62 protein-coding genes and 2 pseudogenes are annotated in these 51,676 nt (G+C 62.7%); 24 read left to right on the forward strand and 40 right to left on the reverse strand.

Annotated features, from left to right (window positions below; all coding sequences use genetic code 11):
• Window positions 1–165: 165 nt before the first annotated feature.
• The gene (locus AC1DYO_RS28880; RefSeq protein WP_477267792.1) at window positions 166–1,077 is read right to left on the reverse strand and encodes a crotonase/enoyl-CoA hydratase family protein; all 912 of its coding nucleotides are present in this window, start codon (window positions 1,075–1,077) and stop codon (window positions 166–168) included.
• Window positions 1,078–1,160: 83 nt separating this feature from the next.
• Between AC1DYO_RS28880 and AC1DYO_RS28885 the strand changes: the two genes are divergently transcribed.
• On the forward strand, window positions 1,161–1,751 hold the full coding sequence (locus AC1DYO_RS28885; protein ID WP_477267793.1) for a TetR/AcrR family transcriptional regulator: 591 nt from the start codon (window positions 1,161–1,163) through the stop codon (window positions 1,749–1,751).
• On the opposite strand, the gene AC1DYO_RS28890 is transcribed toward AC1DYO_RS28885, so the two are convergent.
• Window positions 1,748–2,974 (reverse strand): anion transporter, encoded by a 1,227-nt coding sequence (locus tag AC1DYO_RS28890; RefSeq protein ID WP_477267794.1) that lies wholly within the window; start codon window positions 2,972–2,974, stop codon window positions 1,748–1,750. The genes AC1DYO_RS28885 and AC1DYO_RS28890 overlap by 4 nt on opposite strands.
• A gap of 697 nt (window positions 2,975–3,671) precedes the next feature.
• On the opposite strand from AC1DYO_RS28890, the gene AC1DYO_RS28895 reads away from it, so the two are divergent.
• On the forward strand, window positions 3,672–3,863 hold the full coding sequence (locus tag AC1DYO_RS28895; RefSeq protein WP_477267795.1) for a hypothetical protein: 192 nt from the start codon (window positions 3,672–3,674) through the stop codon (window positions 3,861–3,863).
• A gap of 156 nt (window positions 3,864–4,019) precedes the next feature.
• Here the strand turns inward: AC1DYO_RS28895 and AC1DYO_RS28900 are convergent, their stop codons facing one another.
• Window positions 4,020–5,372, reverse strand: a complete 1,353-nt coding sequence (locus tag AC1DYO_RS28900; RefSeq protein ID WP_477267848.1) for a PAS domain S-box protein — start codon at window positions 5,370–5,372, stop codon at window positions 4,020–4,022.
• A gap of 411 nt (window positions 5,373–5,783) precedes the next feature.
• Between AC1DYO_RS28900 and AC1DYO_RS28905 the strand changes: the two genes are divergently transcribed.
• The 3 genes from AC1DYO_RS28905 (at window position 5,784) to AC1DYO_RS28915 (ending at window position 7,910) form a co-directional block, all read left to right on the forward strand.
• Window positions 5,784–5,951, forward strand: a complete 168-nt coding sequence (locus AC1DYO_RS28905; RefSeq protein WP_023694668.1) for a Thivi_2564 family membrane protein — start codon at window positions 5,784–5,786, stop codon at window positions 5,949–5,951.
• A gap of 447 nt (window positions 5,952–6,398) precedes the next feature.
• Window positions 6,399–6,878: a GFA family protein gene (locus AC1DYO_RS28910; RefSeq protein ID WP_477267796.1), complete on the forward strand. Its 480-nt coding sequence runs from the start codon at window positions 6,399–6,401 to the stop codon at window positions 6,876–6,878.
• Between the two features lie 471 nt (window positions 6,879–7,349).
• Window positions 7,350–7,910 (forward strand): hypothetical protein, encoded by a 561-nt coding sequence (locus AC1DYO_RS28915; RefSeq protein ID WP_477267797.1) that lies wholly within the window; start codon window positions 7,350–7,352, stop codon window positions 7,908–7,910.
• Here the strand turns inward: AC1DYO_RS28915 and AC1DYO_RS28920 are convergent.
• Complete coding sequence (locus tag AC1DYO_RS28920; protein ID WP_477267798.1) at window positions 7,907–8,176, reverse strand: hypothetical protein; 270 nt, start codon at window positions 8,174–8,176, stop codon at window positions 7,907–7,909. The genes AC1DYO_RS28915 and AC1DYO_RS28920 overlap by 4 nt on opposite strands.
• A 168-nt stretch (window positions 8,177–8,344) precedes the next feature.
• On the opposite strand from AC1DYO_RS28920, the gene AC1DYO_RS28925 reads away from it, so the two are divergent.
• Entirely contained in the window at window positions 8,345–8,539 is a 195-nt protein-coding gene (locus AC1DYO_RS28925; RefSeq protein ID WP_112392710.1) for a hypothetical protein, read from the forward strand.
• Between the two features lie 68 nt (window positions 8,540–8,607).
• On the opposite strand, the gene waaF is transcribed toward AC1DYO_RS28925, so the two are convergent.
• The 13 genes and pseudogenes from waaF to AC1DYO_RS28990 all read right to left on the reverse strand — a co-directional run bounded on the left by waaF (window position 8,608) and on the right by AC1DYO_RS28990 (window position 18,043).
• Complete coding sequence (gene waaF, locus AC1DYO_RS28930; RefSeq protein WP_477267799.1) at window positions 8,608–9,630, reverse strand: lipopolysaccharide heptosyltransferase II; 1,023 nt, start codon at window positions 9,628–9,630, stop codon at window positions 8,608–8,610.
• Window positions 9,627–10,568: a glycosyltransferase gene (locus tag AC1DYO_RS28935; protein ID WP_477267800.1), complete on the reverse strand. Its 942-nt coding sequence runs from the start codon at window positions 10,566–10,568 to the stop codon at window positions 9,627–9,629. The genes waaF and AC1DYO_RS28935 overlap by 4 nt, the downstream gene beginning before the upstream one ends.
• Window positions 10,569–10,990: 422 nt before the next feature.
• Window positions 10,991–11,509, reverse strand: a complete 519-nt coding sequence (msrA, locus tag AC1DYO_RS28940; RefSeq protein ID WP_477267801.1) for a peptide-methionine (S)-S-oxide reductase MsrA — start codon at window positions 11,507–11,509, stop codon at window positions 10,991–10,993.
• Window positions 11,510–11,577: 68 nt separating this feature from the next.
• On the reverse strand, window positions 11,578–11,901 hold the full coding sequence (locus AC1DYO_RS28945; RefSeq protein ID WP_477267802.1) for a hypothetical protein: 324 nt from the start codon (window positions 11,899–11,901) through the stop codon (window positions 11,578–11,580).
• 4 nt (window positions 11,902–11,905) lie between these two features.
• Window positions 11,906–12,097 carry a hypothetical protein gene (locus AC1DYO_RS28950; protein ID WP_477267803.1) on the reverse strand — a complete coding sequence of 64 codons (192 nt, stop codon included), beginning with the start codon at window positions 12,095–12,097 and terminating at the stop codon, window positions 11,906–11,908.
• Window positions 12,082–12,321 carry an ABC transporter permease gene (locus AC1DYO_RS28955; protein WP_477267804.1) on the reverse strand — a complete coding sequence of 80 codons (240 nt, stop codon included), beginning with the start codon at window positions 12,319–12,321 and terminating at the stop codon, window positions 12,082–12,084. The genes AC1DYO_RS28950 and AC1DYO_RS28955 overlap by 16 nt, the downstream gene beginning before the upstream one ends.
• A gap of 96 nt (window positions 12,322–12,417) precedes the next feature.
• Complete coding sequence (locus AC1DYO_RS28960) at window positions 12,418–12,621, reverse strand: hypothetical protein (RefSeq protein ID WP_477267805.1); 204 nt, start codon at window positions 12,619–12,621, stop codon at window positions 12,418–12,420.
• On the reverse strand, window positions 12,618–13,319 hold the full coding sequence (locus AC1DYO_RS28965; protein ID WP_477267806.1) for a glycoside hydrolase family 108 protein: 702 nt from the start codon (window positions 13,317–13,319) through the stop codon (window positions 12,618–12,620). The genes AC1DYO_RS28960 and AC1DYO_RS28965 overlap by 4 nt, the downstream gene beginning before the upstream one ends.
• A gap of 169 nt (window positions 13,320–13,488) precedes the next feature.
• Window positions 13,489–14,055, reverse strand: coding sequence for a glycosyltransferase (locus AC1DYO_RS28970; protein WP_477267807.1), 567 nt, complete (start codon window positions 14,053–14,055; stop codon window positions 13,489–13,491).
• A 1,369-nt stretch (window positions 14,056–15,424) separates the two neighbouring features.
• Window positions 15,425–16,075 (reverse strand): annotated as a pseudogene (locus tag AC1DYO_RS28975) (phage terminase large subunit family protein); the annotation flags it as partial.
• A 544-nt stretch (window positions 16,076–16,619) separates the two neighbouring features.
• Window positions 16,620–17,174 (reverse strand): terminase large subunit domain-containing protein, encoded by a 555-nt coding sequence (locus AC1DYO_RS28980; RefSeq protein ID WP_477267808.1) that lies wholly within the window; start codon window positions 17,172–17,174, stop codon window positions 16,620–16,622.
• A 79-nt stretch (window positions 17,175–17,253) separates the two neighbouring features.
• A complete protein-coding gene (locus AC1DYO_RS28985; protein WP_477267809.1) occupies window positions 17,254–17,640 on the reverse strand; it encodes a hypothetical protein in 387 nt (128 codons plus the stop codon).
• Window positions 17,633–18,043 carry a hypothetical protein gene (locus AC1DYO_RS28990; RefSeq protein ID WP_477267810.1) on the reverse strand — a complete coding sequence of 137 codons (411 nt, stop codon included), beginning with the start codon at window positions 18,041–18,043 and terminating at the stop codon, window positions 17,633–17,635. The genes AC1DYO_RS28985 and AC1DYO_RS28990 overlap by 8 nt, the downstream gene beginning before the upstream one ends.
• Before the next feature lie 493 nt (window positions 18,044–18,536).
• Here AC1DYO_RS28990 and AC1DYO_RS28995 point away from each other — a divergent pair, with 493 nt between their 5' ends.
• The 4 genes from AC1DYO_RS28995 to AC1DYO_RS29010 all read left to right on the forward strand — a co-directional run bounded on the left by AC1DYO_RS28995 (window position 18,537) and on the right by AC1DYO_RS29010 (window position 20,086).
• Window positions 18,537–18,977, forward strand: a complete 441-nt coding sequence (locus AC1DYO_RS28995) for a Ros/MucR family transcriptional regulator (RefSeq protein ID WP_181060196.1) — start codon at window positions 18,537–18,539, stop codon at window positions 18,975–18,977.
• A 41-nt stretch (window positions 18,978–19,018) separates the two neighbouring features.
• Window positions 19,019–19,213: a hypothetical protein gene (locus AC1DYO_RS29000; protein WP_477267811.1), complete on the forward strand. Its 195-nt coding sequence runs from the start codon at window positions 19,019–19,021 to the stop codon at window positions 19,211–19,213.
• Window positions 19,214–19,431: 218 nt separating this feature from the next.
• Window positions 19,432–19,695 carry a hypothetical protein gene (locus AC1DYO_RS29005; RefSeq protein WP_477267812.1) on the forward strand — a complete coding sequence of 88 codons (264 nt, stop codon included), beginning with the start codon at window positions 19,432–19,434 and terminating at the stop codon, window positions 19,693–19,695.
• An 85-nt stretch (window positions 19,696–19,780) separates the two neighbouring features.
• Window positions 19,781–20,086, forward strand: coding sequence for a hypothetical protein (locus AC1DYO_RS29010; protein WP_477267813.1), 306 nt, complete (start codon window positions 19,781–19,783; stop codon window positions 20,084–20,086).
• 22 nt (window positions 20,087–20,108) lie between these two features.
• Here AC1DYO_RS29010 and AC1DYO_RS29015 read toward each other — a convergent pair whose 3' ends face one another.
• Window positions 20,109–20,522 carry a DoxX family protein gene (locus tag AC1DYO_RS29015; RefSeq protein WP_477267814.1) on the reverse strand — a complete coding sequence of 138 codons (414 nt, stop codon included), beginning with the start codon at window positions 20,520–20,522 and terminating at the stop codon, window positions 20,109–20,111.
• Window positions 20,523–20,673: 151 nt separating this feature from the next.
• Window positions 20,674–21,148, reverse strand: a pseudogene (locus AC1DYO_RS29020) (Lrp/AsnC family transcriptional regulator).
• Window positions 21,149–21,262: 114 nt separating this feature from the next.
• Here AC1DYO_RS29020 and AC1DYO_RS29025 point away from each other — a divergent pair.
• On the forward strand, window positions 21,263–21,874 hold the full coding sequence (locus AC1DYO_RS29025) for an RBBP9/YdeN family alpha/beta hydrolase (protein WP_477267815.1): 612 nt from the start codon (window positions 21,263–21,265) through the stop codon (window positions 21,872–21,874).
• Here the strand turns inward: AC1DYO_RS29025 and AC1DYO_RS29030 are convergent.
• On the reverse strand, window positions 21,863–22,018 hold the full coding sequence (locus tag AC1DYO_RS29030) for a hypothetical protein (RefSeq protein ID WP_477267816.1): 156 nt from the start codon (window positions 22,016–22,018) through the stop codon (window positions 21,863–21,865). The two genes, AC1DYO_RS29025 and AC1DYO_RS29030, sit on opposite strands and share 12 nt — an antisense overlap.
• A 141-nt stretch (window positions 22,019–22,159) precedes the next feature.
• Window positions 22,160–22,519: an SPW repeat protein gene (locus AC1DYO_RS29035; RefSeq protein ID WP_477267817.1), complete on the reverse strand. Its 360-nt coding sequence runs from the start codon at window positions 22,517–22,519 to the stop codon at window positions 22,160–22,162.
• A 276-nt stretch (window positions 22,520–22,795) separates the two neighbouring features.
• Between AC1DYO_RS29035 and AC1DYO_RS29040 the strand changes: the two genes are divergently transcribed.
• Together AC1DYO_RS29040 and AC1DYO_RS29045 are read left to right on the forward strand one after the other, a co-directional pair.
• A complete protein-coding gene (locus AC1DYO_RS29040; protein ID WP_477267818.1) occupies window positions 22,796–22,984 on the forward strand; it encodes a hypothetical protein in 189 nt (62 codons plus the stop codon).
• A gap of 43 nt (window positions 22,985–23,027) precedes the next feature.
• Complete coding sequence (locus AC1DYO_RS29045; RefSeq protein ID WP_477267819.1) at window positions 23,028–23,510, forward strand: hypothetical protein; 483 nt, start codon at window positions 23,028–23,030, stop codon at window positions 23,508–23,510.
• A gap of 128 nt (window positions 23,511–23,638) precedes the next feature.
• On the opposite strand, the gene AC1DYO_RS29050 is transcribed toward AC1DYO_RS29045, so the two are convergent.
• The 4 genes from AC1DYO_RS29050 to AC1DYO_RS29065 all read right to left on the reverse strand — a co-directional run bounded on the left by AC1DYO_RS29050 (window position 23,639) and on the right by AC1DYO_RS29065 (window position 27,076).
• The gene (locus AC1DYO_RS29050; protein ID WP_477267820.1) at window positions 23,639–25,741 is read right to left on the reverse strand and encodes an EAL domain-containing protein; all 2,103 of its coding nucleotides are present in this window, start codon (window positions 25,739–25,741) and stop codon (window positions 23,639–23,641) included.
• A 142-nt stretch (window positions 25,742–25,883) separates the two neighbouring features.
• Entirely contained in the window at window positions 25,884–26,441 is a 558-nt protein-coding gene (locus AC1DYO_RS29055) for a sigma-70 family RNA polymerase sigma factor (protein ID WP_477267821.1), read from the reverse strand.
• Between the two features lie 100 nt (window positions 26,442–26,541).
• Complete coding sequence (locus tag AC1DYO_RS29060; RefSeq protein WP_477267822.1) at window positions 26,542–26,931, reverse strand: DUF427 domain-containing protein; 390 nt, start codon at window positions 26,929–26,931, stop codon at window positions 26,542–26,544.
• Between the two features lie 52 nt (window positions 26,932–26,983).
• On the reverse strand, window positions 26,984–27,076 hold the full coding sequence (locus AC1DYO_RS29065; RefSeq protein ID WP_477267823.1) for a putative RiPP precursor: 93 nt from the start codon (window positions 27,074–27,076) through the stop codon (window positions 26,984–26,986).
• A 694-nt stretch (window positions 27,077–27,770) separates the two neighbouring features.
• Here AC1DYO_RS29065 and AC1DYO_RS29070 point away from each other — a divergent pair.
• From AC1DYO_RS29070 to AC1DYO_RS29085, 4 genes are read left to right on the forward strand one after another with little or no spacing between them, the layout of a single operon-like run.
• Window positions 27,771–28,262, forward strand: a complete 492-nt coding sequence (locus AC1DYO_RS29070) for a Csu type fimbrial protein (protein ID WP_477267824.1) — start codon at window positions 27,771–27,773, stop codon at window positions 28,260–28,262.
• Between the two features lie 25 nt (window positions 28,263–28,287).
• On the forward strand, window positions 28,288–29,013 hold the full coding sequence (locus AC1DYO_RS29075) for a fimbrial biogenesis chaperone (protein WP_477267825.1): 726 nt from the start codon (window positions 28,288–28,290) through the stop codon (window positions 29,011–29,013).
• A complete protein-coding gene (locus tag AC1DYO_RS29080; protein ID WP_477267826.1) occupies window positions 28,985–31,402 on the forward strand; it encodes a fimbria/pilus outer membrane usher protein in 2,418 nt (805 codons plus the stop codon). Before AC1DYO_RS29075 ends, AC1DYO_RS29080 begins: the two co-directional genes overlap by 29 nt.
• A gap of 14 nt (window positions 31,403–31,416) precedes the next feature.
• Window positions 31,417–32,370, forward strand: a complete 954-nt coding sequence (locus AC1DYO_RS29085) for a Csu type fimbrial protein (protein ID WP_477267827.1) — start codon at window positions 31,417–31,419, stop codon at window positions 32,368–32,370.
• Here the strand turns inward: AC1DYO_RS29085 and AC1DYO_RS29090 are convergent.
• From AC1DYO_RS29090 to AC1DYO_RS29120, 7 genes are all read right to left on the reverse strand, one after another.
• A complete protein-coding gene (locus AC1DYO_RS29090) occupies window positions 32,364–33,344 on the reverse strand; it encodes a branched-chain amino acid ABC transporter permease (RefSeq protein WP_477267828.1) in 981 nt (326 codons plus the stop codon). The two genes, AC1DYO_RS29085 and AC1DYO_RS29090, sit on opposite strands and share 7 nt — an antisense overlap.
• A 1-nt stretch (window position 33,345) precedes the next feature.
• Window positions 33,346–34,233, reverse strand: coding sequence for a branched-chain amino acid ABC transporter permease (locus AC1DYO_RS29095; RefSeq protein ID WP_477267829.1), 888 nt, complete (start codon window positions 34,231–34,233; stop codon window positions 33,346–33,348).
• 4 nt (window positions 34,234–34,237) lie between these two features.
• Entirely contained in the window at window positions 34,238–34,942 is a 705-nt protein-coding gene (locus tag AC1DYO_RS29100; RefSeq protein WP_477267830.1) for an ABC transporter ATP-binding protein, read from the reverse strand.
• Window positions 34,935–35,735 carry an ABC transporter ATP-binding protein gene (locus tag AC1DYO_RS29105; RefSeq protein WP_477267831.1) on the reverse strand — a complete coding sequence of 267 codons (801 nt, stop codon included), beginning with the start codon at window positions 35,733–35,735 and terminating at the stop codon, window positions 34,935–34,937. Before AC1DYO_RS29105 ends, AC1DYO_RS29100 begins: the two co-directional genes overlap by 8 nt.
• Window positions 35,732–36,940, reverse strand: a complete 1,209-nt coding sequence (locus tag AC1DYO_RS29110) for an ABC transporter substrate-binding protein (RefSeq protein WP_477267832.1) — start codon at window positions 36,938–36,940, stop codon at window positions 35,732–35,734. The genes AC1DYO_RS29105 and AC1DYO_RS29110 overlap by 4 nt, the downstream gene beginning before the upstream one ends.
• Before the next feature lie 228 nt (window positions 36,941–37,168).
• Window positions 37,169–37,873, reverse strand: a complete 705-nt coding sequence (locus tag AC1DYO_RS29115) for an SDR family NAD(P)-dependent oxidoreductase (RefSeq protein WP_477267833.1) — start codon at window positions 37,871–37,873, stop codon at window positions 37,169–37,171.
• Between the two features lie 14 nt (window positions 37,874–37,887).
• Entirely contained in the window at window positions 37,888–38,487 is a 600-nt protein-coding gene (locus tag AC1DYO_RS29120) for a YdeI/OmpD-associated family protein (RefSeq protein ID WP_477267834.1), read from the reverse strand.
• A 156-nt stretch (window positions 38,488–38,643) separates the two neighbouring features.
• Here AC1DYO_RS29120 and AC1DYO_RS29125 point away from each other — a divergent pair, with 156 nt between their 5' ends.
• Window positions 38,644–39,255 carry a hypothetical protein gene (locus AC1DYO_RS29125; protein WP_477267835.1) on the forward strand — a complete coding sequence of 204 codons (612 nt, stop codon included), beginning with the start codon at window positions 38,644–38,646 and terminating at the stop codon, window positions 39,253–39,255.
• Between the two features lie 319 nt (window positions 39,256–39,574).
• Here the strand turns inward: AC1DYO_RS29125 and AC1DYO_RS29130 are convergent, their stop codons facing one another.
• Window positions 39,575–40,486 carry a S1C family serine protease gene (locus AC1DYO_RS29130; protein ID WP_477267836.1) on the reverse strand — a complete coding sequence of 304 codons (912 nt, stop codon included), beginning with the start codon at window positions 40,484–40,486 and terminating at the stop codon, window positions 39,575–39,577.
• Window positions 40,487–41,018: 532 nt separating this feature from the next.
• Here AC1DYO_RS29130 and yghU point away from each other — a divergent pair.
• Complete coding sequence (gene yghU / locus AC1DYO_RS29135; RefSeq protein ID WP_477267837.1) at window positions 41,019–41,891, forward strand: glutathione-dependent disulfide-bond oxidoreductase; 873 nt, start codon at window positions 41,019–41,021, stop codon at window positions 41,889–41,891.
• A 42-nt stretch (window positions 41,892–41,933) separates the two neighbouring features.
• Here the strand turns inward: yghU and AC1DYO_RS29140 are convergent, their stop codons facing one another.
• Window positions 41,934–43,130, reverse strand: a complete 1,197-nt coding sequence (locus AC1DYO_RS29140) for an aminotransferase-like domain-containing protein (protein WP_477267849.1) — start codon at window positions 43,128–43,130, stop codon at window positions 41,934–41,936.
• A 249-nt stretch (window positions 43,131–43,379) separates the two neighbouring features.
• On the opposite strand from AC1DYO_RS29140, the gene AC1DYO_RS29145 reads away from it, so the two are divergent.
• Entirely contained in the window at window positions 43,380–44,120 is a 741-nt protein-coding gene (locus AC1DYO_RS29145; protein ID WP_477267838.1) for a sulfotransferase family protein, read from the forward strand.
• Window positions 44,121–44,144: 24 nt separating this feature from the next.
• Here AC1DYO_RS29145 and AC1DYO_RS29150 read toward each other — a convergent pair whose 3' ends face one another.
• From AC1DYO_RS29150 to AC1DYO_RS29170, 5 genes are all read right to left on the reverse strand, one after another.
• Window positions 44,145–44,333: a hypothetical protein gene (locus AC1DYO_RS29150; RefSeq protein WP_477267839.1), complete on the reverse strand. Its 189-nt coding sequence runs from the start codon at window positions 44,331–44,333 to the stop codon at window positions 44,145–44,147.
• 278 nt (window positions 44,334–44,611) lie between these two features.
• Window positions 44,612–45,316: a Crp/Fnr family transcriptional regulator gene (locus AC1DYO_RS29155; RefSeq protein WP_477267840.1), complete on the reverse strand. Its 705-nt coding sequence runs from the start codon at window positions 45,314–45,316 to the stop codon at window positions 44,612–44,614.
• 547 nt (window positions 45,317–45,863) lie between these two features.
• A complete protein-coding gene (locus AC1DYO_RS29160) occupies window positions 45,864–46,019 on the reverse strand; it encodes a DUF1127 domain-containing protein (RefSeq protein WP_477267841.1) in 156 nt (51 codons plus the stop codon).
• 275 nt (window positions 46,020–46,294) lie between these two features.
• Window positions 46,295–47,236 (reverse strand): D-2-hydroxyacid dehydrogenase family protein, encoded by a 942-nt coding sequence (locus tag AC1DYO_RS29165; RefSeq protein WP_477267842.1) that lies wholly within the window; start codon window positions 47,234–47,236, stop codon window positions 46,295–46,297.
• Window positions 47,237–47,295: 59 nt separating this feature from the next.
• Complete coding sequence (locus AC1DYO_RS29170) at window positions 47,296–48,324, reverse strand: MBL fold metallo-hydrolase (RefSeq protein WP_477267843.1); 1,029 nt, start codon at window positions 48,322–48,324, stop codon at window positions 47,296–47,298.
• A 310-nt stretch (window positions 48,325–48,634) separates the two neighbouring features.
• Here AC1DYO_RS29170 and AC1DYO_RS29175 point away from each other — a divergent pair, with 310 nt between their 5' ends.
• The 3 genes from AC1DYO_RS29175 (at window position 48,635) to AC1DYO_RS29185 (ending at window position 50,434) form a co-directional block, all read left to right on the forward strand.
• The gene (locus tag AC1DYO_RS29175) at window positions 48,635–48,994 is read left to right on the forward strand and encodes a TetR/AcrR family transcriptional regulator (RefSeq protein ID WP_477267850.1); all 360 of its coding nucleotides are present in this window, start codon (window positions 48,635–48,637) and stop codon (window positions 48,992–48,994) included.
• 62 nt (window positions 48,995–49,056) lie between these two features.
• Window positions 49,057–49,236 carry a hypothetical protein gene (locus AC1DYO_RS29180; protein ID WP_477267844.1) on the forward strand — a complete coding sequence of 60 codons (180 nt, stop codon included), beginning with the start codon at window positions 49,057–49,059 and terminating at the stop codon, window positions 49,234–49,236.
• Between the two features lie 223 nt (window positions 49,237–49,459).
• Complete coding sequence (locus AC1DYO_RS29185; protein WP_477267845.1) at window positions 49,460–50,434, forward strand: nucleoside hydrolase; 975 nt, start codon at window positions 49,460–49,462, stop codon at window positions 50,432–50,434.
• Window positions 50,435–50,466: 32 nt separating this feature from the next.
• Here the strand turns inward: AC1DYO_RS29185 and AC1DYO_RS29190 are convergent, their stop codons facing one another.
• Entirely contained in the window at window positions 50,467–51,081 is a 615-nt protein-coding gene (locus AC1DYO_RS29190; protein ID WP_477267846.1) for a class I SAM-dependent methyltransferase, read from the reverse strand.
• 216 nt (window positions 51,082–51,297) lie between these two features.
• On the opposite strand from AC1DYO_RS29190, the gene AC1DYO_RS29195 reads away from it, so the two are divergent.
• Window positions 51,298–51,676 (forward strand): adenylate/guanylate cyclase domain-containing protein (locus tag AC1DYO_RS29195; RefSeq protein ID WP_477267847.1); only part of this gene is annotated, 379 nt, incomplete at its 3' end.

Raw genomic sequence — 51,676 nt, forward strand, 5'->3', positions numbered from 1 at the left:
CAAGCTGGCAGGAGCACAAAGATCGATGACACCGGCCTGATCATTGTGACACAACCGCGGCTCGATCGGACGCACTCTGTCATCCACGCCAGAATCCCTGCCGACCCAGATCGCCTCGGCGGGTCCCATTACAGAGTCAGGCTCCTAGGCTTAGAAAAACTAGGTCTATCGATGCCTCGTTCGACCCGTCATCCCGATTTCGATCGGCTGCGGAGCGCCATCCTGCCCGGCGCGGTCGAGCCGCAGCGAAGTCCGCCTTGCCTCGTCCGGCCGCGTGATATGGGTCCATGAGTCGCCATAAGCGGGCCTGCGCCGTTCGATCCATGCGTCGAGCCCTTCGCGCAGGTCGGCGGTCGGAGCCATGCGCGCGAACTGCTCGGCCTCGACCAGCAAACCTTCGGCGATGGGCTGATTGAGGCCCCGCGCCACCGCGGTGAGGATCGAGGCAATTGCCGCCGGGGAGTGCGCGACGATGCGTCGGGCGAGATCGAGCGCGGCCGGCATCAGCTCCTCGTGCGACACGACCTGGTTGACGAGGCCGAGTTCGAGGGCGCGCGGCGGCGGGAACCAATCGCCGGTCAACAGCAACTCGAGCGCCCGCTTGCGCCCGGCCAGTCTCGGAAGCCGCTGCGTGCCGCCGAAGGTAGGCGGCATTGCGAGGTTGATCTCAGGCTTGGCGAACAAGGCGCGGTCGCTGGCGATAGCGAGCGGCACGGCTTCGGTGATCTCGCAGCCGCCGCCGAAAGCGATGCCGTTGACGGCGGCAATGACCGGCTTGCGAAACGCTTCCAGCCTCGCCGTCAGCCGCTGTCCGCGCATGACGAAGTCGCGCAGCGCGACATCGGCCCCCTCGGCGACGCTGCCCGAGAATTCATGGATGTCGCCGCCGGCGGAGAAGGCCCGCTCCCCTGCTCCGGTGAGGATGACGGCGCGGATGGCATCGTCTATCTCGATCGCATCAAGAAGCGCGAGCAGGCGATCGATCAGCGCATAGTTCAAGGCGTTGAGTTTTTCGGGGCGATTGAGCGTGAGGATGGCGATCCCGCTGCGGGCCTCGGTGAGCACGAGTTCGGTCATATCTCTTCCCTTTCCTGCGTTTACCAATGGAAAGGAACAGGCTTTCGATTGTATGTATATTCACTAGTCGGTATACTTGCTTGATGAGCGAAGCACCAAGCCCTACCCGTAAACGCATCGTCGATGCCGCAACGAAGCTGTTCTATGCTGAAGGGATCGGCCGCGTCAGCGTCGATGCGGTGGCCGAAAAAGCCGGGCTGACCAAGCGCACGCTCTACTATCACTTCAGGAGCAAGGACGATCTGATCGCCGCCTATCTCGACGGCCGCGACCAGCCGAACATCAGGCAGATGGCCGGCTGGTTCGAAGCGGCCGACGGCGATGTCGAGCGCAAGGTCGAGGCGATCTTTACCAATTTGGCGCGTGTGGCGCGGCATCCCAAATGGAAAGGCTGCGGCTTCCTGCGCACGGCAGCCGAACTCGCTTCGATGCCCGGACACCCGGCGGTCAAAGCTGGGTCACGGCACAAGAAGAATTTCGAGACATGGCTGGCCGGCGCGCTCTCAGATCATGGCGTCAACGAGCCGCGAATACTGGCGCGCGAAATCGTGCTTTTGATGGATGGCGCCTTCTCGATCATGCTGATCCACCGCAACCCCGATTATGTCGAGGCGGCGGGACATGCCGCTGCAACCCTGGTTCGGGCACGGTTGGGACGAAAAGCCCCCTCCTAAAAACCAGCCGCTAGCCAGGCCGTGCCGGCGGCAAGCGTCAGCAGCGTCAGCGGCAGGCCGACCTTGAAGAAGGCCGAGAAGGACAGCTGCGTGCCGGCCGCCCGCGCCTGTTCGGCGACGATCAAATTGGCGACCGAGCCGAGCAAGGTGAAGTTGCCGGCCAGTGTCGAACTCATCGCTACCACCAGCCAGGCGCGCTCGGGGCTTTCAAGACCGGGTATGAACGGCCTCAGCGCCAGCACCGCCGGAACATTGCTCATGATATTGGAAAGCACTGCGGTGAAGCCGGAGAGCCGCCAGACGTCGTCCAGGCCAAGGTTCTTGGCCGAGGCGATGATATCGGGCGTCAGCAGTGTTTTCTCGGCGCCGGCAACGACGATGAACAGGCCGGCGAACATGAACAGCAGCGGCCCGTCGATCTCGCGATAGATGCGCGCGGGCTTGATGGCGCGGGTGAGCAGCAGGATGGCGCCGCCGACGAGCGCTGCCTTGGCAACCGGAACGCCGGCGAAGAACGCGACCGCCAGGCCAATGCAGACAACCACTGCCTTCAGCACCTGCCCGGGCAGCATGCGGCCGCGATAGACTTCCGGGCTGAGCTCGGCACTGCGCGCGAATTCGGCCCGGTAGACGATGCGCACGATGACGATGACGGCGACGAGGCCGAACAGGGCAACCGGCGCAAGTGCTGCCGAAAAGGCCGGATAGGAAATTCCCGACAGCGCACCGATGACCATGTTCTGCGGGTTGCCGGTGATGGTAGCGACGCTGCCGCAATTGGACGCGGTGGCGGTGGCGATCAGATAGGGAATGGGATTGCGGTTGATGACACGGGTGACGTGGACGACGATCGGCGCCATGACCAGGCAGATGGCGTCGTTGACCAGAAACGCCGACAGGATGCCGGTCAGGAGCGTCACCATCACCAGAAGCATGAACGGCGCGTGCGCGTGCTCGATTGCGTAAGCGCCAAGCGCCCGGAAGGCGCCCGAGACCTTCAGATGCGCCACCACGATCATCATGCCGAGCAGCAGGGTGATGGTGTCGAAATTGATGGCGCGATAGGCGTCTTCCATGCTGAGCGCGCCGATGGCGATCATCGCCGCACCGCCGAGCAAGGCGATTCCTGCCCGGTCGAGACGCAGGCCCGGGATGCGGCCGATGGCGACGCCGGCATAGGTCAGGATGAGGATCAGCAACGCCGCCGCGCCCATCAATGTCATTGGCAGACCATCCCCGTTCAACCGAACCGACGCCGGAATCGATTGTTCCCGCTCAGGCATTTGCCGCGCAGCTTTAACGCCGCTCCAGCAAAGCGAAAGCGTCGATGACGATCCGGATGTGAAAATCGGTGGGCAAAATCACGAGCCGACCAACGCCGGGGAGCAGGCGGAACATTATCCTGACACGGTCGAGATTGTGAATGAGACAAGCGTGTGGCCTGCCGTGGCCTGACATTGCCATTCGCGAGACTTCGCTGTTGCCAAGGTCATGGTTTATATAATTAAATTCTAATTTAGGCTTTCCGGGTATGGATAGCTTAGCCGTATTTCGGCCTTGGGGTTTTCAGATGGTCCAGGTCCTTGAGAGGGAATGCCGCGTTTCGGAGAACGAGACCTTGCTGGCGCGCCCGATGGAATGTCCGCGTTGCCAAGGAGCCCGCAAGGTCTTTGTTTGCTCCCGGTGGATGAGTTCGAATGGCCATTGCTGCCCCGGAGGAACACACCGGCTTAGCTGCCCAGGCCACAGTGTCGCATGCCTGGAGTGCGGTGGAGGGGAATCTTGAGCGGATTTGAAACGATCACGACAAGATCGGTGTGAGACGTCCAGCATGTCCCGGTTCGACGTGCCGGTGCGCAAATCTCCCGGAAACGAAAAAAGCCCGCCCCGGCGAACCGGAGCGGGCTTGCAACCATAGCCATGCGCTACGGATATTCGGTTCAGCTGCGGGAGGATCTCAATTCAAGGGTCCTGGCGGCCATCCGCTCCCGCGGAATGGTCAATATCGCCGCGGTTGCCGAGGAAGTGCGATTGGCTAACCTGGATGAGAACATCGCCCTTGAAAACGTCGGGTGGCTTGTGGTGCAGACAGCCCACTCTACGGCGCGGTGATCGAATTGGATGGCCTGATCTCCGTTGAGGCAGGAAGATTGACTTCGCTTGCCGACAATCAGTACGAACTGCTCGGCATCGACAGTTTCGACACCATAGGCGGCCAAACCGCGCGCCCTCCCCTGCAGGGACAGTCCCTGGAGGACGCGACCCGCTTTACTCCCCTTCAATCGACCCGAAATCCGCGAAAGAGGCCTGGACGGAGCGCAGCGGCGCTTGGAGCGTCCAGACGACGCCTTGTTCCCCAAATTCCAGTTGTCCCGTGCCGCTAAGCGCTTGTGGCGCAACCCGCTTGAGCACGACGGAGCCAAAACCGCGGTGCATGGTCCCGCTCATGCCCGGCCCATCCAACTCCCGCCAGGTCAAGCGAAAGGCGTCGGTGCGGTCGGTTGCCGGGGCCGTATCCCATTCGATTTCGACTCGTCCGCCGTGGCGCGACAGCGCTCCATACTTTGCCGAATTGGTGGCCAGTTCGTGGAAGGCGATGCCGAGATATTGCACGGCATTCGGTTGAAGTGTGATCACCGGTCCGGCTACCGACAGACGGTCCTGCGCTGCAAAGGCTTTGAGTTGCGCCTTGATCAGGTCGCCAATGGTCGCACCGCGCCACTCGGCATCGACCAGGAGATCGTGGGATTGCGAAAGCGCCGAGATGCGCTCTCGCACCTGTTCGAGGAATATCGCTGGCGTGCCCGCCGACCTGCTGGTCTCGCGGATCATCGAGATGATGACCGAATATTGGTTCTTCACCCGATGGTTGACTTCTCGCATGAGCAGACGGATGCGTCGCTCGCTCTCCTTGTGGGAGCTGATGTCGCGCGCGATCTTGGAAGCGCCGACGATCCGCCCGATGCCATCGCGGATCGGCGAAACAGTCAGCGAGACCGGGACGAGGCTGCCGTCCTTGCGCAGGCGAATGGTTTCATATGACGGCACACGCTCGCCGGCACGTATTCGCGAGATGATCGAGGCCTCCTCGCCGATGCGCTCGGGTGGAATAAGCATCGTTACCGGCCTGCCCACCGCCTCGGCGGGCGTGTAGCCGAACAAATGTTCGGCCGCGTCGTTCCAACTGGTGATGATGCCGTTGATGTCTTTCGACACGATGGCGTCCATGGACGATTCGACAATTGCAGCCAGCCGCATTCGCGCCTCGTCGGCCTGCGTCTGTGTACGCAGGTCAAGCAGCGTGTTGATGGCGCCGACAATTTCACCCGATTCGTCGCGGAGCAAGCGTGGGTGGGCTCTGAACGGAATAAGTTCACCGTCCGGTCGCTCTGCTATTGCCTGATCCCATGGGATATCGCGTCCTTCCAACAAGGAGATTGCCATCGGGCATTCGCCATGCGCCATCGGCCGGCCGTCGAGATGGCGCAGCTTCCAGCAGCCGCACCAAAGGTCTCGGCCTATTACCGGACGGTGCCCCCACAGATCAGCCGCTGCCTCGTTGAAGAATGTGATGCGGCCCTGTTTGTCGATTGTGTAGACGGCAACGGGCAAGGCCTCCATCACATGGGCAGAGGAGATTCCTGGAATTCCAGGCTCCAGCTGTTGGACGACATCAGCATATTCCCCTGCCACGAATTCCCCTACCGCTCCATTTTTTGCAGCTTGCTGCGATAGCTGAAATGCATGCGCGAGGTTTCGGTTCCGTCGCACCCTTGGTGGGGCAGTTGTTCTCCTGCGAAAAGGCAATCCCCAACGCAGGCGGCACCGATCTCTGGGATTGCACAAATGCCGAAAAGACGAGGCGGAACCGTTGCGGTAAGTAAGCTGCGATCGCCAACAGCCAAAGGCAGCGGAACGCAGTTTCGCGGCCTTGCCCCTAACTGTCAGCTTCGCACTGACAGGAACCAATCAACGGCCAGAGCGTTTGCCGCTGCGTACTTTTTTCAGACCTAGCCAAACGGAGTGAGGGACATGGCTTCATCGGTACTTATCGGCATCCTGATCACCTTTCTGGTGATCATCCTGGTGCTCTATCTCGTCCAGCGCCTGCCTCTCGATGGCCGCACGAGACAGATCGCGCAGATTGTCGTCATCATCATCGGCATCATTTCGCTGCTGAAATATCTGGCGGTGTTCTAGTATAAGAACCGCTATGAGATTCCACAGGCTCGCATGGATCGTCGGAACAGCTTTGGTTGCCGTAACAACCACGGCCTACGCTCGTCCGGACACGCGCAGGATGACCTGCGAGGAGACACAGCGCCTGATCCAGAGCCATCGCTCGGCCGTGCTAACGACAGGCCGAAACACTTACGATCGCTACGTTCGTCAATTTGGCAACGACTGCGACTGGCCGGAGGTGCCGGTCGCCGCCACGGTTCCAACACATGATGGACAATGCCGCGTCTATTGGTGCCGGGAGCCGGTGTTCGACTTCCCGAACTGACAGAACCAACTGGGTGCTGACGGCGCCAGCAAATGCACTCCGCGCGGCGACGTGGAACCCTTGCGCTCCGCGTGAATTGATTCTGCGCATGGCGCTGCGAGGCTTAGCGGTGTGATGCCCAACAAGACGGAGGAGCGGTCATGGCCAATGATACAAGGCGAAGCGGCAGCTGCCTTTGCGGCGGCATCCAGTTTTCGGTGACGGGAGACCCCTTTCGGGTCGGTCTTTGCCATTGCAAGGACTGCCGCAAGGCGAGCGGGTCGACTTTTTCGGCGTTCGCGGTGTGGCCGCTTGAGGCGTTTGAAACGGCGGGTATAGTCAGCAGCTATGGCGACAGAAGCTTTTGTCCAACCTGTGGCGGCCGGGTCCCTTTGGTTCGTGAGAATGAGGTGGAGGTGACGATTGGCAGCCTCGATGAAGTCCCCACCGAAGGACTGGAGCCCAGCTATGAACTCTGGGTCAACCGCCGCGAACACTGGTTACAGCCTTTGCCCGGTGCCCGGCAGTTCGAGCGTGACCGTGTGGAAGACGAGGCGAAAAGCGATGACCTGACAGCCGATCTGATTTCTGACGGGGCCGAGACACTGTCAAGCAACTTGCCGCGACGCAAATCGGCATAGCGCACGCGATGCAGAGGGCCTTGGCCAGCCGACAGGCAGGAATTCGTTCTCGAACACCGCCCGATGCGACAAAACCGGGTTCGACAACATTTCACCATGCGGAAGCCAAACGCAAAAAGCCCGCCTTGGCGTTAAGCCGAAGGCGGGCGGATAAATCATCTGACTTGCGCTCCCCGGCTGCTGCGGAGCCATGGGTTTGGCCCCTGCTCGAACTCGGTGCCTTTTTGCAGTCGCCGATCGATTTACCATGGCTGCGGTCAGCGGAATTCGTCTTGCGGTTGCAGAGCGGTGCTGCGTTTTGTTTAAAAACGAGAGCTTAATATCCCTGATATGGCTACGTCAACTATGCTGTCCAAGTATGTTTTGGCGTGACATAAAGAAAACTTGCCACCTTGTACAAAAGGACAGCTTGTCTATTTCCTTTTTTGTTACATAGTGTAGCGAATCTTGAAGCCGAATGGGGCGGTTTTCATGCAGCTAGCGCTTAGGCAGGGTCGCGGTCCGCACGTGCAATATCCACCGATTGATGGGTTCTGGACCTGGGACATCAAGCGCAACCGTGTTTACGGCGATGCCAATCTTTCCGACTATTTCGGGCTGACGCTCGAAGAGTTTTCGCATGGCGTATCCATGGAAAGATGCATGCAGAGCATCGACGCCGAAGATCGGCTCCGGGTGCATACCGCGATCCGCAAGGCGGTGGAGCGGAGAGCGGGGTTCAGGGAAATCTATCACGTCCGCTCAGACAAGATGGGGATTCGCAGGATCCTGGCGGTTGGCCAATGCTGTGTAGACGGTCAGGGAGAAGCAGCCTTGTACCCCGGCTGGTTCATCGATTTGACCGGCAACGTCGATTCTGGCGAGACAGCACTTCGCGAGATCCACCGCCATATCGAACAGGCCAAGGAGATCTCACAATCGATGGGGCAGGACCTGCTGCTCTACCTTCTCGAAAATGCCCAGGAAGAGGCGCAGCAACGCCTTGACGGCGGGGCGATGAGGCGCAAATCGGCTTGGAGCAGATCTTGCTAGCTTTTGCGCGAAACCTTGCCGCGATCGTTGAGTTCAGCCGTCACCATGCGGGCAAAATGGCTTTGAGGCCATCGACGCTCCAGCAATTTGGCGCGCTCAAGAGCAGCGTCGCCGTAAAACTCGACCAACACCGTCGCGGCGCTGGCGGCGTCGACCCTGAGCCGGCCAAGATCGGCGTGTCCGGCCCGACCGGACGACACGCTGCCGGCAATGACATTCAGCATGGTCTGCAACTTGTCGGGGAAACTGCCCTCGTCTTCGTGCATCGTCGTGGTCCGATTGGCGGCGTAAAATATCGACATTTTCGCAAAAAGCGCAATAGGGTCGTTGATCGAGCGCTAATACAACCTGATACAGCTCTACCGTGAGCTTCATCGCAATCTTCATGCAAGCATAGTCAGCGCAAAGTTCGTGCGCAGACATTGGGGGCACCGATGGACCAGCCGAGCAAGATGGAGAACCTGCAGTTCGCGCAAGGGATACTGCGGGAACTTCGGCAGAAAGCCGAAGCCGACGGCGAGAAGCTTCTGACCTATCTCATCGACATGGCTTACCTTGAAGCCAGCGATCGCATCCGTGCGCATTGGGTCGGCAATCACGAGCCCGAAAGCCGCAGGGCCAAGGGGTAAAGCCGAAACGGGGCGGCGCCCTCACCGGCGCCTTTTGGATCAGGCGCCGGAGGCTGACCAGACCACCGTCAGTTGTGAATACCGGCTGAAAGGCCAGCCAGCACCTCCCTCACCCGGGTTTCGCTGATGCCGCACGTATCCTTGACCCAGCTGGGCGTCGAGAGCGGCGGCTCGATAAAGCGAACATGGCTGTTTACGGGACCGTGCACGTAGGGGCGATTCAGCCCGTAGATGAGCGCACATGGGACGTTCAGGGCAGCGGCGGCGTGGGAAATGCCGCCGTCAACCCCGAGGAACATGGTCGACGCAGCGATCTGGCACATCGCGTCAACAATCGACGGGGTCGAGGTAAAGTCGATTGCCTCAGGAATGGCGGCACGGATTTTTGCAGCGCCGGCGCGCTCGCGCGATCCGCCGACAATCCAGATTGCCCAGCCGCGATCATGATGGTCCCGGGCGACCGAAATGAAGCGCTCTATGGGCCACGAGCGAAAATTCTCGATGCCTGCCGTATAGAGCGCCAGCGCCGGCCGGCCGGCATCGATCTTCAGGCGCTGGCGCCACTCGTCCAGCTCTGCCGGATTGACCACAAGCCGGGGCGCCGGCCATTCTGTACCCGCAGCCGGCTTTTCGCCAAGAGAGGCAATCGAGCAGACCTCCTCGAAGAGCCGCGTCTTGCGCGGGCCGAAAGCCCATAGATGTGCCAGCCAGCCGGCGGGGAAGCGATTGAGGAGGCCGAATTGCAACTCCTGCGGATAACCGATGCGCTCTGCAATGCCGGTCATGAACACCGTCAGCGCCGCCTTGGTGCTGCTGGTCATCAGATAGGCCGTACGATAATTTTCCTTCCGCAGATCGCGGATGAGACGGCTTCGTTCGCCAAAACCGGGGCGCTGATGACGCTTGGCAAGCGCCCAGCCTTTCCGGACATGCGGCATCAGGCGCGCCAGCGGTGCTGCGACCGGCGAGGTGACGACATCGATGGGGCGACCGGGAAATCGCTCGGCAATGATCTGGATGGCGGAGTGGCAACGGACGAAGTCGCCGACTGCCGGAAAGCCGACGAAGAGGATTGGATCGGTGGTCGTCAAGGAAGCGCTTCGCCGTCAAGGATGCGGGCATAGAGATCCAGATAGCTACGCGCCGCTTTCTGGATCGGAAATCGCGTCGCGGCCGATTCGCGGCATTGCTGAGGCGTAAGGTCGGCGACGGCTTCGAACGCGGCCGCAAATTCTTCATCGGTCTCAAAGAAGCGTCCGCTATCGGCGTCGACGGTCTCGGGCAACGCGCCTCGCGGGGTCGTCAGCACGGGAGTGCCGCACAGCATGGCTTCGACCGGTGCGTTGCCGAACGGCTCCTCCCAGGCGATCGGGTTGAGGAAGGCTCGCGCTTCGCCGAGAAGGCGAAGCTTCGGCTCGCCGTCAACGATGCCGTGGAAACGGTATCGGCTGCCAAGGCTCTTGAAAAACAAACCTTCGCGGCGGGTCTGGCTTCGGCCCAGCAGCTTCCAACGCGAACCACCGGCGATATCGAGACCGAAGTCGAACTTTTTGGCGAGATCGACGGCGCGGTTGAGGCCTTTGCTCGATCGCGCAATGCCGGCGAGAAACAGCAGGCGGTCGCCCTTTGCGGCAGACAAACGATAGTCGTCTACAGGAAAACCATTGTAGACGAAGGTTTTGCGGCCATGCTGGCGGGCATGATTGGCGCTGATAAAGCTCCAGTTCGCAACCGGCATGGGCTGATCCGGCATAAAGCCGCGCTGCGTATTCAGCGTTGGAAATGGCACCTCGACGGGCCAGCTGTGTGTGTGGACGATTTGCGTGTCGCGCGGAATGGCCGCCCGGCATTCGGCATCGGTCGAAGCGTGCCGGACTTCGTAGAGCGGATGGCTGGAGCCAGGGCCAGCGACCACCACGACATGATGGCCGAGACGAACCAGCTCCGTTGCCAGCCATTCGACCTGACGCTGAATCCCGCCGTAACCCCGACAGGGGATTACGCCCTTCAAAACGAGCGTCACCCGCATTGACCTGCCTCACAAATCCTCTCAAAGACGGTTCAGTTGCGTCACGGGCTGGGCATTGTCAAGGTCGCGCCGGAATCGCGAAAAGCCGCGCCCGCTGTCAGCATTGCGCCCTTATCACCGGGTTACGGAATCGTTAATCAGCACTTGCTACTATGCCCAATGACCAAGAATCTCGGCAATGCATCCAGGAGCATCCCCAGGCAACAGCCTAAGAACTCCGCTCTTGGTCGGCTGGCGCCTGCCCTGTTTCCCCTCGTGGTCGTTGCGCTTGGATACATGATCGGCCGGCAATTCTTCGGCTTCTAGGCGAGCCTCTCCGGATGCGCTCGCGGTGGAAACGCCACGAACAAACGCGAAAAACGCCACACCCTTTCGGGTGCAGCGTTCTGAACCGATACCGGTATCGGCAGGTTATGACTGTGCTACGAAACGGCCTTTTCGCGGACCGGAAGCTTCCAGCCTGGCCTGACAAAGTGGCAGGTGTAGCCGTTGGGATATTTCTCGAGATAGTCCTGATGTTCGGGCTCCGCTTCCCAGAAATCACCAACCGGAGCCAGCTCGGTGACGACCTTGCCCGGCCATAGCCCGGAAGCATCGACATCGGCAATGGTGTCCTCGGCGACGCGCTTCTGCTCGTCGCTGGTATAGAAGATCGCCGAGCGGTAGCTCATTCCGACATCGTTGCCCTGGCGGTTCCTGATGGTCGGATCATGGATCTGGAAAAAGGATTCGAGCAGCGTGCGAAAGCTGATCCTGGCCGGATCGAAAATGATCTCGATGGCTTCGGCATGGGTGCCATGGTTGCGGTAGGTGGCGTTGGACACATCGCCGCCGCTGTAGCCGACGCGGGTCGAGATCACGCCGGGATAGTGCCGGATGAGATCCTGCATGCCCCAGAAACAGCCGCCGGCAAGGACTGCACGTTCGGTGGACATCGCCATATCATACCTCCTTTGGATTGCTCCTTAAGTAGGCATTGTCGCCGGCTTCTTCCAGCACCTCAAGTGCATCACTCGTTGCCGGCCGAGCCGAACCGCCGCACGATCACGTCGAAGACGATGTCGGAAATCCACATTGCCGAGACGCCGATCAGGAAGGCGGCGGCCAATGTCGTGGTGTCGTCGGCCGGATTTGGAATAGGCATGCCTGTCGCCTTGAACCAGGCGACGGCGGGTAGCGTCAGATAGGCCGCAGCGAGCGCGCCGCAGATCGGCGAAGCGATCATCTCGCGCAGCTTGTAGCGGTGGCGCGACAGCGCCCGCAGCACGCCGCCTGCTAGTCCGGCGGCGACGACGGGGCCCTTGATGCCAAGCATGTCGAAAAGGTCGTGCATCGGCTTAAGGTCTCCACCCGCAAAGCTTTTGTCCCTTGCGGTTGTACGCCAAAAGCGCCCGCGCCTCGGTGTCCGACAGCGCATCGACGGCTTTGGATGACAGGCGCAGCGGACTCGAGACCGTGCAGAATCCACCCGAAGCAGTCGTACAGCCGGCCAGCGCCACAAGCAGCGCAAGCATCAGTCCCTTGCCCATGATTTCAGCTCCTTTCGAACAGCGTCCGCCGGCAGTGCACCGATATCGTTCTGCACCTTGTCGGCGACCGCGCGCGCCGCGGCTTCAGCGGCCGCCTGTTTGGCGCGTTCGGCCCTGCCCCCGGCCAGGCGCTGGTGAAAGCCCCAGCAAAGGGCAGCGATGACGGATGCAAAGAAGCCCAGCAGCGCCTTGTTGCCGAGCAGGACGGCGAGCAGCGCGCTCACAGCAGCCACCCGGCGATGAGCCCGGCCGCAAAGCCGATGGCGTAGGGTCTGGCGGCTTCGAGATAGGCGATGAGCAGTTGTTGCAGCCCTTCCATGTCAGTGCTCCCAGTCGAATTTGCGGGAAAGCCAGTGCCAGGTCTCGGTGACCGAGGCGATGGCAAGACCGGCGGCGATCTCCAGACCGGCCTGGATATCGGGGTCGGAAGAAAATGCCGCCGCGTCGTCGGCGCCGAGCAAGCCACGCGCGACCAGAACGCCGGCGCCGTAACGCAGGCCGATGCGGATGAAGACGGCGATCATGTCGAACTCCTTGCGAACATGGATTTCAGGATCTGAAACAGCGTGTGCCAGAACGGCCGACGTTCGACGGGGGGCGCAATGGAAGCCCCGGCGGGCGCATGCGATGGCGTAGAGCCGGGTGCGGTGGATGGCCCGGGCGGATGTTGTGGACCCGATGGATCCGGCGAAGGTGCCGGAGCGGGCTGAGGGCCAGACATCAACAGCGCCTGGGAACGGACAGACCGGACGCGGTCGCTCCAGCCCTTGCCGAAAACCGGCCAGGTCGGCAGCCGCCGCAGGAATGCCAGGCGGGCGTCGCAGAGGTCGTCGATGACTGCGCCCGTCGGCCTGACGCCGACAGCCCTGAGCGTGGCCGGGCCGATCCTGCCGTCCTGCACCGCGCCCACCGCCACTTGCAGGCATTTCGCCGCCCTGCCCGGCCCGCTGTTCACGGCGAAGTCGAACACGGCGTAGTCAATGCCGTCGGGGAGTTCCGCGCCGGCAACGGCGTCCCAGTAGAAGCGGCGATAGACGGTCGCCACCTGCTCGCCGCTGATCTCTCGCAGATCGGCTTTGGTAGCGTCCGCCTTCACATAGCGGCGGAAGTTGGCCAGCGTCACGCCCTTCATGGTGGCGCCGCCCGGATCGACCGGATTGTCGGACCAGCCGCCTTCCGATTTGAGGACGAGCGCAAGCGCCCGCGCGAAATTGCGGTCCATTGGTAGCCTCTTTGGGTTGCGGGATTTTAGCTAGGAGATCTTAGCTGGTCACAAATCAAACAAACGAGACGACGTCCCGCTAACCCTAACTGTGCAGACCGGCATGTCGGTTCCCCACAATAACGCTTCGTCACAGGATAGGAATTTGGACGGAGCGGCTAAAGAGGGTTCACGGAAGCGCTTCGCCATCAAGGATGCGTTTATAGAGTTCCAAGTAGGCCTTTGCGGTCTTCTGGATCGGAAATCTTTCGGCAGCCGATTCACGGCATGTTAGCGCGGAAATGCTGTCGATCTCATTGAGAACGCGAGCAAACTCCTCATCGGTTTCAAAGAAACGCCCGCTGTCTGCATCGACTGTTTCTACAAGCGCCCCCCACCGTGTGGTCAGCACGGGGGTCCCGCACAGCATTGCTTCGACCGGGGCCATGCCGAACGGCTCTACCCAAGAGATCGGGTTAAGGAATGCGCGCGCCTCGCCGAGCAATCGCAGTTTCTCGTCGCCATCGACGGTGCCGTGGAAACGGTAGCGCCACGACAAGCTTTTGAAGAACAGACCGTCTTTCCGGGCCTGGCTGCGCCCCAGCAGCTTCCACCTCGATCCACCCGCAATATCGAGTTCGAAGTTGAATTTCTTCGCTAGACCAACGGCCCGGTTGAGGCCCTTCCCGGCCCTTGCGATGCCGCCCAAAAACAACAGCCGGTCAACCTTCCGATCTGCGAGCCGGTAGGCGTCCACCGGGAAACCGTTATAAACAACGTTTCTCGGTTATGCTGGTGCGCGTGACTGGCGCTGACAAAGCTGCAATTTAGCCCCTCCCTCGGCGTGTTCGGAACATAGCCGTGCAGGGTGTAAAGCGCACGATATGGGCTCTCTACATCATACCAGCCATGGAAATGCACGATGTCAGTATTGGCAGGGATCGCCGCCAGACATTCCGCTGCTGACGCTGCCTGCCGGACCTCGCAACGCGGATGGCTGGACCCCACTCCGGCAATCAGTGTGATTTGATGTCCGAGAGATACGAGTGAGCTGGCTAGCCAGTCGATTTGCCGCTGGGTGCCGCCGTAGCCTCTGGAGGGTATTTTGCCTTGCACCGCAATAGTAATATGCATTTCCAAGGTTTAGACCGTTGCTCATATTTGGCAAGCTAGGCCCACGCCCTCACAACGAGTTTCCAGCTAGCGTTCGTTATATCGTTAAAACCGGCTCCAGCCTTGTTGAGGATTTTGATTGAGCCAGCGGCGCTACCAACCCGTACATTCAAATTGGTCGCATCCGGCACAATGCTAATAGCTTGAACGGTCGCATCAGTTGTATTGAGAGCGGGGTTGATGGGTATCTCATCACCAACCGCGTACCCCGAATTGGCCGTAGTACATTGGATGAAGGCTGCGTAGAGCGGCGGCTTGACCCCAAGTCCATGGGCAAGGATGAGAGAGCCGCCGGCCGTCAGCGTTTGTGGGGCGCTTTCGAACGATTTGGTAAACGGTAACGTCCCCCACTGCGGGGCTGACCCGCCGCTGTTCATTAGAAGGGCCTGACTTGCCGTTCCCTTAGCGAGGCGCCCCCAGGTTCCCACACCTGTGCCGTAGATGAGGTCTCCGGCAACGGCCGTGCCGATGCCTGTCAAAGCGGTCAAAACCGCTGACGCAGCCTGATAGACTGAAGAAATACCAGCGATAGCCGCGGTGACAAACCCCGTCGTCGCAAGCTGCGTCGTGTTGGTTCCCGGTGCCGCCGTAGGTGCAGCCGGCGTTCCGGTGAACGTCGGGCTGGCCTTTGGCGCGAGGCTCGACACCGCTACCCCGCTGTCCTTGGCCAGCTTGCCTGTCGTGCCGTTGAAGGTCGCGATGTTGTCGGTGACGGCGGAGGCCGGGCCGGCGATCAGGTCGGTTACCTTGATGCCACTATCCTTCCCCACCTTGCCCGTCGTGCCGGCGAAAGTGACAATGTTGTCGATCACCGAAGACGCTGGGCCGGAGAAGTCGCCTGCCCCTGTCCCGTCGGCGCCCTTGTCGCCAGCGCGGTCGAACACCAGCCAGATGCCGTTGGCCGTCGTCGGCAAAGTGCCGGCGCCGCTGACATAGGCGAGCGTCAGCTTGCGGTACCGCGTCGCGGCCATCAGGTCGTCTCGCAGCTTTACAACCTGGCCGTCCTTGCGATGGTAAAGCCGGAACTCCTCGAACCAGGGTAGCAGCGTCGAAAACACCTTGAAGCGGCCGGATTGCATGCGGTCGAGCATCTCCATCAGCCCGGCCTCGACCGAGACCGAGCCGTCGGCGAAGCGGGCGTGGCCGGTGAGCATGTTCAGCCCGTGCGCGGCATATTGCTTGGCGAGCGCGGTGCCCGCCCCTTCCAGCGTCTCGCGGCGGCCGTCGCGCGGCCACGCCCAAGGCAGCCATTCGCCCCAGGGCTTCAGCGCCAGCACCTGCATGGCCGGGGTCTGCTGCGAAGCGCGACTGGCCTTGGTGACGTAGACGACATCGGCCTCGGTATCCCAGGCCAGCTCGACCGCGGCCGACGGATGGTCCCAGCCGAAATCGAGCGCGCCGAGGCGCGGCCAGTAGCGCGGCAGCCGGAACGGCTCGCAGGCGATCAGCTCTTCGGCGATCGGAAAAATGCGACCGGAGCCCAGCACCGGAATGCCCTTGGCCCTGGCTTCGCGCTCATGCTTGGGATAGGCGGCAATGATCGCGGCGCGCTCCTGTGGCGAATAATGCTCGGCATCGTCGATGGTCATGAAGGTGACGTGACGGGACATGCCTCACCTCGGTCATTGATGGCCAGGAAGGGTCAAACCAATCTTGCCGGAGCCGCGTCTGTCAGTCGGCGGCCAATGGTATTCTCGACGGGACGCTAATATACGTAGACGCTCCAACGAGCAGCGCCTGCCAGATGCTTGAGGAATGCCATGCGAAGATTGATCTTCACGGCGATGTGTATCGCCGCCGCGACGGCCGCTAGCGCCCACGATTGGTACGAAGACAGGATTGACCCACAGACGAAATTCAAGTGTTGCGGTGGTTCTGATTGCCGCGCCATACCTCGGTCTTCGGTGCGGTCCAGGATCGACGGTGGTTACATCTATTTGCCGCACAATTTCATCATTCCAGCGGACCGTGTGCAGGACTCCCCGGACGGCCAATTCCATATCTGCGAAAGTACCTACGTCATAACCAATCAGCTGTATTTGCGTTGCTTCTTTGCACCTCGTGTAAAGGTCTCTCTACTTCGTCCGCGTTGAGGCAGATACCGAGCGTCGCTGCGGCAGCACCGGCGCCCTCCCCTTGCGGGAGGCTCTACTTCAACCCCCTCACCTCCACCTCTTCCGCCGACAAAAACAACAGCACCACGTCGCTCATGCCGAGCAGCGGCGTGAACGTCACGATGGTGATGCCACCCGTGGCGTTGGTTCGCGTCAATCCTTCGGAATAGATGTCGAGCGGCGGCTCCTCGTCGAACCAGACGCCGTGCAGCGTTTCGCCCTGCCACTTTTCGCGGCCTTTCTCATAGCTCTTGAACGACAGCACGGATTCATCGGCCTGCACGTCGCCGCCGCCGCCCCAGCGCACCACGATGCTGTCGAGCGCGCCCGGCGCGCCGCGGCCCATGGTGGTCTGCAGGATGGCGTCGGCCGGGATCATGCCGGTGCCCCAGGCTGCCTGCTGTTGCGGCGGACCGACCAGCACGCGCTGCGGGTTGTCGCGCGTGCCCTCGCCGGTCACGCCGGCCGCCCATAGCCGCACGGCGCTGTCGAAGGTCTTGCCTTGCCACCACCAGGGATAGCGGCCGGTGAGGTGCATGGCCCATTCGGCGCCGCCGGCCCTTGTCTTGCCGAGCTGATTGCCGGCCATGAACAGCCGCTCGCGATTTCGCGCTCCCGCGGCGTGGAATTCAGCCTGGCGTTCATACGGCCTGTAAGACGCTAGCAGATTAGTCCTGCGCCTGCGGTCCAGCTCCTGCAGCAGCGCCAGATAGTGGCGGCGTGCCACCCGGCTGGTCGCGGAAGGACCCGAGGACGGCTTCGAGGCCACGGATGCGGCGGCGGATCTCGTCATCGCTCAGGGCTTCCAGATTGTCGATGGAGACATGTAAATCCTTCGCCAGATCCTTGGGCAGCACCGATTGCACGATCTTCAGATACTGATCGGGCTTGTCGGCCCGGACCGCGGCAATGACGCCGGCGCCATGGGCGCGGAAATCGGCGCGCACCGCGCCGAGAAAATCATCGCCAAGCGTCTTCTTCGTCCGTTTCGTTGTGGCAGCGCCGGCGGGCGCTTTGCGGCCAGGGCGCGCACGCGGCGCCGACCGGTCAGCCATGATCCGGGATCCCGGCGGGCTCTGCCGTGGGCTGCTTCACCGGCCTTGCCCGCTTGACCTTGCCGGCCTTGCGCCGGGCCGGTTTTGCCCTTGCCGGTTTTTGCGTGGCGTTGCGGGCAACGGCATCGGCTGGGGCGTTGCGCTTTTCGGCAGGCGCGGCTTTCAGGCTTGCCTTGGCAAGACCGATCGCCCGGCCGTCGACGCCTTGCGCACCGCGCGGAAAGCCGAAGCCGCCGATCGCATCGACGGGGCCGCCGCGAATCATGCCGATCAGGACGCCTGGCCGGACCTGTTCGATACGGCCGATACGCGCCTGCGGGGGAGCGCCTTCGAACACGCCAATGGCGCTGACGACCTCGCGGCCGTCATCGTCGGTGATGATGGTGGCATAGCGGTTGGACATGGGGTTCTCGCGGATACAGCAGAATGAACCGAAAATGGCGTTCCTTCGCGCCCCCCTCTGTCCTGCCGGACATCTCCCCCACTTGGGGGGAGATTGGCGGCATCACGGCCGCGCCCCGCCTTCCGGTGTTTGATGAWTGGCGAAAGCCRKCGTGACATCCGATCTCCCCCCKTGTGGGGGAGATGTCCGGCAGGACAGAGGGGGGCGCTGTCCCGCCAACATTCGATATCGGCACCTTGCGGGCAGTCAGAAACACAAAACCCGCCTCGGCGGCGGGTTGCTGGCGCAAATCAGCACGATGGAGAAATAATATGATAGTTGCCCTCATCCGTCAACAGGAAATAAGAAACAATTCCTACATCAGTCAGAGACTCAACGATGTTAGCGCTACCATACTCGGCGTCAAGTCATATGCATATGTTCTAAAGTGCCATGCCGCCGGCGGGTTTTGTCTGATAATTTGATCTTTGGCATCAAGGGGGGAACAGAAACCATGTCTGACGACAAAATCCGAAATATAAATTTGACCGCCGACATCGTCGCGGCATTCGTGCGCAACAATTCAGTGCCTCCTGAAAGTCTGCCGGCGTTGATCGAGAGCGTCAATTCCGCCCTGGCGGCCGTGGACAATCCGGTTGCTCCCCCGCAACCGGCACCCGAGCCCGCCGTCAGCCGCAAGCGCTCGGTGACGCCGAACTTCATCTTCTGCCTCGAGGATGGCAAAAAGTTCAGGTCGCTGCGGCGCCATCTCGGCTCCGCCCATGGCATGACGCCGGAGGCCTATCGCACCAAATGGGACCTGCCCGGCGACTATCCGATGACGGCGCCCAGCTACGCCGCCAAGCGATCCGAGCTGGCAAAGGAGTTCGGGCTCGGCATCAGAACAGAGGCGCCGGCCGCCAAAGCCGCGGCCAAGCGCAAGACCAAGGCGTAACGCGACGCCCCTCCGCGCCGTTCGCCTGCCGGAGCACGATCATGGTGGCCGGAGAGCCCGATGACGTTCGTGTCGAACGCGTTGGCCGCCGCCAATGGGCGGTGCTGGTCGCCGAGAATGGCACGGTGACCCAACAACTGTTCGAGGCCCAGGCAGCGGCCGAGGATTTTGCCGATGGCGAGCGGACAAGGCTCGGCCTGCCCGCCAAGCCGCCGGCGGCGGATCCGCTGGCCTGAACAGTCCTTCAGCTGGCCGCGGGACATTGCCGGAAACGAAAAACCCGCCTTGCGGCGGGTCGCTGGCGCAAATCAGCACCATGGGCAAATCATAGCATAACTGCCCCCACCCGGCAATCGCAGCGGATCGCAAGACGTAGCCTTCGACAGGGATCGACCGACTGGTCATTAGCTGGCTCTTATGGAATCATTCCGCTCCGACTCGGGGAGAATGCAACATGGACAAACCAGCCATGGCATCCGTGTTCAGGCTGCGGCATGCGCCAGCCACTGTTTCGGGCGTTCGCAGTGTCGGCCAGGGCCAGGCCGATCCCGTCATCACCAGAAGACCGCTCGGCGAGGCGATCCGCTTCGTCATCGACGCCCACCCCCACTACGACATCAGCGACGTTTCGATTGCGTATGGCGACGGCTCGGCCCTGGGCAGCAGGGAGGTCAAGGCCCTGTGGGCCGAATATGGCCGCCGGTGGATGGAGGAATAGGACGACACCCGGAACCTCGGCATTCGCCTCCCTGGATCGGAACGGAGGCTCGCGCGTTGAGCCTGAACCAATGGGAGCAACAGCCATGAACGTCGCCAATCTGCAACTCGAAGGCCTGCTGATGGCCGTCGCCTCGATCAACCAGGTGCTGGTGCGTAAGGCGGTGCTTACGGTCGAGGACATCGACATCGCGCTGCGCAAGGCCGAAGCCGGCGAAACCGGCGAGGAGCGGTCCAGCGGCATGTCGGAGTCGAGCCGCGATGCCGTCAACTTTCCGATCCGGCTCTTGGAACTGGCCAATCAGTGCCAGCCGGAGACGGACATGCCGTCCTTCTCGAAACTGGCCCGCATGGTCGGCCAGATGAAGGAACCCTACAACGACCAGATGTGAGCCATTCTGCCGACGCCGGGGCTCACGCCCTGCCGAGCTTCGAGGCCAGCACGCTGCCCGGGCCGTGCACGGCGGCAAACAGCAGGCCGGCGGCGAATGGGAAATGAGACATGAAGGCGCCGAACTCGGCCTGGTTGCCGGCCCAGTGCGACGGACCGTGGAAGGCAAAGCCGAGGAAGACCACGTAGACGGCGGCGACCAGGGCCGCAGGCGTGAAGAACGCGCCGGTCAGCAAGGCGATCACCAGCAGCGTTTCAAGGATCGCGGCGCACCAGGCCAGAAACAGCGGGAACGGGAAACCGGCGGCGGCGATGTAGCCGGCGGTCATGCCCATATCCATGAACTTGAAGGCCACCCCCAGCGCGAACATGGCGGCCAGGATCAGGCGGGCGATGAGAAGGGCGGCGGTCTGCCACGGCGTTTGAACGGTTTCCATAATGTCCTCCTGGGATTGCTGGGGGTTTCGCTCCAAGGACGGGCGACACGCCGCCGATCCGACATCGTCCCGCAAAAATCTTGGCTGGCAAAGTTGGACTGCTCCAGGTCCTGGCTTGCAATGCTCTTGGCGGTGTTGGGGGAATCGCGGCTCAGAGCTTCGCCATCAGCTCCCGTCCCAACCGCTTCGGCGGCTCTGCCCTTAACACCACATTCGTCGTCACCGCGCCGTAGCGGCCGATGGCATCGACGATGCTTTCGAGGTCGGGCGGCGACGGGACGACGACCTTGACCAGAAAACAATCCTCGCCGGTCACCCGCAGCACCCTCGACCACTTCCGGCATGGCAGCGAATTTCTTCAGGCAGGTCTGGATGTGCTCATGCGTGGTGCGCAGGCGGATCATGGCCATGGTGCCGAGACCAAGGGCGGCGGGATCGATCGCCGCGCGGTAGCCGGCGATGATGCCGCGCTCCTCCAGCCGCTTCACCCTTTCCGAGGTGGCGGGCTGGGACAGGCCAACGCGGCGGCCGAGTTCGGAAATGCCGATGCGGCCATCCTCCTGCATGATCTCGATGATCGCCATGTCGGTGGGATCGAGCCGCGGCCGATAATCGCCATTTGCCATAAGCACCTTCAATCCATCGGAATTCTTCGTCGCTTTCCGATGATCTCTCATTCCGTGGATGAGGAGAAGACCTAGAATTGGGGCACCATCTCTGGCGAAGAAACAGGATTTTCCATGACCGACTTCATCATTCTGCCGGGCAGCGGCGGATCGGGCGAGGCCCATTGGCAGACGCGCTGGCAGCGGGCCAATCCGGCGATGCGACGCTTCAGCCCGGCGAGCTGGGAACTGCCGGATTTCGACAACTGGGTGGCAGCGCTGGAAACCGCGGTGTCACAGGCGACAACGCCGCCGGTGCTTATCGCTCACAGCCTCAGCTGCCTGCTGGTGGCGCATTGGCAGACGATGTCGAGCCGCCAGATCGGCGGCGCGTTCCTGGTTGCGGTTCCCGATCCGGCATCGACGGTCTATCCCGCTTACGGGAAACCGTTCGCAGACACGCCGCGCGATCCGCTCCGCTTTCCTTCGCTGATCGTCGCCAGCACGAACGACCCCTATGACCCGCACGGCTACGCCAGGGCCAAGGCCGGGCAATGGGGCAGCGAGCTGCATATCGCCGGGCCGCTCGGCCATATCAACAGCGACAGCGGCCTCGGCGACTGGCCGGAAGGAATGGCGCTGCTTGTGGCTTTCGTCAGCAGCATCGAATTGAGGGGCGATTGTCGAGCATCGGTTGATGCCGGCGGCCGCTCGTCTTCACACAATGTCCTGAATTCAGGTGGCTAGAAGTCTCTCACGCGCAAGGCCCTGCCCCTGCTGCTCTTCCCGCCGCCGCTCGGCGTCGGCCTTGCGCTTCGGGCAATCCTCGTAGTCATGCTCGCGCGAACCGCAATAGGAGCAGCACTTTGCCGGCGTGTCGGAGTGGAGCATCGAGGCCATTCCCAAGAATGCACGAAAAGCTTTCCGGTTGCAGCAATTCGTGAAGCCGCTCCGGTCATAGCCCTGTGCCCCGATAGTCCAAGGAGCCCGCCGCTCCCGCGCCGGGCCCCCCGCTTACCCTGCCGTCACCGGTCACGCATGCGCGTGCGGGTGACGGAAGTCCCAGACCGCCCAGGCCGACGCGGCAACCACCAGCACGCCGAGGACGACATGCGTCGCCATCGCGTTGGTGCTGGCCATGAAGCCAAGCAGCCAGGGCGAAACGATCAGCCAAAGCCCGATGACGACGTTCACCCACTCTTCCCATTCGGCGAACACCGAAAGCGTCGCGAGAGCCAGGCCGCCGAGCACGAAGCCGGCAATCCAGGCGTTCCACGCAGGCGTGGTTTCAGCGGTAAAACCGATGATCCAGGGTGAGATGAACAGGCAGATCGCAAGGACCAGATTGATCCAATCCTGGCCCTTTCTTCCTTCCATCAGTTTCATTGCCATGACAACCTCCATGAATGAAGCTTGACAAAAGCACTGCGTTTCGCGTGCACCGCACGCTTAGTCATTGATATAATTACGCTTCAATGGACCTTCAAGGGCGCGGCCCCGGCGCCACTGTCCGGTGGAGTTGCAGCTGCGTCGGCGCCGCCGGGCGTCGGTCGCCGACGGGGCCCGTCGCATCGCCTTGCCTACCATCACGTGGCACAATATCGAATTTTTGCATTGGCAAACAAAGACACTATATTAGCTGACTATTGATTTAGCGCTTGCGAAGCCATGGCCAAGAAGAAATCCAGACCGGTATTGCCCGTGATGTCGGCGGTCTCCCAGGCGGAAGCCTATGAGGAGGCGAGCTATTTTGCGCGCAAATGCGGCCTGACCCGGGACGAAGCGCTGAGGATGATGCGCGAGGCGCAAGGCTCGCTGAGCGTGGCGAAGGCGTCCGCCGGCCGGCGGAACAAGTAGCCGAGCCCGCTCCCGCCTGCCCTCCTCCTCAAAAGCGGGGAGATTGCAGCTTCAGCGGCGTAGATCAGTCGTCGCCGCCGCTATCGCCGCCACCGTCACCGCCCCCATCGCCACCGCCGTCGCCACCGCCGCCACCGTCATGGCCATCGCCATCGTGATCGCCGCCCTGATGATCGCCATCTTCGTGATCGCCTTCATCGTCACCCTGGTCGCCCTGGTGCGAGCCGCTGTCGACGCCGTCGTCATCGTGATCGCCTTCGTCATTTTCAACGGCGGCGTGATCGCCCTCATGGCTGGCGGTGGCGCCCTGGTCGTCTTCGTCCGATACGGGCGCCGTCACTTGGTCGCCATGATCCGAGAACTCGCCTGCGAACGATTGCCCCGCTGCCAGAGCGCCAAGCAGGCTGACCGAAGCCACCGCTATCAGCAGAGGAAAAGCTTTCATCGTCGTCTCCCATCCGGCACGCCCGGCCGCCATTGTCGATGGTGGATCATTGCCCGGCCGGATTACGGCGCCCTTAAATGAGTGATTGCAATTTTAGCAGTTGCTTATTTTGTTCGGCGATGCCTCGACAGGCGTCGCCAGCCATCCGCGCCATGTGTCGGGCTACGAAGCGAAATTCCGAAGCGTTCGAGGGAACCAGCCAAAGTGGGTTACGCTCGCCGCCTCTTCGGCAGAACCACCTGAGCCGTCGCTCGCGAAACAATCGCCTCCAGTGGCTCCGGCCGGTGCAGCAAGAAACCCTGGCCGTAGGCGACGCCCATGCCTTCAAGGATTTCGAGCGCGGCTTGCTGCTCGATTTTCTCGGCCACCACGGAGCAGCCGAGGCTTCTGGCAATGCCTGATATCGCCGAGACGATCTCGCGGTCAAAACTGTTCTGGGCGATGTTTTCGATGAAGGAACCGTCGATCTTGATCTGATCGACGGGAAAGCGGCGCAGATATTCGAACGAGCTCATGCCGGCGCCGAAATCGTCGAGGCTGACGCGGCACTTCCGCTCGCGCGCCTTGCGCACGAACTGTTCGGCGGCATCGAAATTGGTGACAGCCGCCGTCTCCGTGATCTCGAAGCCAATGCCGGAATGCGGCGCCCCAGTCTCGGCGATGACGGTGTCGACGAAATCCCACAGAAGCGGGTCGCTCAGCGTCTGCGCCGACAGGTTGAAGCCGAGCGTGATGGCGCCCGATTTCATGGCCGGGCCGTGCCGCGACAGTGCGGTCTTGATGATCCAGCGGTCGAGTCGTGAGGCAATGCCGAAGCGCTCGGCGACCGGAATGAACTCGCCCGGCGGGATCAGCTTGCCATTGCGCCCGACAATCCGCGCCAGCACTTCGACATGACGGCTCTCCCGCCAGGGTTTCCCAAGCAGATGGATCTCCTGGCCGAACAGTTTCAGCCGTCCGTCATCCATCGCGTCAACCGTATCGGCGGCGACACGCGCCGCGTTGAGGCCGCCGGAACCCGACGCCGCGTCGGCCGAAAACACCGCGAAGCGGTTGCGCCCGGCCGCCTTGGCGGCGTAGCAGGCGTCGTCGGCGCAGGCCAGCGCATCGGCCACCGTCGTCGCGGTGTCGTCGACGAAGGCGATTCCGATGCTGGCCGCGAGTTTTCGCGAGGTCACCGGCAGGCCGAGGTCGGCATCGCGAACCGCCGCAAGGATCGCGCCGGCTAGCGCCTCGGCCTCGGCCGGCTGGCAGCTGGGAACCAGCAGCGCGAACTCGTCGCCGCCTAGGCGCGCGGCTCGGGCCGATGCCGGCAGGCAGCCCATTATGCCGGCGGCGACGCCCTTCAGCGCCAGGTCGCCGGCGGCGTGACCGGCAAAGTCGTTGAGCGCCTTGAAGTAGTCGAGATCGACATAGAACACCGCCAGCGGCAGAAGCCGCTCCGTGGTGATGTGTTCGGCCAGCAGCCGGTCGAAGGCGGCGCGATTGAACAGGCCGGTCAGCGCATCGTGGTGAGCGGCGTAGGCGAGTTCGCGTTCGCGCTTCTTGTCCTCGGTGATGTCGCGCACGGTGCCGAGAATCTGGCCCGCGGAGTCCGGGGCTGCAATGAAGCGCACCAGCGATTCGACATGGCGGATTTCGCCGTCTCTCCGGATGATGCGGTATTGCGAGGCAACGACGCCGTCTGACGCAAGCGGCGCCAGATGGGCGCGCTCGGTGGCGACCTTGTCGTCGGGGTGCAGATAGGAGTGCCAGAGGTCGGCCGCCACCTCGTCAGTGTCGGCGACGAGGCCGAAAATCTCCCTGGTGCGGGCGTCCCAATAGCTCTTCTTGGCGGCGATATCGTGATGCCAGATGCCGGTGCCGCTGGCCGCCAGCGCCAGGCGGAAGCGCACATTGACCCGCTCCAGTTCGGCCTCGGCCTCTTTCTGCCGGCTGATGTCGGTCTGAACGCCCATCAGCCTGACCGGCTTGCCTGTCTCGTCACGCTCGACAATGCCGCCGCGGTCCAGCACCCATACCCAGTGGCCGTCCTTGTGCTTTAGGCGCAGCTCGGTCTCGATCGATGCGGTCAGGCCGGCAATGTGGCGCTCGCCGCTGGCCAGCGCCCGCTCGCGGTCGTCGGGATGCGTCAGCTTCAGCCAGAGATCGGTGGTGTCGGCAAGCTCGCCATCCTCATAACCCAGCATGTGCGACCAGGTCGGCGAATAGAAGCAGTCGCCGCTCAAAATATCCCAGTCCCATACACCGAGATGAGCGCATTCGAGCGCCAGCGCCCAGAACTCGCCGTTGCGTATTTTCTCTTCAGCCATGTCCTGGTTTCGTCCACCCCATCTCCGCCATTGTGCACGAAAGCAGACAAGAAACCGTTACCGGACGCGTGCCCGTACCGTGCGCAAAGCCTGCAATCGGATCGCACCATGCCGTGTTGCGTCATTAAGCGATCGGGGTTCATCATGCCATGGGCGCCCTGACTGAAGTCGCCCGGCCCGGCCCGGGTTCGACGATCCTTATCGCGCGGCGGCGCGCATTGTCCTCGAGCAGGCCGCGCAGTTCGTCACGGCCGCGGGCGATGCGCGACATCAGCGTGCCGGCCGGCACGCCGAGCATTTCGGCGGCCTCGGCATAGGAAAAACCTTCGATGGCGACCATGGTCAGGGCGGCGCGCCGGTCAGGGCTGATCGCCTGCAGCGCGTCGATGATCTCGCGCGCGGCGACGTTCTCCAACTGATCGGCAGGGGCAGCCTGCACCTCGCCAGCTTCCAGCGGCAGCATCGAGGCTTCTCCGCGCCGGTTCACCTTGCGCATCTGGTCGATGAACAGATGATGCATGATGGTGAACAGCCATTTTCGCGGGCTCTCTCCCGTCTGCCAGTTGTCCAACCGCAGCAGCGCCCGTTCCAGGCAGTCCTGGACGAGATCGTCGGCGGAATCGCGGTCGCGCAGCAGCGAGCGCGCATAGCGCCGCAGACGCGGGATTTCGTCGAGGATGGCTCTCTGCTTTTCGTCCATGACGTTTTGTCTTCGTTTCGGCATGCCGTTGCCGCAAAACCGCTGCGCCCTCGGGTCGGGCCCGAGGGCGGGTTGGGCCGACACGAAATCCTTTTCGCATTCAGCCAGGCATGGCATCGATGATGACCTTGTCGGGGTAGAAGGCGCCGTGGTTGCGGATCGCCGCCATCTCCTCGAAGGGCTGCTCGTAGGCCCACATAGCGTGCCTGCCCGCCTTAGCCGCCGGCAGCACGTTCCAGTAGCTGGCGTCGCCCTTGTAGGGGCATTGCGTCGAAAACTCCGTCTTCTGCAGCTTGCGGAAGTCGATGTCCTCGAACGGTATGTAGAAGGAGAAGGGATGGGGCGGCTCGATCACCATTTTGGCTTTCGCCGAGGACGCGATGATGGTGCCGTTGGCAAACACGACGACGCGCCCCTTGAAGGGCTCGACGGTGATCACCTTGCCCGGATTGCGTCTGAAGCCGGGCGACGGGTTCGCGTGCTGATCCATGGCCATTCTCCTTATCCCGTTGGTTCGAAAATCTTGAAGGCAGGATTTCAGCTCAGAGTTCGCCAGCCGACGGCGCGGCCACTGCCGTCACGCAGGACAGTTTCTGGCGCTTTTCGAGACTTGGCTTTTCATAGGTCTTCTTCATCGCTCTTCCCTTTCTTGACGTCTGGCAGGCGGTCCGTGCTGCTGCCGGTGTGCGATCATGGCTCCAAGGGACAATAGGCGCATCTCCCGCCCGGCCGATGCGCTGCCCAAGGAAATCGGGGCGAGCGTGGCAACAATGATTCGCATGTGTTCCCCGCGATCCGACGGCGGTGGATTTATCTCAGCCGAGACCGCCATGCTTGGGCTGGGCGGAACACGGTTTTGGGGAATGCGGCCCTCGCATCACAGGCTTGGGCAGGCCGGAACAGCGTTTTGGGCTATGCGGACCAGCGGCGCGGCGACTGCGACGGCCGCTTGGCGTCGGCATACGCCGCGAAATAATCGATAATAAGAGTCGACAGATAAAATTCTATCAAATTAAGATGACCTAGCTTGGATCTTCGCCTTTTCAGCCAAGCAACTAGAATAAATTATCGATGGATGAACTTTCACTTTCGGCAAATGTCGATTTTACACCTATTAACCAAATCTTAACCAAAATCACCTGATGTACCTTGAAGTTATTCATCTATGGGAATCCGAATCTAAGTTGGAATAATCATTGCGCAGCTCGCTTTTGGCATTGCCGATATCGTTGATGTCACTGCGCAGCATGCACCGGGAGGAGCTGCAGGGGTGAAGTCCGGGTCAGGACCGTTTGCGAGGAACAGTCTGCCCGACGGAGGGACATTCGCATGAGATTGCTGAAATACGCGTTGCTGGCGGGAGCGTCGCTGCTTCCAACCCTTCCCGCGATCGCCGCCACCGCGTCCGGCAACATAACGGTGCGCATCACCATTATCGACGAATGCAAGGTCCAGACGGCAAGCGATCTTGATTTCGGCACGCACGGTGTCATCGATGCGAATGTCGACCAGACAAGCACCATTGGCGTGCAATGCACGACCGGCAAGACGTACGATGTGGGCCTGGGTGTCGGGCTTGGCGCGGGCGCGACCACCGCGGTCCGCAAGATGACCGGACCGGCGTCGGCGACAATCAACTACACGATCTACAGGGAAAGCACCCGCACGCAGCTCTGGGGGACAACGATTCCCACCGAAACGGTTTCGGGAACCGGCAATGGCAGCGTGCAGAACATCACGGTCTATGGCCGTGTTCCAACGCAAACGACGCCGGCGGCAGGCGTCTACACCGACACCGTTGCGATCACCGTAACCTACTGACCAACGACGCCAATACGAGGACGACATGCGATCCATGCTTTCATGCATTGGCGCCACGGCGGCTGTTCTGTTGCTGTGCGCCGGTCTCTCACACGCCGCTTCGCTCAGAGTGGCGCCGACAGGTCTCGAGCTGATCGCGCCCGACGCCTCGGCGGTTCTTAACCTCAGCAACGATGACACCAAGCGGCCGATCAATGTGCAGATCAGGGTCTTCGCATGGAGCCAGTCCGGCGGCATCGAGACGCTGACGCCAACCACGGACGTGGTCGCCAGCCCGCCATCGACCAAGCTCGGACCCAACGCCCAATACGTGGTTCGCGTCGTGCGGGTCAGCAAGGCGCCGGTGCGGGCCGAAGAGAGCTACCGCGTCATCATCGACGAACTGCCGGACCCCTCGCGCAAGAGGGCCGGCACGGTTGCGCTGGCGCTGCGCTATTCGGTGCCGGTGTTTTTCCGAAACGCCGACGCAGCCGCGCCGGCGATCGCGTGGAGCCTTTCGCGCAATGGCGGAAGCCTGATGCTCACCGCCAGCAACAGCGGCGAGAGCCGCTTTCGCCTGTCCAACCTGATGCTGACCCAGGGCGGCAAGAAGCTCGGCAACCGAAACGGGTTGGTCGGATATGTGCTGGGCGGCGCGACCATGCAGTGGCCGATCGGCAGCAGCAAATCACTGTCCGCGGGCTCCGTGCTTTTGAAGGCACAGAGCGATCTTGGACCCTTCGATGCCAAAGTTGCCGTCAAGGGCCGCTAGCACCGCGATTATCGTCGCGCTCGCGACTTTCACACCTTGCCCGGCGGTGAATTCGCAAGAGCTGCCGGCCGTGACGAACCCCGAAAAGCCTGATCCCGTTCTGCCTGCCGGCCGCAGCCTCTATCTGGAGGTTTTCATCAACGACGTTTCGACCAAACTGATCGGCAATTTCACCGAAATGCCGGATGGCGGCCTGGCGGCGACGCCGCAAGAGCTGAAGGAAGTCGGGCTGAAGCCGCCGGAGGGTGCTGCCGACGCTGGCGGCCCGGTCAGGCTCGACCAGCTGGCGGACGTGTCGTTCCAGATCGACGAGGCGGCGCAGCGCCTCTACGTCACCGCCGCCAATGACAGCCGCGAGGCGCGCATCGTCGATCTCGGCTTGCGCCTGCAGGACCGGCCGGCGCCGCAATCGGGCTACGGCGCGGTGCTCAACTATTCGCTGTTTGCCAGCTCCAACACCTTGTTCGACGGCGACAACGAGCTGTTCCAGGGCATTTCGGGCGGCTTCGACACGCGTGTGTTCAGTCCCTACGGAACGCTCAGCCAGTCGTTCATCGCCGGCTATTCCGACGGCAGGCTCGGCGGCTTCACGCGGCTCAACACGACGTGGAGCTATTCCGACCCCGACCGGCTGATGACCTACCGGGCCGGCGACTTCGTCTCCGGCGGATTGTCGTGGACGCGGCCCGTCTATCTCGGCGGCATCCAGGCGCAGCGAAACTTCAGCCTGCGCTCGGACCTCGTGACGTTGCCGTTGCCCTCCTTCGGTGGCACGGCGGCGGTGCCGTCGACACTCGAAGTCTATACGCAAAACGTGCGCACCTATTCCGGCGACATCCAGCCCGGGCCGTTCCAGGTCACCAATCTGCCGGTGTTCACCGGCGCCGGACAGGCGCAGGTGGTGCTGCGCGACAGCCTCGGGCGCGAGACCACCGCCACCTTGCCGTTCTATGCATCCAAGATGCTGCTGCGCCAGGGACTGCTCGATTTTTCCGCCGAGGCGGGCATGGCGCGGCGCAATTTCGGCATCTCATCAGACGACTATGACGGCCGCGTCATGGGTGTCGCCACGGCGCGCTATGGCCTGACCGACCGGCTGACGCTGGAAGCCCATGCCGAGGGCGGCGCGGACCTGATCAACGGCGGCATAGGTGCAGCCTTCCCGCTCGGGCCTTACGGTGCGGCTTCAGTGGCGGTGGCGGGAAGCCATCATGACGGGCGCACCGGCTCGCTGGTCGATGCCAGCGTCGAATTCGGCTATGACGGCTGGGCGGTCAACGCGCACATGCAGGGGGCTTTCGGCGGCTATGAAGACATCGCCTCGGTGACGGCGCAGCCGGTTCTCGACCCCGACGACTTCGCCCATTTCAGCGCCGGCGTGCCGCGCGCGGTCGACCAGGTGACGCTCAGCGTGCCGATGCCGATCGATTTCTCCAGCCTCAACCTCTCCTATACCCATTTGAAGAGCGCCGAGGGCGAAACCAGCCAGATCGTCGGCCTCTCCTACAGCCAGGCGATCTTCAGGCGCGGCACGTTCTATGCCACGGCCTTTGCCGATCTCGACGACGACAGCAGCTATGGCATGTTCGCCGGGATTTCGATCCCGTTCAACGACGACGTCATGGCGTCGACGGGTGTCGAACATGGCCCTGACGGCCTCAATGTCGTGGCCGACATCGCCAAATCGGAGCGAGCCGAGGACGGCAGCATCGGCTGGCGGCTGCGCACGTCGGAAGGTGAGACCCCCAACCGCTCGGCAGCGGTCAGCTACCGGGCGCCGTTTGCGCGTTTCGCGACCGGCGCCCAGCAGTTCGACAAGGATTTTCGCGTGACCGGGCAGATGGACGGAGCCATTGCGGTGGCGGGCGGCGGTGTGTTCGCCACCAACCGCATCGACGATGCCTTTGCGGTCGTCGATGTCGGCACCCCTGACGTCGAGGTGCTGCATCAGAACAGGCCGGTCGGAAAGACCGACAGCAAAGGCCGCATCCTGGTCACCGGGCTCAATTCCTATGAGCTGAACACGGTCTCCATCGATCCTGAGAATCTGCCCGTCGATGCGGATGTTCCGACCACCAAGGAGACCGTCGTCCCGGCCGACCGCAATGGCGTGGTGCTGAAGTTCGGCGTGTCGGAGGTGGCGCAGGCCGCACTGGTAACGCTGGTCGATGCGAGCGGAACACCGCTCGAAGCCGGACTGTCGGGGCGCGTCGACGGCGGCACGGAGGACTTCGCCGTCGGTTATGACGGGCAGGCCTACATCAAGGGTCTCTCCCGGCAGAATGCGGTGATGGTCGGTCTGGCGGACGGCAGCTCGTGCCGGGCCACGTTCCCGTTCGAGCCGGTGCGCGGCCGGCAGGTGACGATCAAGGATGTGGTGTGCCAATGAAAACGGGAGGGGAAATGCTGCGCGCCGCAATCGTAGCAACGTTCGTGCTGCTGCCGTCCCTGGCCCGGGCGCAGAGCTGCAGCTTCAGCGTCACCGACATGAATTTCGGCCTCATCGACACGCTGTCGGGCACCGCGGCAACATCGACAGCCACCCTCAGCATGACTTGCAGCGGCAGTTTGCCGTTGCTGCTTCCCGTCCTGATCTGTCCGCACTTCGCCTCCGGCACCGGCGGCGCTTCCTCGGCGGCGGCCAGGCAGATGGCGAGCGGCGCCAACAGCCTCAACTACCAGCTCTATTCGGATCCCGGAATGAGCGTCGTCTGGGGCTCCTACAACTGGCCCTATGCCTCGCGCCCGCCACCGCAGACGCTGAGCCCCAATCTCTTCGGCAGCTCATCCGACACCGCGACCATCTATGGGCGGGTTCCCGGCGGCCAGTCGACCGTTCCGCCCGGCGCCTATCTGTCGACGTTTTCGAGTGGGCATGTCGAGATCCGCTACCGGACAAACCTGTTGGGCACCAGCTGCAACGGCGGCTTGGGCACCCTGGGCACCACTCCGACTTTCACCATCAATGCCACGGTGCCGGCCAATTGCCTGGTCGCCACCCAGAACATCGACTTCGGCCCCAAGGGCGTGCTCGACGCCAATGTCGACGCCACCGGCCAGGTCACGGTCACCTGCACCCCGTCGACCGCCTATACGGTCTCGCTGAATGGCGGCACGACAGGCGGCACGCCGACCAACCGCAAGATGTCGAAGGGCGCCGAGCGGGTCACCTACGGCCTCTACAAGGACCTGGCGCGGACGCAGCCCTGGGGCGATGCGGGAACGCCCGGGAGCACGGTGGCCGGCACAGGGACTGGCGCGGCGCAGCCGCTCACCGTCTACGGCCGCGTGCCGCCGCAGACCACGCCCTCGGCCGGCGTCTATACCGACACGGTGGTGGTGACCATCACCTATTGATCGCGGCCGCCTTCAGCGGGCGCCAGCCACCTTGCGTAAATCTCGCCGACGATGCCGCGGCGAAAGACCAGCACGCAGATCATGAAGATCAGGCCGGTGGCGATGGTCACCGGGAAGCCCGAGGTGGCGAGGGTGTTTTCCAGGCCGACGACGAGGCCGGCGCCGAAGACCGGGCCGACCATGGTGCCGATGCCGCCGAGCAGCGTCATCAGGATCACCTCGCCCGACATCTGCCAGGTGACGTCGGTGAGCGTGGCGAACTGGAAGACGATCGCCTTGGTGGCGCCGGCAAGCCCGGCGAGCGCCGCCGACATGACGAAGGCGGCGAGCTTGTAGCGGCCGACCGAATAGCCGAGCGAAATGGCGCGGTTTTCGTTCTCGCGGATCGAGCGCAGGATCATGCCGAAGGGCGAGTTGACGATGCGCCAGACGGCGAAGACGCCGAGGAGGAAGACGGCCAGAACGAAGAAATACATGTTGAGCGTGACGTTGAGATCGACGATGCCGAACAGATGCCCGCGCGGCACGCCCTGGATGCCGTCCTCGCCTTCGGTGAACGGCGCCTGGACGCAGAAGAAATAAAACATCTGCGCCAGCGCCAGCGTGATCATCGAGAAATAGATGCCTTGCCGCCGGATGGCGAGGAAGCCCATGACCAGTCCGAGCACAGCCGCTCCAGCGGTGCCGAGTAGGATGCCGGCTTCCGGCGGCCAGCCCCATGCCTTGACGGCGTAAGCGCAGAAATAGGCTGCGGCGCCGTAGAAGGTGGCATGGCCGAAGGACAACAGCCCGGTGTAGCCGAGCAGCAGGTTGAAGGCGCAGGCAAACAGCGCGAAGCACAGCATCTTCATCAGGAAGATCGGATAGACGAAGAAGGGCGCTGCGATGAGCGCCAGTATGGCCAATGCTATCAGTACCCGCTCAAGCCGAACGGAAGCGGCGGTGCGCTGCTCGTGAAGGGTCGCCTCGCTCATCTCAGGCGTCCCTTCCGAACAGGCCGGCGGGGCGCAGCAGAAGCACGATCGCCATGATGACGAAGACGACGAGGTTCGACGCCTCGGGATAAAACACCTTGGTCAGGCCTTCGGCGAGACCGAGCATGTAGCCGGTGACGATGGCACCGAGGATCGAGCCCATGCCGCCGACCACGACGACGGCGAAGACAACGATGATAAGATCGGAGCCCATCAGCGGGCTGACCTGGTAGACGGGTGCTGCGAGAATGCCGGCGAGCCCTGCAAGGGCCGCGCCCAGCCCGTAGGTGAGCGTCAGGAGCAACGGTACGTTGACGCCGAAGGCTTGCACCAACTCGGGATTTTCGGTCGCGGCGCGCAGATAGGAGCCGAGCCTGGTCTTTTCGATCAGCAGCCAGGTGCCGATGCAGACGATGAGCGAGGCCACCACCACCCAGCCGCGATAGTTGGGCAAGAACATGAAGCCGAGATTGGTGCCGCCGGCGAGTTGCGACGGTACGGCGTAGGGATTGCCTGACACACCGTAGTAGAAACGAAACACGCCTTCGATGACCAGCGCCAGGCCGAAGGTGAACAGCAGGCCGTAGAGCGGATCGAGCCGGTAGAGCCGCGACAGCGCCAGGCGCTCCACCGCCATGCCGAACACGCCGACGACGAGCGGCACCAGGACCAGTGCCGGCCAGTAGCCGATGCCGAGATGGACGAGCATCAGATAGCCGATGAAGGCGCCGAGCATATAGAGCGCGCCATGGGCGAAATTGATGATGCGAAGCAAGCCGAAGATGACGGCCAGGCCGAGGCTGAGCATGGCATAGAACGAGCCGTTGATCAGCCCGACCAGCATCTGGCCGAGCAATGCCTGGACGGGGATGCCGAAGATCATCGTCATGGCGTCATACCCCAAGCACCTCGTGCAGCTGTTCGGTGTGAGCAGAAAGCTCGCTTACGGCAAAACCCTCCACCACCTTGCCATGCTCCATCAGATAGAAGCGGTCGGCGATGCGGGCTGCGAAGCGGAAATTCTGCTCGACGAGCAGGATAGTCATGCCGCGCTTTTTCAAGGTGGCCAGCAACTCGCCGATGCGCTGGACGATGACCGGCGCCAGGCCCTCGGTCGGTTCGTCGAGCAGCAGCATCTGAACTCCGGTCCGCAGTATGCGGGCGATGGCCAGCATCTGCTGTTCGCCGCCGGAGAGTTTTGTGCCGGGGCTGTTGCGACGCTCCTTCAGATTGGGGAAGAGGTCGAAGATTTCCTCGACACTCATGCCGCCCTTGGCCACCACCGGCGGCAGGATCAGGTTCTCATCGACCGTCAGCGTGGCGAAGATACCGCGTTCTTCCGGCACGAAGCCGATGCCACGATGGGCGACGCGATGCAGCGGCAGACGCATCAGGTCGCTGCCGTCGAAGGTGACGCTGCCGCTGCGCTTGCGGACCAGCCCCATAATGGCGCGTAAGGTGGTGGTCTTGCCGACGCCGTTGCGGCCGAGCAAGGTCACGGTCTCGCCGCGAAAGACATCGAGGTTCACACCATGCAGCGCATGGCCCTCGCCGTACCATGCATGCAGATCGCGCACGGCAAGCAGCGGCTCACTCATGCTCGGTCCCCATGTAGGCGATGCGGACGCGCTCGTCCTTGCTCACCGCTGCGTAATCGCCGGCGGCGAGCACCTGGCCGCGCTGCATGACGGTGATCCAGTCGCAGAGATCGGCGACGACGGTGAGATTGTGCTCGACCATCAGCACGGCGCGGTCCTTGGCCAGCGAGCGGATGATGCCGGAAATCGTGCCGACATCCTCATGCCCCATCCCGGCCATCGGCTCGTCGAGCAAAAGCACTTTCGGATCGAGCGCCAGCGTGGTGGCGATCTCGAGCACGCGCTTCCTGCCATAGGAGAGATCACCGGCCAGACGATGCGCGACATCGTCCAGGCCGACGATGGCGAGAAGCTCGCGCGCCCGCGGCGTCAGTTCGTCGAGTGCCGACAGCGAGCGCCAGAACTGGAAGCCCAGCCCGCTCGGCCGCTGCAGGGCGACGCGGACATTGTCCAGCACGCTCAGATGCGGAAAGATCGCCGATATCTGAAACGAGCGGACGAGGCCCATGCGCGCCACCTTGGCCGGCGCGGTGCGGGTGATGTCGTTGCCCAGCAATTCGATCCTGCCGCTGCTCGGCTGCAGGAACTTGGTCAGCAGGTTGAAAATCGTGGTCTTGCCGGCGCCGTTCGGCCCGATCAGCGCATGGATCTGGCCGTGGTGGACGTCGAGGTCGACATTGTTGACGGCGACGAAACCGGCGAAATCACGCCTGAGGCCGCGGGCGGAAAGCACCACCCGCGGCGTGTCCTTTGTGCCGTCCGACTGGGCGGCTCCAGCTTCTACCGTTGTCACTTGGTGACGAGCGGGCAGCCGCTGTCTTCGGCCTTGATGAAGGCCTTGTCGCCCGGAATGGTCGCCAGATAGGTGTAGTAGTCCCAGTCCTTCTTGCTCTCCTCGGGCTTCTTGACCTGGTAGAGATACATGTCGTGCACCATCGCGCCGTCGGCCTGCACCTTGCCGTTGGCGGTGAAGACGTCGTCGACCGGCAATTCATGCAGCTGCTTGGCGACAGCTTCAGTCTCGTCGGTRCCGGCCTTGTCGATGGCCTTCAGATATTGCAGCACCGCCGAATAGGTGCCGGCCTGGACCATGTTGGGCATGCGGTTGGTGCGCTTGAAGAAGCGGTCGGCGAAGTCGCGGCTCTTGTCGTCGCGGTCCCAGTAAAAACCTTCGGTCAGCACCACGCCCTGTGCGGCCTGCAGGCCGAGCCCATGCACTTCGGCAAGGGTGAACAGAAGTGCCGCCAGCCGCTGGCCTCCGGCGACGATGCCGAACTCGGCCGCCTGCTTGATGGTATTGGACGTGTCGAGACCGGCATTGGCTAGGCCGACGACCTTGGCGCCGGAGGACTGCGCCTGCAGCAAGAAGGAAGAATAGTCCGTCGAGCCGAGGGGGTAGCGCACTTCGCCGAGCACCTTGCCGCCGCTGGCTTCAACCACTTTTGCGGTCTGTTCCTTCAGCGAATAGCCGAAGGCATAGTCGACGGTGATGAAATACCAGCTGTCGCCGCCCTGCTGGACCAGCGCGCCACCGGTGCCGACCGCCTGAGAGTGGGTGTCGTAGACCCAGTGGAAGCCATAGGGCGAGCACTGCTTGCCGGTCAGGTCGGCGGATGCGGCGCCGGTGACGATGTCGATCTTCTTCTTTTCCTTGGACAGCCCCTGGACGGCGAGCGCCACCGAGGATGTCGTCAGTTCCATGATCGCATCGACCTGTTCGGTGTCATACCACTGCCGTGCGATGTTGGAGGCGATGTCGGGCTTGTTCTGGTGATCGGCGTTGACGATCTCGATCGGCGCACCTTGCACCTTGCCGCCAAAATCCTCGACCGCCATCTTGGCGGCCTCAACCGACCATTTGCCGCCGAAATCGGCATAGACGCCGGACTGGTCGTTGAGAATGCCGATCTTGACCTTGCCGTCGGAAATTTCGCCGGCCGCCGCCGGCATCGCAGTCGCCGCAAGCAGCGCGGCGGAGACGAGATAGGATGCTTTCACAGGTAGTTCCTCCCTTGTGGCCGACGCCGGGAAACGCGGCGGCCTTGCAATGGTTCAACAGTTCCGTCCGGTTCTCGCTGAAAATTCGGGCCGTCGCGCCCGCCACTCCTCTTCTTGGCAACCCCTCCGCCCTGGGTGCGACGGGAGCCTAGCATCACATTTCGCGAGGCGAGAATGCTATTTTCGTAGCATGGCGTAGGGGCCAAATGGGAAGGCGTGGTCAGCCAATCACCAAGGCAGCCTTTTGCCGTCGCGGAAGAAGCCGCCGGTCGGGCCATCGTCCGGCAAGGTGGCGGCCCAGACAATGCCGGCCGCACCTTGCGCCACCGGGCGTCCGCCGGGGCCGCCCATATCGGTCGCAACCCAGCCGGGGCAGATGGCGTTGACCAGCACGCCGGCGCCGCGCAACTCGGCGGCCAGGATGCAGGTCAGCGCGTTGAGCGTCGCCTTGGTCGTTGAGTAGGCCGGCGCGCCGGCGCCCATCGAGGCGAGCGAACCGCCCTCGGAGGATACGTTGACCAGCCTGCCATGGCCGCCGGCACTGAGCAGCGGCGCACAGGCGACCGCCACGCGCCAGGCGCCGAAGACATTGGTCTCGAAGGCTTCGCGGATCGCCGCCCAGTCGGGCTTCAGCGCCCGCGAGCGCGGATCGTAGTTGATGGCGGCATTGTTGACGAGCACATCGAGCCGGCCGAAACGGCGCTGGATTTCAGCCGCGGCAAGTGCTGCCGCGTCGGGTGACGCGACATCCAACGCGATGGCCTCTACCTTGCCGCCCAGTTGTCTCGCCGCCGCCTCGCCCTTGGCGAGATCGCGCGAGCCGAGCAGCACGGTGAAGCCAAGCGCCGCGAGCTGGCGCCCGGTCTCGACGCCAATGCCGCGATTGCCGCCGGTGACGAGTGCGACCTTGCCGGAGTGGGGTGTGGTGGTCATCGCCTGGTCCTCAGTCACTTCTTCCCTTGCGGATAGATCGTCTCGCCGCGCTTCAGCATCTCGACGAAGGCCTCGATCTTCTTCTTGCGCCCCGCCTCGGTCTTCATGTTGTGGGTGCGGAAAGCGAGCGAGAAGCGGTTCTGGGCGGAAAGCCTTGCCAGCATCTCTTTCGCCTTGGGCTCGGCATCGATGGCGGCCTGCAGGTCGTCGGGGATCTTCATGTCCTTGCCACTGGCATAGGCGCGGTCCCAACGGCCGTCGGCCTTGGCCCCCTCGACCTGGCTTAGCCCGTGCTCGGTCATCCGGCCCTCCTCGACCAGGCGGGCGACATTGTCGATGTTGATCTTGCTCCAGATGCTCTTTTTGCCGCGCGGCGTGTAGCGCTGCAGAAAGCTCTGCTCGTCGAGCGACTTGCGCACGGCATCGATCCAGCCAAAGCAAAGCACGACGTCGATGGCCTGCTTGGGCGTGATCGAGGCCAAGCCGGAGCCGACCTTGTGGACTTTGATCCAGACCTCGCTCTCGCCGTCATGGTTCTCCCGCAGCCAGGCGTAAAAGCTTTCCGGATCGGGGAATTCGCGAACCTTGTCCGGATCGACCTTGATCGGCGCCATCATCACCTCGTTTGTTGCCCGGCCGTATCAGTTGTCGATGCTGCCAGCAGCGTTGACAAGGCCAGGGCGAAGGTGGCTTGCGCCTGAGCTGACGCCCATGGCAGTTTCCCGGCTGGTCGAGCCGGGCAAGGCAGACTGCAACTCGGGGGATATGCCATGCGTTCGCTGTTGTTCTGCCTGGCGCTTTTGCTGCCGGCTTCGGCACTCGCCGACCCCATCGAAAGCCAGAAGATCATCACCGCAGCCACTGGCGACTGGAACGGCGACGGCGCCATCGACCTGGCGATGATCGTCGAGACAGAACCCGGCGTTGCCATGGACATGCGTTTTTTCCTCAGGGACAAGGAGCACAATTTCCTCAAGCCCGCCGGCATCGTGCAAGAGCAGATGTATGGCGAATGGAACGGCTACGACCGGCCGGGCTATGAGGCGTCCTACATCGAGCCGGAGCTGACCGCGCTGCCGAACGGCTCGATCAAGCTCGACATACCAGGGATACCGACGGATGGCGCGCGGACCGACCAGACGCTGACGATCGCCTGGCGCAACGGTGCCTTCGTCGTCGCCGGCTTCGCCTATGATTATCATGACTACATGAAGGACAACGTCGCCAGCGACTGCGATTACAACTTGCTGACCGGCAAGGGCAAAAGCAGCAAGATGCAGCCGGACGGCACGAGAGTGCGCAAGGTCGTGTCTGTGGAAGGCAAGCTCATCCCGTTCGCCGAGTGGGACAGTGGCGCCAGCTTTACCGATTGCGGGGCGTGAACCGCCGCGCGGTGGCGGCTCTTCCCGCCATGATCCAGCTTGCGCAAAGCGCCGTCTCGGTCGGGTCGGATCGTGTCGTTCGCGGAATGGGGCGCGGGGGGTGCTTTGAGCGCTTGTGCGGATTGAGGTGACAGCCAATCTCCCCCCTCGCGGGGGAGATGGCCGGCAAGCCAGAGGGGGGCGCGAAGAAACGCAGCGTTTCCACGCAACTCGTCACGCAAACATTCTGAACGTGCGACCGCAATAGCTGAGAGGCCGGCGGGACAGCGCCCCCCTCTGCCCTGCCGGGCATCTCCCCCACTTGGGGGGAGATCGGCTGTCACTGCAGATGCGGCTTCTTCAAAAAACTGTTACGGTCGGCGGATTTTACCCTGAGCCAGGTTTCGCGGCCGTCGCGCACGACCCTGAGCGGGATCTCGGAACCTGCCGGGTTCTGCCATAGCTTGCGGTAGAAATCGGCGAGACCGTCGACCTCGCCGTCGCGCACATCGGAGATGATGTCGCCCTGGCGCAGGCCCGCCTTGGCGGCGGGGCCGCCTTCGGCGACGCTCATCACCACGACCGCGCCGTTGCTCTCGGCCGAGAAGGCGCCGAGCCACGGGCGCGGCGGCTTCGCCACCTGGCCGCGCGTCAGCAGATCGTCGAGGATCGGCGTCAGAAGGTTGATCGGCACGACCATGTTGATGTCGGCGACCTCGCCATTGCGGCTCATCTGCAACAGCAGCGAGCCGATGCCGAGCAGGCTGCCGTCCTGGCCGATCAGTGCCGCGCCGCCCCAGGACGGATGCGCCGGTGCGATGAAGATCGCCTCATCGAGCAGATACTCCCAGTAGCCGGCGAATTCTTGCTTGGTGACGATATGCGCCTTGACCGAGCGGCCGGTGCCGTCGGCAAACACCACGGGGTCGCCGACCTTGGCTTTCTCGGCATCACCCAGCGCCACCGCCGGCAGGCCGAGCGGCGCCAGCGCCTGCACCAGGCCAAAACCGGTCTCCTGGTCGTAGGCCAACGCGTGCGCCGGCACGACGCGGCCGTCCTGGTCGGTCAGCCAGACTTCTTCGGCCTCGGTGATGAGATAGCCGATGGTGAGCACCAGCCCGTCGCCACGGATAACGACGCCGCTGCCCTCGCGGCGCGTGCCCAGAGCGTTCGCCGTAAAGGCGTCGTCGGGCACCGTGGCGCGCACGGCGACAACCGAACGCAAGAGCGGGGAAAGGGGATCTATGGGCATGCTTTCATCCTGGCGGGCGGGGATTACCTTCTATAGGTATGCCGCGCTGCACGAGACGCAAGGGGCGAGAGGCGGTTCGCGCAGCGAACGAAAAGCCAATTGCTTGGCTTTTCGAGCTTCGAGCGGTGAAGGCCCGGTCCGCCTTCGGGCGGATCAAAAGGTCCAGTGGACCTTTTGAAGGGGCTGAACGCCCGAAGGGCTGGGAGCCATGCGAAGGGCCGGGCGTCGAGACAATCATCTCGAGACATCATTTCAGAGGTCAGCGCTGCCCCTCATCCGCCCTTCGGGCGTTCGTCGTTCGAAAAGCCAAGCAATTGGCTTTTCGCCCGCTGCGCGGGCCACTCCTCACCTCCCCTTGAACGGGGAGAAGGAAAAACAGCACGCACATTGATAATAGTTCAACGGAAGTTGAACCTTTCTGAATTGCACCTATCTCTGTCTGTACTTAGCTTCGAGTCGACTTTTCCGCGATCAGTCTCGCGCCCGTAGCGCAAGTCGTTTTCGCCCCCGCCAAATCCAAGGAATTCCTCGCATGACCGAATACACCCCGCCGAAAGTCTGGAGCTGGAAGAAAGCCAATGGCGGCACGTTCGCCAGCATCAACCGGCCGATTGCCGGCCCGACGCATGACAAGGTGCTGCCGGTCGGCAAGCATCCGCTGCAGCTCTATTCGCTGGCGACGCCGAACGGCGTCAAGGTGACCGTCATGCTGGAGGAACTGCTGGCGCTCGGCCACAAGGGCGCCGAATACGACGCCTGGCTGATCCGCATCAACGATGGCGACCAGTTCGGCTCGGGCTTTGTCGACGTCAATCCCAATTCCAAGATCCCGGCGTTGCTGGACCGCAGCGGCAAGACGCCGGTTCGCGTCTTCGAGTCCGGCTCGATCCTTTTGTACCTGGCCGAAAAGTTCGGCGAGTTCCTGCCGACCGAACAGCCGGCGCGCGCGGAAACCTTGTCGTGGCTGTTCTGGCAGATGGGTTCGGCACCCTATCTCGGCGGCGGCTTTGGCCATTTCTACGCCTACGCCCCGGAGAAATTCGAATACGCCATCGACCGCTTCGCCATGGAGACCAAGCGCCAGCTCGACGTGCTCGACAGGCGGTTGGCAGAGACCGAATATCTCGGCGGCGCCAGCTATTCGATCGCCGACATGGCGGTGTGGCCCTGGTATGGCGGGCTGGCGCTCGGCCGCATGTACAATGACTCCGCCGAGTTCCTGTCGGTGCAGGACTACAAACATGTGCAGCGCTGGGCCAAGGCGATCGACGCCCGCCCGACGGTGCAGCGCGGCCGCATGGTCAATCGCGCCTTTGGCGACCCGGCCATGCAACTGCACGAACGCCACGACGCCGGCGATTTTCAGACGAAGACGCAGGATAGACTGGTGGCCGTAGCGGACTGAAGCGAGGCGCCGGAGCTGTAATCTCCCCCTCAAGGGGGGAGATTAGCTCATCAATTTTGCCAACCTCGGCACGCCCTCACCCACCGCCCGCTCATCGGCCAGCGTAAAGCTCATCCGCATCGTGTTGCGTCCCGAGCCGTCAGCGTAAAACGCATTGCCCGGCACGAAGGCGACGCGCGCCTCCTTGACCGAGCGGGCGAGCAGCGCGGTGGCATCCGAACCCTCGGGCAGCGTCAGCCAGACGAACATGCCGCCTTCGGGACGGCTCCAGCTCACGCCGTCGGGCATTTCGGCCTCCAGCGCGGCAAGCAGAGCATCGCGGCGACCGCGGTAGGCGCCGATCAGCTTTTCCACCTGGCCGTCGTACACCGCCTCGGAAACGCGGTGCATGACCAGCTGGTTGATCGACGGGCTGTGCAGGTCCGAGGCCTGCTTCATCAGCACCAGGCGCTCGACGACGCGGCGCGGCGCGCAGACCCAGCCGACGCGCATGCCCGGCGACAGAATCTTTGAGAACGAGCCGCAATAGAGCGTGCGGGCATTCTCGATGCCGCCCGAGCGTTCGCAGTCGAGCGCCAGGATCGGCGGCTCGCCCTCGCCGTCATAGCGCAGCGCGCGATAGGCGGCGTCCTCGATGACGGCGATGTCGAGCTCGCCGGCGAGGTCGAGCACCGCCTGGCGCTGCGCGCGGTTCAGCGTCTCGCCGGTCGGGTTGGCAAAATCCGGAACGAGATAAGCGAATTTCACCTTGCCGCCAGCGGCGGTCGCGGCGGCCTGGTAGGCGGCGGGGGTCATGTTGCCGCCATCCGGTGTCAGCCGGTCGTAGCGCGGCTCATAGGCATTGAAGGCCTGCAGCGCGCCGAGATAGGTCGGCCACGTCACCAGCGCGGTGTCGCCGGGCGACAGAAACAGTTTGCCGAGATAATCCAGCGCCTGCTGCGAACCGGAGGTGATGAAGATGTTGTGCTCATCGCAGGCGATGCCGAGCTTGCCCATCTGGCCGGCCAGCCAGCGCCGCAGCGGCAGATAGCCTTCCGAGACCTGGTATTGCAATGCTGTGCCCGCGTCAGGGCCGCCGAGCACCGAGGCGTAGGCATCGGCGATGGCTTGCGATGGAAACAACGCCGGATCGGGAATGCCGCCAGCAAAGGAGATGATGTCGGGCTGGTCGAGCAATTTCAGCAGCTCGCGGATTTCCGACGCCTTCATGCGCGAGGCGCGCGACGCCAACAGGTCCATCAAACTCAAGAGCCCACCCCCCCGTGGATGTTGCCGGGCTGTCCAGCGCAATTTAGGTCAATCTACCTGACCTATTATCAGCCTCTTTTCGCCGGTGGAATAGCCAGAACGCCATTCCGCGTGGCCCAGGCGAAAAAGCAACGACATTTTTCTCGCCGCGCGTGGAAAATTGTTGCGCGTCCAAAGGCGCGGATGCAACCTCATTCCTGGCCGGCCAACAAAAAGAAACCGGTCTAAGGGGGATGCAGAATGACGCTCAAGCTCATCGGGGCCGGCTTCGGCCGCACCGGCACGTGGTCGACCTTTGCCGCGCTGAACAGGCTCGGCTTTCCCAGCTACCACATGCAGGAAGTCATCATCAACAAAGCCAACAAGGGCCATCTCGATTTCTGGCGCAAGGTGGCGAACAGTCCGCCCGGCAGCCAGCATGACTGGAACCGGGTGTTCGCCAATTACACTGCGACCGTCGACAATCCCGGCTGCTGCGTATGGCAAGAATTGATGGCCGCCTATCCCGACGCCAAGGTGCTGTTGACGCTGCACCCGCGCGGCGCCGAAGCCTGGTACGAAAGCACCATCGACACGATCTACTTCACCAAGAATGTCTGGCAGTTCAAGATCCTGGAGTGGCTGACGCCGTTCGGCCGGAAATTCGGCGACATGTCGAGCAAACTGGTCTGGGGCCGCACGCTGGCCGGCGTGATGGACGACCGCGCCAAGGCGATCGCACGCTACAACGCCTATACCGAGGAGGTGAAGGCGGCGGTGCCGCCGGAAAAGCTTTTGGTGTTCAAGGTAACGGACGGCTGGGCGCCGCTCTGCGACTTCCTCGGCGTCGCGTTGCCGAACGAGCCCTTCCCCAACCTCAACGACCGCGAAAGCATCAAGAAGATCATCCGCGACATCATCAAGGGCAGCTACATCATGCTGGGTCTGTCGGTGGCGGCGATCTTGGCAGTGCTCGCGGCGCTGTGGTGGTGGCTGGGGTAGCGCTCGGACGCCGCCAGGGTCCGGCTACTTGCGCATGATCCAGTCGAGGAGATCCGGCTCGACGTCTTCGTGGCCGGTCAGGTCGCGAACCAGGGAGGCGGCGAGCGCACGCCACCGCTCTTTCGGAACATTGCCTTCCATGACCGATTTGATGAAGGCGGCGCGCAGGATGTCGCAATCGAAGGCGGATACATCGAAAAGGTCTTCTGCCATTTCGGTTCTCCCATTCACACCAGGGCGGGAGCTAGCGAACTCTCAAGCGCCGGCGCCCAAGCCAATGGCCGACAACATCAGATTCTACTCTGGCCGAACCAAGCTTCAACACGATTCGATTGTACGTTTTTTACCAAACAGCGGCGGCTCGTTGCCCGCCGTTTTGGCGATGCTAGATATGCCGGGCGGCCTCTCCCCAGATGGCCGCAATGGCCGGCGCGGCTCAGGCAACATGCTTCACCGGCATTCGCGTCGGCCATTTCAGCCCGGTGCCGGGTTTAGCCCAGCAAGCGCTCGTATTCAGCCTCTGCCTGGCCGTAGAAACCGTCGGCGACGGCGATCAGCCCATCCCTGTCGCGAATGACGATCTCGCCGCGCCTGGACCGGATCAGGCCGCGCCCTTCCAGGATCTGCAGACCGATGGTGACGCCCGGGCGCCTGACGCCGAGCATGACGGACAGGAATTCGTGGGTGATCAGGATCTGGTCGCCGGCTATCCTGTCGTCACACATCAACAGCCATCTTGCCAGCCGATCCTCGAGCTTGGCGCGGGCATTGCTCAACGCCGTGGATTTGGCCTGGCTGTGCAGATAGTGGGCAAAGCGCAGCAGGAAGGCGCGCAGCGTTGGGCTTTTTTGCAGCGCTGCCTTGAACGGCTTGGCGTCCATGCAGACCGCCTCGCCCGGCATCTGCATATAGCAGTCGTGGGGCGCCCAGTCGGCGCCCATCACCAGGGCCGAAGCCGACATGCCTTCGTGGCCGATGATGCCGACCTCGGTGTCGAGCCCTGGCCGGTTCCTGGCCACCACCGAGGCGAGTCCGCTTTCCAGGAAGCAGACCAAGTTGATCGGCTCTCCCGCCATTTCGAGCGGGGTTTTGAGATCGAGTACACGATGGTGCAAATGTGGCGCAAGCAATACGAAGTCGGCCGGGTTCATGCGGCGCAAAAGGCCGCTCTTCTCCTTGCTGACCGACTGGTCCATCGCTCTCTCCCGTCAAGGGCAAGAGCACGTGTAATCTCCCAGCCGTCGGCGCCCTGCCAAATGCGAACGGTCGTTGGACGATAGCTGACTCGAAATCAGCCATCGTACTTGGTACAAAACCGACAAATCAGGGGGCGACGCCCCATAAATCAGCGCTTTGAGCGCTCAGCCGCAACCATGCGCGCTTCCCTCAGGAGGGACGCGCGATCGTTGCCGATCAGCGATGCGATCTCTTGTATCTGCTGCTCGGAGGCCCCGGATTCCCGCGCCGAAGCCGCGAGGGCCTTGGCGCTCAGTCCGGACTGTCCTAGTTGCTCCGCCATGGCACCAATGCCTCCTGTCGGGACAGGAGTGCGATGGTCGCTCCCAAGCGTCAGCGCCCATTGATGTGGCTGACGATGCCGCACTGTACGCTTCCGAACAATCCATAGCGAGCGATTATATTAGCGGCGCCGGAAATGTGTAATGGGGCGCGGCGAGCCCGCCTTCCCTTTGCCATGGCCGCGATGCAGCGTGTGCGATTTCGGCGCCGCAACCACTGCTGCGCCTAGAACGGCAGGCGTATCTCATCGATCGCCTTCGACTCTGTCCAGCCAATGTCCTTCTGGATCTCCGACGGCAATGCATTCAGTGCCCGCACAGTCTTCCTGTGCTTGCTGGCGCGCGCGAAGGCGGCGCGAATCCTGGTGAGACTTTCAAACATCGGTAACCTCCACGCAGCAGCAGAGCGCTGCCTCGGGCCCGCTCTTGCACGGCTTCTGTAACCGATCGATTGCGCTTCAACGGTGAAGCAGTTCACGTAGCGATGCCAGCCAGAAACATTTGTATGCAAATCAATTGCGGGCGGAAATGGAGGCCGGCAGCTGCGAGGTTGCTGCTCGATAACAGATACGCTCTGGCTCAACTGCCGCGATGGACAGCATGCCTCGCCCAGATGGCATCGAACCGCCGGCCGACACCGAGAGATCGAAGGACTGCTCAGTTCGGTGGATGCCGAGCGGCTGCATTGCCGTCGATCCACCGAGCGATGTTCTCGACCGTGTCCCGGTAAAAGCGCTCGTACAGCCCGCGCGAGACGTAGCCGATATGCGGCGTTGCCAAAAGGTTCGGCAGCGTACGGAACGGATGGTCGGGCGGCAACGGTTCCTGGTCGAAGACATCGACCGCCGCGCCGGCGATCGTCTTGTCCCTGAGCGCCTTGACGAGATCAGCCTCGACGACGATCGGTCCGCGCGACGTGTTTACCAGCCGTGCCGTCGGCTTCATCAGTGCCAGTTCCGCCGCGCCCACGAGGCCGCGCGTCCTTTCGCCGAGCACCAGATGGACGGACAGGACATCCGCCTCCTGGAACAGCCTCCGCCTCGGGACGAGGGTGGCGCCCGCTTCAGCCGCGCGCTCGGTCGTGAGATTCTGGCTCCAGGCGATCACCTTCATGCCGAAGGCATTGCCGATCTTTGCCACGGCACCGCCGACGTTGCCGAGACCCAGGACGCCGAGCGTCCGCCCCGCCATGTCATCCCCGACCGACCGCTGCCATCCGCCGCCGCGCAGCGACGCGTTCTCGGCGATGAGGTTGCGGGCACTGCCCAGGATAAGCGCCCAGGTCAGCTCGATCGTCGGCGCCGAAATGTAACCCGTATGAGCGACCTCGATACCCCGCTCCTCCGCAGCCTGGATATCGATCGAGGCATTGCGAGGGGCCGTCGAAGCAATCGGACGGAGTTTGGGCAAACGCTCGATGATGGCACGCGTCATCGGCGTGCGCTCCCGCATCACGCAGACGACGTCGAATGGCTGCAAGCGCTCGATGACGGCGTCGGGATCTGCAAGATGATCGTCAAAAACGGTCACCGTCGCCCGCGCATCCAGCACCGACCAGTCCGCGAGCGAAAGTGCAACGTGCTGGTAGTCGTCCAGCACGGCAATTCTGAAGCGCTCCTGTTTGGCAGACATCGCGTTCCTCCAAAGAGATCAGTTCGCTACCAGGACCACATGGCGGGTTCCCAGTGGTATGCCTTTTCGCGGTGGACGACATGTCCAATAGCCGGGAACGGAAAATGATAGCCCATCACCATGATCCGATCGGTCGCGACGCGGTCCAGAATGGCCTTGCGCGTCTTGATCGCTTGCGCGGGATCGTAGTCGAACATCGGCGTCCAGTCGGGATGCTGCAGGCTCGTCACCGGATTGTGGGCGATGTCACCCATATAGATGAACTGTTCGTCGCCCGAGGTGAACAGGATTGTGGCATGGGACGGCGAATGTCCCGGCGCCGCGATATAGTGCACACCGCTTGTGATTTCGCCCCCCTGCTTCACGAACCGCGTGCGGTTGGCGACCGCTGGCAAGTTATCTCGAGCGGCCTCGATCGTGCCCTTCTTGAACGGGTCAGGCATCGGCGAGCTGTTGACCTCGCTTTCATAGCGGCTGCCGGTCCAGTAGTTCCACTCCGTATCGACAAAGACGAATTGGGCCTTGGAAAATGCCGGCGCGCCCGCTTTCGTTACCAGGCCGCCGATGTGATCCAGGTGACCGTGCGAGATCACGACGAGATCAATGCTCTCTGGAGTGATTCCGGCCCGATGCAGGTTCGCTTCGAGCCCAGGAAAGTTACCGAAGGACGGGCCAAGTTTCTCACCGAAGCCAGTATCGACAAGGATACGCTCCCGTCCCGTGTCGACCACCAGCATGTTGCTCGTGCCTTGGATCACCGGCTGCATGAAATTTGCCTCCAAGACCGGAGCGAGCTCGGCTTCAGAAACGTTCATAGCGAGGATCGGCCGGATCGGAAGCTGTCCATAGCCATCCGAGATCACGGTCGCCTGGAAGTCACCGATCCTGAAGCGATAGAAGCCGTCGCCGTTGAGTGGCGTCTGGGTCGTGGATTGGGCTTCCTCAGCCTGGGCCGCATCGGCGGCAAGCAATGGCGATACCGCGGCTGAGGCGACGATGCCGGCACCGACTTGAAATATGCTGCGACGGGTCAGAAGCAATGGGGACTTGGTCATGTCGATCTCCAAGGTGAAGGCGCTGCGTGCTAGCGCGGCTTTGGTCTCCGCGACGCAAAACACAATGTCGATTACAATCGTCTTTGTCAATCTTCCTTTGGGAAAAGAGCCTGGGTCTCTGCCGCTCAGGGTTGAGAATGAGCACAAAACATCGGCTAACTGATCGAATTAAAGCCCATTAGCGAGGCCTTCACATTCCGTGTGCGCCCATGTCGAGTCGGAATTACGACCGTGATTATCGATTGTAAACGCAATCGTGATGCATTAAATCGGTGCGTGAACCGCAACGAATGAGGAGCAAGCTTTGGGCGTGTCGAGAGAACAGGCTGCGGAAAACCGCCTCGCGATTGTTGCCGCGGCGACGCAGCTATTCAGAGAACGCGGCGTAGAAGCCGTCGGGCTGAGCGAACTGATGAAGCATGCCGGCTTCACGCAAGGCGGCTTCTACAACCACTTTGAATCGAAGGCCGCCCTGGTTGCCGAGGTGCTTGCTTCGGCGATGGCTGAGAAGAATGCCGAGCTCGTCAGGAACGCAAAGGCGCCCGTCGATGAATCGACCACCGCTCTTCGGCGCTACATAGGCTGGTATCTATCGCGGGCCCACCGCGACGACATCGATCAGGGCTGCCCGGTCGCCGGCATTACGCCAGCGGTCTGGACGATCAGATAACGATTCTGGCTGGGCTGATCGCCGAGAGCGGATCTCCAGCTGTGGCGGGCCATCATAGGACGTTGCGCGAACAGGCAATCAGCTTGCATTGCGAACTGGTGGGCGCGCTGGTCCTGTCACGGTCCGTCGCGCAGGCTGCGCCGAAGCTTTCGAACGAGATTCTGGAGAACGCCGAGCGCGATGTGCTCGCATCGCTCGATGAGCGTTCGAGCCAAGCTCCCAAACCGCAAAAGAACCGTTAGGAAGGCGAAAAGGCGATTCAACGTCTGAACGAGGTGCTGAAGCTCGTAGCGGTTGGTCCGCTGTTGCAGCAGCAATCTTTGGGCGTTCCGTCGACCTACCGTTGCGGTCGCGCGACCAGGGCTACAGCGGGTGGCATTACGGTTGCCGAGGGCGAGAACCTTGACGGCGCAAGCGGCCGCAGTCTGTAGTCGCGGCAAGCTCGGCCGACAAAGAGGTGCCCACATGGAAAAGATCATACTGGACTGCGACCCTGGGCATGATGACGCGATCGCCATCCTGCTGGCGGCAGGCAATCCGAACATCGATCTCCTCGGCATCACCACGGTTTCGGGCAACCACAATGTCGAGAACACCACGCGCAACGCGCTTTCGGTATGCACCGCCTATGGCATCAAGGTGCCGGTGGCGAAAGGCTCTCCCGGCCCGCTGCTCATCGATCAGGTGCTGGCCATCGAGATCCACGGCGAGACCGGGCTCGACGGCCCCGAACTGCCGCCGGCGTCGTTCGAGCTCGACAAGCGCCATGCCGTCGACTTCATCATCGACACCGTCATGGCGCATGAGCCGAAGACGGTCACGCTGGTGCCGGTCGGTCCCTACACCAACATCGCGCTTGCCGTGCGCAAGGACCCCCGCATCGTCAGCCGAGTGAAGCGGGTCGTCGCGATGGGCGGCGCCTATACCAGGGGCAACATCACGCCGGCGGCGGAGTTCAACGTCTATGGCGATCCGGAAGCAGCCGACGTGGTGTTCCGGGCCAAATGGGACGTCACCATGGTGGGGCTCGACCTGACGCACCAGGCGCTCGCCACCAAAGAGCTTCAGGACCGGGTGCGCGCCGTCGGCGGCCCGATGGCCAAGTTCATCCTCGATATCTGGGAGTTCATCGCGACCACGCATGGCGACCTGCTGCAGATCGAGTATCCCGCCGTGCATGACGCATGCTGCGTCGCGGCCATCATCGACGGAAGCGTCTTCACCACGGAGAAGGCCGATATCCGCGTCGAGCTTGCGGGACGGTGGACCAAGGGCATGACGGTCTGCAATTTCGAGAAGATGGGCGGCATGCACCATTTCGGCGGCACGGCGAGCGAGCAGGTCGACTTCCGCCACACCGTGGCGATGAAGCTCGACCATCCGAAATTCTGCGATTTGATCGTGGATGCGCTGGAGCGGCTCGCCAGGCAGAAGGCGTGACACAGCTGACCGCAGCTGTAGAAGAACCCAGCCTATAGCCTCCTGAAAAAGCCGGACAGAATATTCGGCCCCACCTCGCCCGGCCGCAGCCTGATCCCGTCCTCGAAGCCATTCAGCGTCACGCATCCGAAGCCATTGTCAGCGAGCAGCGCCACCAGCGAGTCCCGGTCGAAATGGTGCAGGTGCTCGTTGGGCAGGCGCATGCGCCACGTCTCGAACCACGCGTCGCCATCGGCGCCGAGCTCACGCCAGCGGCAATAAGGGACAGCGATGGCCAAATGACGGGTCTGAAGGCGGGCGAGAAAACTCAGGTCAGGGATGTGCTCGAGCACGTCGAACATGGCCACGAGATCCCACGAGCCGGCGAGCGCCTCATCCCAATCGACAAAGCGGACGCCCTTTGGCAGCGGGAACCTGGTGATGTCGCAGCCGGCGCAGTCGGCAACCCCGGTAATCTTCGCGGCTTCGACGAATGTGCCGGTGCCATAGCCAATCTCCAGCACCGACCGCGGTATCTCACCGGTGATCCCCAGCACCCAGCCAAGCCGCTGATAGCCGAGCTTGATCGTGCGGTCGCTCAGATCCTCGTAATAGGACATGTATTGCTTGTCGTATTTGATCGGCGTGACGTCGATCTGGTGGATCACGCCAAACCGGTCCACCTCGTAATTGTCTAGCATTGGCGTACGGCCCCCCGGGATTGCGAAGCCTTACACGGTGGAGCTGAACGCAAAGTAAGTGGCCAGGGGGTACGTGGTTGCATTGACCCGCTGCCCCATGGGGGCCGAGCACGCTCGCAATCAAAGAAGTACTAGAATACGCTCGTCGGCAAAGCTTTGACTAGGGAGGCGGGACACCCGCATATGGAGCGACGGCTCACCGCAATCCTTGCTGCCGACGTGGTCGGGTACAGCACGCTCATGGGCGAGGACGAGGTCGGTACGCTCGAGCGGTTGAAAAGTTGCCGTCGCGAACTGGTCGACCCCGCGATCAAGGAATTCCACGGGCGCATGGTCAAACTCATGGGCGACGGCGCGCTCGTCGAGTTCGCGAGTGTCGTCGATGCCGTCCAGTGTGCTGCCATGATCCAACGCCGGATGGCCGATCGCAATAAAGGCACCACTGATGCCCGGCAGATCCGGTTTCGCATCGGCGTCAATCTCGGCGACGTCATCGTTGAGGAAAATGACATCTATGGCGATGGCGTCAACATCGCCGCGCGACTGGAGTCGATGGCCGAGC

It is taken from the genome of Mesorhizobium sp. P2_F5 (genome assembly GCF_056403715.1).

Bases quoted from the DNA above. Each gene is read 5' to 3' on its own strand.
- AC1DYO_RS28895 (WP_477267795.1), top strand. From the start codon at position 3,672: ATGCGCTACGGATATTCGGTTCAGCTGCGGGAGGATCTCAATTCAAGG.
- AC1DYO_RS28985 (WP_477267809.1), bottom strand. From the start codon at position 17,640: ATGGCTGACCGGTCGGCGCCGCGTGCGCGCCCTGGCCGCAAAGCGCCC.
- AC1DYO_RS28885 (WP_477267793.1), top strand. From the start codon at position 1,161: ATGAGCGAAGCACCAAGCCCTACCCGTAAACGCATCGTCGATGCCGCA.
- AC1DYO_RS28960 (WP_477267805.1), bottom strand. From the start codon at position 12,621: ATGATCGCCGTCTTCATCCGCATCGGCCTGCGTTACGGCGCCGGCGTT.
- msrA (WP_477267801.1), bottom strand. From the start codon at position 11,509: ATGGCGATGTCCACCGAACGTGCAGTCCTTGCCGGCGGCTGTTTCTGG.
- AC1DYO_RS29030 (WP_477267816.1), bottom strand. From the start codon at position 22,018: ATGCTCCACTCCGACACGCCGGCAAAGTGCTGCTCCTATTGCGGTTCG.
- AC1DYO_RS28905 (WP_023694668.1), top strand. From the start codon at position 5,784: ATGGCTTCATCGGTACTTATCGGCATCCTGATCACCTTTCTGGTGATC.
- AC1DYO_RS29070 (WP_477267824.1), top strand. From the start codon at position 27,771: ATGAGATTGCTGAAATACGCGTTGCTGGCGGGAGCGTCGCTGCTTCCA.
- AC1DYO_RS29040 (WP_477267818.1), top strand. From the start codon at position 22,796: ATGGCCAAGAAGAAATCCAGACCGGTATTGCCCGTGATGTCGGCGGTC.
- AC1DYO_RS29155 (WP_477267840.1), bottom strand. From the start codon at position 45,316: ATGGACCAGTCGGTCAGCAAGGAGAAGAGCGGCCTTTTGCGCCGCATG.
- AC1DYO_RS28920 (WP_477267798.1), bottom strand. From the start codon at position 8,176: ATGCACGAAGACGAGGGCAGTTTCCCCGACAAGTTGCAGACCATGCTG.
- AC1DYO_RS28900 (WP_477267848.1), bottom strand. From the start codon at position 5,372: ATGGAGGCCTTGCCCGTTGCCGTCTACACAATCGACAAACAGGGCCGC.
- AC1DYO_RS29185 (WP_477267845.1), top strand. From the start codon at position 49,460: ATGGAAAAGATCATACTGGACTGCGACCCTGGGCATGATGACGCGATC.
- AC1DYO_RS28945 (WP_477267802.1), bottom strand. From the start codon at position 11,901: ATGCACGACCTTTTCGACATGCTTGGCATCAAGGGCCCCGTCGTCGCC.
- AC1DYO_RS29090 (WP_477267828.1), bottom strand. From the start codon at position 33,344: ATGAGCGAGGCGACCCTTCACGAGCAGCGCACCGCCGCTTCCGTTCGG.
- AC1DYO_RS29015 (WP_477267814.1), bottom strand. From the start codon at position 20,522: ATGGAAACCGTTCAAACGCCGTGGCAGACCGCCGCCCTTCTCATCGCC.
- AC1DYO_RS29115 (WP_477267833.1), bottom strand. From the start codon at position 37,873: ATGACCACCACACCCCACTCCGGCAAGGTCGCACTCGTCACCGGCGGC.
- AC1DYO_RS29150 (WP_477267839.1), bottom strand. From the start codon at position 44,333: ATGGCAGAAGACCTTTTCGATGTATCCGCCTTCGATTGCGACATCCTG.
- yghU (WP_477267837.1), top strand. From the start codon at position 41,019: ATGACCGAATACACCCCGCCGAAAGTCTGGAGCTGGAAGAAAGCCAAT.
- AC1DYO_RS29160 (WP_477267841.1), bottom strand. From the start codon at position 46,019: ATGTTTGAAAGTCTCACCAGGATTCGCGCCGCCTTCGCGCGCGCCAGC.
- AC1DYO_RS28935 (WP_477267800.1), bottom strand. From the start codon at position 10,568: ATGCGGGTGACGCTCGTTTTGAAGGGCGTAATCCCCTGTCGGGGTTAC.
- AC1DYO_RS29130 (WP_477267836.1), bottom strand. From the start codon at position 40,486: ATGCCCATAGATCCCCTTTCCCCGCTCTTGCGTTCGGTTGTCGCCGTG.
- AC1DYO_RS29125 (WP_477267835.1), top strand. From the start codon at position 38,644: ATGCGTTCGCTGTTGTTCTGCCTGGCGCTTTTGCTGCCGGCTTCGGCA.
- AC1DYO_RS29025 (WP_477267815.1), top strand. From the start codon at position 21,263: ATGACCGACTTCATCATTCTGCCGGGCAGCGGCGGATCGGGCGAGGCC.
- AC1DYO_RS29050 (WP_477267820.1), bottom strand. From the start codon at position 25,741: ATGGCTGAAGAGAAAATACGCAACGGCGAGTTCTGGGCGCTGGCGCTC.
- AC1DYO_RS28915 (WP_477267797.1), top strand. From the start codon at position 7,350: ATGCAGCTAGCGCTTAGGCAGGGTCGCGGTCCGCACGTGCAATATCCA.
- AC1DYO_RS28950 (WP_477267803.1), bottom strand. From the start codon at position 12,097: ATGGGCAAGGGACTGATGCTTGCGCTGCTTGTGGCGCTGGCCGGCTGT.
- AC1DYO_RS29075 (WP_477267825.1), top strand. From the start codon at position 28,288: ATGCGATCCATGCTTTCATGCATTGGCGCCACGGCGGCTGTTCTGTTG.
- AC1DYO_RS29065 (WP_477267823.1), bottom strand. From the start codon at position 27,076: ATGAAGAAGACCTATGAAAAGCCAAGTCTCGAAAAGCGCCAGAAACTG.
- AC1DYO_RS29010 (WP_477267813.1), top strand. From the start codon at position 19,781: ATGAACGTCGCCAATCTGCAACTCGAAGGCCTGCTGATGGCCGTCGCC.
- AC1DYO_RS28880 (WP_477267792.1), bottom strand. From the start codon at position 1,077: ATGACCGAACTCGTGCTCACCGAGGCCCGCAGCGGGATCGCCATCCTC.
- AC1DYO_RS28995 (WP_181060196.1), top strand. From the start codon at position 18,537: ATGTCTGACGACAAAATCCGAAATATAAATTTGACCGCCGACATCGTC.
- AC1DYO_RS28890 (WP_477267794.1), bottom strand. From the start codon at position 2,974: ATGACATTGATGGGCGCGGCGGCGTTGCTGATCCTCATCCTGACCTAT.
- AC1DYO_RS29080 (WP_477267826.1), top strand. From the start codon at position 28,985: ATGCCAAAGTTGCCGTCAAGGGCCGCTAGCACCGCGATTATCGTCGCG.
- AC1DYO_RS29060 (WP_477267822.1), bottom strand. From the start codon at position 26,931: ATGGATCAGCACGCGAACCCGTCGCCCGGCTTCAGACGCAATCCGGGC.
- AC1DYO_RS29085 (WP_477267827.1), top strand. From the start codon at position 31,417: ATGCTGCGCGCCGCAATCGTAGCAACGTTCGTGCTGCTGCCGTCCCTG.
- AC1DYO_RS29005 (WP_477267812.1), top strand. From the start codon at position 19,432: ATGGACAAACCAGCCATGGCATCCGTGTTCAGGCTGCGGCATGCGCCA.
- AC1DYO_RS29170 (WP_477267843.1), bottom strand. From the start codon at position 48,324: ATGACCAAGTCCCCATTGCTTCTGACCCGTCGCAGCATATTTCAAGTC.
- AC1DYO_RS29100 (WP_477267830.1), bottom strand. From the start codon at position 34,942: ATGAGTGAGCCGCTGCTTGCCGTGCGCGATCTGCATGCATGGTACGGC.
- AC1DYO_RS28980 (WP_477267808.1), bottom strand. From the start codon at position 17,174: ATGGCCGGCAATCAGCTCGGCAAGACAAGGGCCGGCGGCGCCGAATGG.
- AC1DYO_RS29055 (WP_477267821.1), bottom strand. From the start codon at position 26,441: ATGGACGAAAAGCAGAGAGCCATCCTCGACGAAATCCCGCGTCTGCGG.
- AC1DYO_RS29140 (WP_477267849.1), bottom strand. From the start codon at position 43,130: ATGGACCTGTTGGCGTCGCGCGCCTCGCGCATGAAGGCGTCGGAAATC.
- AC1DYO_RS28910 (WP_477267796.1), top strand. From the start codon at position 6,399: ATGGCCAATGATACAAGGCGAAGCGGCAGCTGCCTTTGCGGCGGCATC.
- AC1DYO_RS28990 (WP_477267810.1), bottom strand. From the start codon at position 18,043: ATGTCCAACCGCTATGCCACCATCATCACCGACGATGACGGCCGCGAG.
- AC1DYO_RS28965 (WP_477267806.1), bottom strand. From the start codon at position 13,319: ATGGACCGCAATTTCGCGCGGGCGCTTGCGCTCGTCCTCAAATCGGAA.
- AC1DYO_RS29145 (WP_477267838.1), top strand. From the start codon at position 43,380: ATGACGCTCAAGCTCATCGGGGCCGGCTTCGGCCGCACCGGCACGTGG.
- AC1DYO_RS29000 (WP_477267811.1), top strand. From the start codon at position 19,019: ATGGTGGCCGGAGAGCCCGATGACGTTCGTGTCGAACGCGTTGGCCGC.
- AC1DYO_RS29120 (WP_477267834.1), bottom strand. From the start codon at position 38,487: ATGGCGCCGATCAAGGTCGATCCGGACAAGGTTCGCGAATTCCCCGAT.
- AC1DYO_RS29095 (WP_477267829.1), bottom strand. From the start codon at position 34,233: ATGACGATGATCTTCGGCATCCCCGTCCAGGCATTGCTCGGCCAGATG.
- AC1DYO_RS29035 (WP_477267817.1), bottom strand. From the start codon at position 22,519: ATGGCAATGAAACTGATGGAAGGAAGAAAGGGCCAGGATTGGATCAAT.
- AC1DYO_RS28925 (WP_112392710.1), top strand. From the start codon at position 8,345: ATGGACCAGCCGAGCAAGATGGAGAACCTGCAGTTCGCGCAAGGGATA.